Here is a 57671-nt window from a genome sequence, read left to right as displayed (position 1 = left end):
TGAAAAAGAGGTGCCATCCTCCCAACCATAGCTGTCGCCGGGGCGCAGCACCATCAGGCTCTCGCCTGGCGCATAGAAATCAACGGCATCATTGTACTGCGAAAACGAGGCAATCTCGCCGCTTATACCCAACGAACCGACCGAGATAACCCCGGGATAAGAGGCCGGATAATAATAAGGATCAACCCCGGCGATTTCTTCACCATGATTTCCGGCGGCGGCAATAATCAGCTTGCCTTTGCTGATTGCATAGGCAATGGCTGCGGCCTGGCTGGCATTATACTCGTAGGAACCAATGCTTAAATTGATAATCCGCACTTCTTCGCGGTTGGCGGCATCCACAATGGCGGCATAGATCGCATCATTATTAAGGGTTGCATCGCCAATCCGATAGGGGGCAATTTTGACGTTGGCCGTTCCTGCTGCTCCGGCAATCCCGATCCCATTATTGGCCACGGCGGCAATGGTACTACTGACCATCGTGCCATGTCCCTGGGTATCAATCATATTAGAAGTATTATTTAAAAAATCATAGCCGGTCGTGATTCGGTCCTCTAAATCAGTCAGATTGACATCCAAACCGGTATCCAGAACTGCTACCACTATTTCATTGTCGCTATTAATCGCGTCCCAGGTTTTATCAATCCCGACTTTGCCATACTGCCAGGTAGACCCCAGATAAGGATCATTCGGATAATGATCGTAATTGGCGGCCGATACTAAACCAGTTGGTAAAAAGCTGATTATAAAAACGGCACTGACCAGTATATTTCTTAATTTCTTGATATTTTTCATTTTCGATCTCTCTTTCTAATAAAAAAAGCAACGTTATGCCACGTTGCTTTTAAAGTCACTAAAAAAAGAGACTGTTTTGCAACTGGCTGCCATATAAATCTACTTAGGCCCTTTAGCTTTGCGTCCTCACTTTTCAATGAGTTTGCCAAATATTAAGTTTTTTTCAAAATAAAAATGTGCAACGCATTACTACATTGCACACTTATCATCTAAATGTATTTATGCAACTGGCTGGCTTTCCATCAGGTTAGGCCCCTATAGCTTTGCGTCATTACCTTTCGATAATTTTGCCGAAATTTTATTTAATTATTTCCAACTATTATTATTAGCATATTATTATATTGCGATTATTTATCTGAATTATAATCGATCTATTCTAGATAGTCAAGCAAGCAAACAGGCATTAAGCAAAAATTAATAATTGAGGAGCTGGCGGCACCGCCCGGTTAACGTTAGTTGGGCGTTTGACTAGAAAAGATAACAGCCTTAAGGTACTGTAAAAAAATAGTACTGGAAAAAAATTTTAAAACGGTTAAAATGGTAAGGTGCGAATTAATTTGGGACTCGCTCAAAAAATAAAATTGAAATAGAAACGGTGGGAGGAATTGGTGTGGATAAACGCAGTGAGTTTTCAAGTAAAATAGGATTTGTGTTGGCCGCGGCCGGGTCGGCAGTGGGGCTGGGGAATATCTGGCGGTTTCCCTATTTGGCGGCTAAATATGGTGGTGGGCTCTTTCTGGTGATCTACCTGTTTTTTGTATTAACTCTGGGGTTTGGAATCATGACGGCAGAATTGGCAATCGGTCGAAAAACCCAGCTTAGCCCGGTGGGGGCTTATCGGGCCCTGGATAAACGCTTTAGTTTTGTGGGGATTATTGCCTCATTGGTAGCTTTTCTGATTCTGCCTTATTACAGTGTCATCGGGGGCTGGGTGATTAAATATTTTATGGTTTTTGTAACCGGCGGCGGTATGGCCACAGCCGGTGGGGACTATTTTTCCGGCTATATTGCCCAACCCGTTGAGCCGATTGTCTGGCAGTCCATTTTTGTGCTGGCCACCACTTTTGTGGTCATCCGCGGGGTCAAGGACGGCATTGAGAAAGCCAGTAAAATATTAATGCCGATTTTGATTGTAATGTCGGTTTTTCTGTCAATCTATTCGATCATGCAGCCCGGGGCGATGGCCGGAGTTTGGTACTTCCTTTACCCGGATTTGGCCAATTTCAGCTTTCAGGCCGTTCTGGCCGCCATGGGGCAGATGTTTTACTCCCTATCCCTGGCTATGGGGATCATGGTAACCTATGGTTCTTATCTCAGCAAAAAAGAGGATCTGGAAGCTTCGGTTAAGCAAATTGAAGTGTTTGATGCCGGCATTGCCATATTGGCGGGATTTATGATCATCCCCGCGGTTTTTGCCTTTTCCGGTGGCGATCCCGCCGCCCTTAACAAGGGTCCCGGGCTGATGTTTGTCACCCTGCCCAAGGTGTTTGAAACGATGGGCTTTGGAAATGTAATGGGGGGCGCCTTCTTTTTGTTGGTGTTGTTTGCCGCTCTGACATCGTCTATTTCGCTGATGGAAGCGGTGGTAGCAACCGCTTGTGATCAGTTTAAGTGGGAACGAAAAAAAGGGGTGCTGATTGTCGCCGTGCTGACCGTTCTGATTGGAATCCCGTCGTCATTGGGACAAGGGGTATGGAGTGAGGTGCTGATATTTGGCTTCAGTTTTCTGGATTTCTTCGATTTTATCACGAACTCCATTTTGATGCCGGTCGGAGCCTTTTTCACGTGCATCCTAGTGGGTCATGTTCTGGAAACTAAGCTAATAACCGATGAGGTCAAACTGTCCTCACCCTTTAAACGGGAAAAACTCTTTATCATTATGATTAAATATATTGCCCCGCTTTGTATTGTTGCGATTCTGATCAGTTCGATTTTAGAGGCCCTGGGCGTCATTAAATATTAAATACTAGGTTGTTTTTTTGACAGTCTGAGCAATCCTTAATCAGGGTTGCTTTTTTCTTGCGCACAGTTTTGGTTTTTAGGTTCAATTGGGGTATAATATGTTTTAACAGGACTTGTACTCACACAAAAAATAGTTTCTAATCAATCAATGCTGCACAGAAATAGGGGTGATTTTTATTAAAACCATTCGCGCTCATTTTGAAGAACTAATTAATAACATTGCCGAAGCTGATAATCTGGAAAAAATCAAAGCAAATGAAACGCTTTTGATGTTGTCACTGCTGGGACCCATGCTAATGCTGGCAGCAGTAGTCAGTGGGATCATTGGCATTTACTGGCAGGAGAGTCTGGTGCGGGTTGTCAAAGTCACCAGCAGCCTGTTTTTCTGCGGCCTTTTTATGATGATTCTGATTCGCCTGAAACAGTCTAACCAGTTCAAAATTCATTTAATGAGTAGTGCGCTGTTGCTGGGTTTGCTGGCAACCTATCTGGCATATTATCAGCGGTTAACGATCATTTTCTGGATGATTATTCTGATCATGGTCATCATGTCCAATATGATGGTTCAACGGACTTTGTTTAACTATATGATTGGCGGCGGGGCGCTCTATTTTATGGCGAGTCTGTTTTATTATCCGACAGCAACCATCCAGATCGATCATGCTTTTAACCTGACCCTGATGGCGGTGCTTTTGTGTATTATTGTGGCCAGCATTGTCACCAACCGGATCTATCGACAGATCCTGAGCAAAAAATCGGCCATCTATGCTGATACCGTCAGCCAGAAGGAAGATCTCAATCAACTTTATGACGATGTGATCGCTCACCAGCAGCAGCTCAAAGCTCAGAATGAACTGCTGGTTCTCTACAATACCCAGATTGAAGCCAATCGCGAGCGCCTGGAATTTCTGGCTTATACCGATACCCTCACGGGAATACCCAATCGGAAGATGATCATGGAGCAGATTGACTTGTTGATTGATCTGAATAAGGGGAGCCCGCATCATTTTGCCCTGGTCTTCATCGATCTGGATAATTTCAAAAAAATCAACGATTCAATGGGACATGGTGCCGGTGATTTACTGCTGCAACAAGTCACCAGCCGGTTAAGAGAGGCGATGGACGACAAGGATCTGCTGGGTCGTCTGGGTGGGGATGAACTGGCGATTCTGATCCGCCGCCAGATTTCTGACGAAAAGATCCTCGGCGATACCCAAAAACTGCTGAACCAGCTGGGCAATCCCTTCTACCTGGAGGACAAAGCGGTGATTATTACCGCCAGTTTTGGTATTGCCATTTGGCCGGTGGATGCCAGAAGCAGCAACGATCTGTTAAAAGCCGCGGATACAGCGATGTACAAGGCCAAGGAAATGGGAAAAAATTCGATCCAATTTTATCGTAAAGAAATGAAAACCGAAGTGCTCTATAAGATGGAACTGGAAAACCAGATGATTGAAGCCTTTCAAAAAGAACAGTTTTTTGTCGAGTATCAACCCATTGTCGATCTGACGGATCGGAACAAAGTCAGTTTTGAAGCGCTGATGCGTTGGCAGGCACCGGAGCGGGGGCTGGTTTCACCGGCGGAGTTTATTCCCCTGGCCGAAGAGATCGGCCTGATTGGCGATCTTGGCGAATGGGTGCTACGACAGGCCTGTGAAAAAATCCGCGAAGTCCGGGAGCAGTTTGGCATTGACATCCGCATTGCGGTTAATGTTTCGGCCGTTCAGATGAAACGGCCGGGTTTTCTGGCCGGGGTTAAGGCCGTGATCCGCGAAGCCGGTACGCCCCCGGAACAACTGACCTTTGAGATTACCGAATCGGTGTTTATTGGCAATATCGAACAGGCGATTGAAATCATCACGGAGTTAAAAGCATTTGGGGTATTGATATCCCTGGACGATTTTGGAACCGGTTATTCTTCGCTGAGTTATCTGTTGCAATTACCCATTGATGTGCTCAAAATTGATCGTTCCTTTATTGCGGCGCTGGAAAAGGGTGAAAAAAACAATCGGATTGTCGGCAGTATTATTGAGATGGTCCATGGTCTTGGCATCCAGGTGGTGGCTGAAGGGGTGGAGGAAACCCTCCAGTTTGACTTTCTCAAAGATAAACAGTGTGACTGGATTCAGGGCTACCTGATGAGCCGGCCACTGGGAGATGTGGCCATGGCTGAATATTTATTGCGGCAACAAGAGCAAAAATAGCCGGCCATAAAAAATGATGAAGTGAGGTAAAGGCGATGGATCATGGCTTTTGTTATCAAACCCTGCTGGGGAAAATAGTGATTATAGAAAATGGTGCCGTCATTACCGGGGTTATTTTTGCGGAGTCATTGCCGGATGGGGTTAATTGTCGCGAAACAGCACTGATTAAAAGCGCCTATCAGCAACTCCAGGAGTACTTTGCCGGAAAACGACAGCGCTTTGATTTGCCGCTGTCTCCCCAGGGCACCGACTTTCAGCAAAAGGTCTGGCACGCCCTCCGGCAGATTCCCTACGGCACGGTCTGCAGCTACCAGGATATTGCCCGGGCGATCGGCAATGATAAAGCCTGTCGGGCCGTGGGGGGCGCCAATAACAAGAACCCCATTGCCATTATCATTCCCTGTCACCGGGTGATTGGGGCTAATGGCAGTCTGGTGGGCTATGGCGGCGGGCTGTCGCTCAAAAGAAAGCTATTGGCGCTGGAAAAACCGGATCAGCAGTGAGAGTTACGCAAGAAGCAATCTCTGAACAAGGGGTTGCTTCTTTTGTGGTTCAAATTGCCTACGTCATCAAAAAAATCAATTCTACTAAAAAAGTAGTGAACAAAAATAATAAAACGGTTAAAATGATAGCAGTGTGAATTAAGCAGTGTGAATGAATATAGTTGCGACTGTAAAAAGAGTGAGGAGGGAGCAGATGAAACGGATCATTACCACATATTTGAAACCATTTTACGGCCGGATGGCTTTTGGCGTATTCTTTAAATTTACCGGTTCGATCATGGATTTGATTATTCCTTCGATTCTGGCCTTCATTATTGATCAGGTGATTCCGTTAAATGAGCGGTTGCCAATTTTTTATTGGGGCGGTGTGATGGTGGTCTGTGCGATCATCGGGATGGTTTTTAATATTATTGCCAATCGGATGGCCGCCAGGGTGGCCAGCGATGCCACCGAGGTGATCCGCCATGATCTGTTTGCCGGGGTGATGTATTTTTCCAATCAGCAGATGGACACCCTGACCAAACCGTCGGTAATTTCGCGGTTAACCGCGGACACCTACATTATCCATCAGATGATCATCCGCATCCAAAGACTGGGGGTTCGGGCCCCGATTATGCTGGTAGGCGGGATCATTGTCACGATGACCCTGGACCCGGTGCTGGCAACGGTGCTGATTGGAATTATGCCAATTATGGCGGTGTTGATTACCCTGGTTTCGAGAAAAAGCATGCCGCTTTTTGCCGGGCTACAACAGGCCTTTGACGGCTTTGTCCGAGTGGTCCGCGAAGACATCAACGGTATTAGGGTGATCAAGGCCTTATCTAAAACGGACTATGAAAAAAGGCGTTTTGATGCCATTAACATCAAGGTGGTAAACCAGGAGAAAAAAGCCCGGATGACGGTGGCGGTGATTTCGCCGGCGATGAATATCTGTCTGAATCTGGGTTTGGTCGGCGTGGTGGTAGTGGGGGCCTATGGCGTCAATAACGGTAGCTCCGAAGTGGGCATTATCCTGGCCTTTATGACTTATTTCACGATCATTCTCCATGCCGTTGTGGCGATTTCCAAATTATTTGAGATGTGGCCAAAGGCCACAGCTTCGGCCGAGCGGATCGTTCAGGCCCTGGATAGTGTTGATGCATTGACCGTACTGGCAGCGGCGGAAGCTGGTGAAGTGGCGCAAACGGGTGCTTTTATCGAATTTCAAAATGTGACCTTTTCATATAATAAAGAAGAACCCAACCTGACCAACATTTCTTTTGCCCTGACCAAGGGGGAAACCCTGGGCATTATCGGCGAAACCGGGGCCGGCAAAACCACCCTGCTCAACCTGCTGATCCGGCTTTATGATACCGATGAGGGGACCATCACCATTGCGGGTCGGGATGTCCGGTCCATGAATCCCCGGGAATTGCATCAAAAATTCGGGGTGGTCTTTCAAAATGACATGATTTTTGAAGCTACCATTGAGGAGAATATTGATCTGGGCCGAAATCTGTCCCAAGCGGCCATTGCTGCGGCGATTGATTGTGCCGGTGCCAAAGGCTTTGTGGCTGAAAAAGCTGACCAGTCCGAAGAACAGCTGACCATCAAAGGCGCCAACCTCAGCGGCGGTCAGAAACAGCGGATCCTGATTGCCCGGGCGCTGGCAGCCCGCCCGGAAATACTGGTGCTGGATGACGCCTCCAGCGCCCTGGACTATCAAACCGATGCCGCCTTTCGTAAGGCGATTAAAGAGAACTTTGATGAAACCACCATTATTATCGTCGCCCAGCGGGTCAGTTCGATCCGCCATGCCGATCATATTCTGGTGCTGGAAGATGGTGCGGTCATCGGCTACGGCAAGCATAAGCATCTGATGAAGAGCTGCGAAGTTTATCGGGAAATCAGTCATTCCCAGATGGGGGTGTCCTGAAATGCGACGATCACAAAAATTTGACAAACCACAAAACCGCAAAGGCACCTTGATCCAGTTGGGCGGCTACCTGATGCGCTATAAATGGCGATTGTTTGCCGCCATTGCCTTAACCATCGGCAGCAACCTGCTGGCCCTGGTGGGGCCGCTTCTTTCCGGCTATGCCATTGATGCCATCGAACTGGGCACCGGCCAGGTCAATTTTGGGCAAGTATTTTATTACGCCGGCTGGATGGTCGTCTTTTATATCGGCGCAGCCGGACTGACCTATGTGCTGGAAGTGCTGATGATTCGGGTCAGCCGTCAGGTTACCTACGCCATGCGCAAGGATGTCTTCAACAAGCTGATGGATCTGCCGGTGGGTTATTTTGATCTGCACCAGACCGGCGATGTCATCAGCCGGATTACCTATGATATTGATACGGTTAACAGTTCAATTTCCAGCGATCTGATTCAGGTATCCTCAGCGGTGATCACCGTGCTGGGCTCGTTTTTGATGATGCTGGCGATCTCGCCAAAACTGGTGTTGATTTTTGCCTTTACGGTACCGGCGTCGATTTTGATGTCCCGTTACCTGGTTAAAAAGACCCGCCCGCTGTTTAGCCGGCGCTCCCGAAAACTGGGTGAACTCAATGGCTTTGTGGAAGAAATGGTATCGGGTCAGAAGACCCTGAAAATCTATGATCAGGAAGAGCATACGATTGAAAAATTCAATATTAAAAACAAACAAGCGGTGGATGCCTACTACAATGCTGAATACTATGGCAGTATGATATTTCCGACCATTAATTTTATCAACAATGTCTCGCTGGCCTGCATCAGTGTCTTTGGGGCCCTCTTATATCTGGCCGGGTCGATGACGATTGGGCAGATTTCCTCCTTTGTGCTGTACTCCCGGAAGTTCTCCGGGCCGATTAACGAAATGGCCAATATCATGAACGATCTGCAGTCGTCCCTGGCGGCCGCGGAGCGGGTCTTTGCCTTACTGAATGAACTGTCAGAGGCCAAGGACACTGAAAAGATGACCGCGCTGACCAGTGTCAAGGGCGATATCGTGATGAATAACGTCCGCTTCAGCTATGATACCAATCAGGTGATCATTAAAAATCTCAGTCTGCAGGCCGAAGCAGGCAAGCTGATTGCCATCGTCGGTCCCACCGGGGCCGGAAAAACTACGATCATCAATCTGCTGATGCGTTTTTACGATACCGAAGCCGGGAATATTTATGTGGATGGCAATGAAGTCCGGGAGCTGACTCGGGACAGCCTGCGAAAATCGTTCGCCATGGTACTTCAGGATACCTGGATTTTTCATGGCACGATCTATGAAAACCTGACCTATGGCAAAGAAAATGCCACGATGACTGAGGTGGTCCAGGCGGCCAAGGCGGCCCGTATTCATTCGTTTATTGAGCATCTGCCCCATGGCTACGAAACCATTTTGAGTGATGAAGGCACCAATATTTCCAAGGGACAGAAGCAGCTCTTGACGATCGCCCGGGCAATGCTGCTGGACGCCAAAATGCTGATTCTCGATGAGGCCACTTCCAACGTGGATACCCGCACCGAGAAAAAGATTCAGGAAGCCATGCGTCAGCTGATGAAAGATAAAACCTGTTTCGTCATCGCCCACCGGCTGTCCACGATCCAGAATGCCGATCTGATTCTGGTGGTGGAACGGGGCGATGTGGTGGAACAGGGAACCCACGAAGAACTGATGAAAAAGCGCGGCAGTTACTGGCAGATGTATCAGGCGCAGTTTGAGTAGGTGCATAAAAAAATGCCAAATGAGTTGAATGATCACAGATGTATGATACAATAAGTGTAGGAAGGGCGCATATTATGGAACGTAAGATAGAAAAGTACTTAATTAAAAGGTAGAGATGATCACCCTGTATCCCCTTGATTTTGAAGAGTTTCTATGGGCGACGGATAATCGTAAAATCAGGGACCTTATTTATGAATCATTTGAAACGTTTGCCCCTTTGTCCCTCCACGAAACGGCAATGGATTTGTATAAGACATATTTGGTGGTCGGTGGAATGCCCCGGTCGGTAACAGAATACATTGAGACAAGAGATTTTGATTTTGTGATGGTTGCTCAAAAGACGCTTAATGATTCGTATATCGCCGACATGGCTAAATATGCAACACCACACGAAACAACTAAAATTATGGCGGCGTGGTCAAGTGTTCCGGCTCAACTGGCAAAAGAGAACCATAAATTTCAATATAAAATTATTAAATCCGGGGCAAGAGCTTACGATTATGAAATTCCTTTGGACTGGTTAAAAGCCGCAGGCATTGTTAATAAGTGTATTCGCATTCAAGAAGGAATGATGCCGCTATCCGCTTATGCAGATAATGGTTCGTTTAAGCTATACATGGCTGATACCGGCCTGCTGTGTTCCAAATTTGACATCAGGGCCAATATTATTTTAGATAGCCCGGTAAGTTTTCATGGTTTTAAGGGCGCGTTAACAGAAAACTATGTGATGCAGGCTCTTGTCACCACTGGTTTTATGCCCTATTACTGGAGTTCGCCGGGTAAAGCGGAGTTGGATTTTGTGTTTCAGGATCGTCAGGGAAATGTCATTCCATTGGAAGTTAAATCGGCCGAAAACGTCAAAGCTAAAAGCTTGAAATTGTTTATGTCGTTGTATAAACCGCCTTACGGTATACGTGTTTCTGCTAAAAATTTTGGCTTTGAAAACAACATTAAAAGTATACCGCTTTATGGTGTGTTTTGTTTAACTCCTTGTTGAACTGCAGTATCTTCATTACTTAATGAACGCGCTTATTACCAAGTGGCATATTTGCTTGCAGATGAAAGCGTTGTTGATCGAGAGTTTGGCGCATATAAATCGGTTAAGGATAATTATCCCAAATATGTATTGTCTTTAGACAAGTTTGATTTTTCAAGGAATGGAATAAAGCATCTTAATATTATTGATTTTCTGTTGGAAGAGGCTTAAAGAAATGGAAGAAATATTAAAATTAAGAGAAGCGTCGTATTGGGAAACGGTTTGGGACAAGGCCAAGCTTTACGGTAAAAACCCCGGCAGTGAGGGACCAGCCCATAGTGTTGAGCTATGGGAAAAACGGGCTGAAAAGTTTAAAAACAATGTTAAAGGTGAGCGGGGGAAAATTCTCGTCAAGTTATAAACGCCGCTCATTTGAACGATAACCAGGACACCGGATCGGAAATTTTTATTTTCAATTCGGTGTCTTTTTAGTTGAGCGATTCACTGGGCAAAGGGATTAAAAATAATGATTGAAACAAATCAATAAAGGGTTTGGAGTGGTAACATTAGCTTCACCAATTCGGAGGCCTTGCTGAATTCGCTAAACGTGTTATAATAACACCAAAGATAAAAACACAGTTCTGGTTGGTAGTCCAGACGCGGTTGATGCCGTCAGTAACCTGCCTCCTAAGGTTGTCCGTTCTTTGTCACTATTTTCTAGGAGGAATTGAATATGGACAAAGTAACAGCCAAATTGACGGTTTTTTTTGACGACCCCTTTTGGGTTGGCGTTTTTGAAAGCGTGGATGGCGACATGCTGAAAGTGGCCAAGGTAACCTTCGGTTCGGAACCCAAGGATGGGGAAATCTACGAATTTCTGCTTAAGAATTACAATCAGCTCCGATTCAGCCAGCCGATTACCGATGAAAAAGCGCCGGAAAAGCGGATTAATCCCAAGCGGATGAGGCGGGATATCAATCGGCAAATGGCCGCGAAAAGCATTGGAACCAAGGCTCAGCAGGCATTAAAAGAAGAACAAGAAAACAAAAAGATAATCCGGAAAGCGTTTAACCGGGAGAAAACGGAAGCAGAAAAACAACAGCAATTTGATCTGCGGCAGGAGAAGAAAAAGCAGAAACATCGGGGGCATTAATCAGGTGCTGGCCTAGTTAAGTAACGTAAAGAAATCTGAAACTCTGTGATCAAGTTACGGAGTTTTAATCCCAAATGGTTATAATAAAGATATACAAATTAACGATTAAGGAGATTAAAGATATGAGCGCAGTAACAATTACCAAAGATAATTTTCAACAGGAAGTCATCAATTCAGATAAACCGGTATTACTCGATTTTTGGGCACCCTGGTGCGGTCCCTGTAAGATGGTATCGCCGATCATCGATGAAATTGCCGATGAGGTGTTCACTTTGAAAGTCGGGAAAATAAACGTCGACGAACAACAGGAACTGGCCGCTGAATTTAAGGTCATGAGCATCCCGACACTGGCAGTAGTCAAGGGCGGCGTCGTCGTGAAAAAAGCCGTGGGCGCAAAATCCAAAGCAGATATTTTAGATTTAGTAGCTGAATAACCACAAAAAGAGCAACTGAGAAATTGGTTGCTCTTTTAAATTTTTTGGGTGGTGCTTTGTGTTAAGCGTTTGAGCCGTTAAATTATTTCTTTCAATTGTACCTTATCAATCACTTCAATCTTACCTCGGGACAGGTTGACGTAGCCTTCGTTTTCAAAATATTTCAGCATTCGGGAAACCACTTCCCGGGCGGAACCGACATATTTGGCAATTTGTTCATGGGTCATGACAATGGTGTTGGAACCGGTGCGGGCAACCTCATCCAGCAGGAAGATGGTCAGCCGTTTATCGAAACTCATAAAGAGAATCTGCTGCATCGCCCACATCACGTCGGAAAAACGATCGATCATCGATTTATAAGAAAAATTTTCGGCATAGATGTTTTCGTTGCAGATCTGCTGGAAGACGGAGGACTTGAGCAGGAGCACCTCACAATCTTTTTCGGCATCAATATGCACATCAAAGGTAATATTTTCCAGGATACAGGAGGCGGATAAGATGCAGACATCATTGGGCCCCAGTCGGTAAAGGGTGATATCCCGGCCATCTTCGGATAAAATATAGGTGCGCAATTCGCCGCTTTTGATCAAGAGTACCCCGACGCAGTCGTTTTCGCCGCGGTGAACATTTTCACCGCGTTTATATTTTACCGGCATGGCATTTTCCAAAAGCATGTTTTTCTGGTGTTGATTTAAATGATCCCAAAAGGTCAGGACCGTTTGGATAAAGGTAAGATCGGTTTCTTTTAACATTTTTATACCTCGTCTACAGTTTAGGTAATAGTATAGCATAATTGTTTTGATTCTACTTTAAAAATTAGGGTATTAAGTGGTACTATAAAGCATCGATATAAGGAGAATTTTATGAATAAAGAGATAAGAAAAGATCTGGAACTAAGGCGGCTGGAAGCCAAAAACTTAACCCAGTTTAATGATATTTTGAGGTACGCTTTTCAGGTGACCGATGAGCAGCTGTTAAAAGTTGGTTGGAAACACGATGAGATTAAGCGGTCGAAATTTCCGATTCTGGAAAAAGCCGAGGTCATCGGCTGGTTTGAGGATGAGCGACTGGCGGCTCAGATCGCCGTTTATCCGCTGCAGGTCAACATCAGCGGCAGTATCTATGAGATGGGTTATATTACCGGAGTGGCCACCTATCCGGAATACATGGGTCTGGGTCTGATGTCCGGGCTGATGAAAAAAAGTCTGGAAACGATGTACGGACGCAACCAGTGTATTTCATTTTTATTTCCCTATTCACACCCGCTCTATCGTCATAAGGGCTGGGAGGTCGTCTCGGATAAGATGACCTTCCGTATCCGCGACAATCAACTGCCCCGGGACATCGATGTGCCGGGACGGGTAAAACGGGTCAAAGAGAACAGTCCGGATCTCATCGCCCTTCATGACACCTTTGCCAGACAAACCCATGGCTGTCTGGTTCGTAATGAACTGGTCTGGGAGGAATACTGGCGCTGGGATGTGGAAGATGTCACGGCCGCCATTTATTATGGCGAAGATGATCAGCCCCGGGGTTATCTGGTTTATCTGATCGAAAATGATGTCTTTCATGTCAAAGAGATGGTGTATCTGAACCAGGAAGCCCGCAAAGGGCTCTGGGGCTATATCGCGGCCCATGAATCGATGATCAATGAGGTCGTCGGCAATAATTACAATAACCACACGATCTCGTTTCTGTTCGGCGACAGCGATATGAAAGAAACCATTCGGCCTTATATCATGGCGCGGATTGTGGATTTTGAAGGGTTTTTCAAACAGTATCAATTTTCCAACACCGCAATCAATGAGTCGGTGACCTTTGACATTGTCGACACCGTGCTGGAGTGGAATAATCGCAGCTTCACGGTCAAGTTCAGCCCGAGTGAGGCCCCGGTTTTAGTTGATGAACCCTCGGAAAACCGGGTCAAACTGGAAATCGGGATTTTGACCTGTATGCTACTGGGTTATAAGCGGCCCACCTACCTCCAGCAAATTGAACGGCTGGAGGCCAGCAAAAAAACGGTGGCCATTCTGGAGAGTGTCATCGCCAATGAAAAAATTTATTTCTCAGATTATATTTAGGCAAACAAAAAACGGGCATAAAAAAAACAGCCGGTCCGGATGACTGCGCTGTTTTTTTTATATTAGGAATGAAAAGAAAAAGAGGAGATGTTTATCTCTTGTCTTTATCTTAGGCCGCGAACCTTTAGTCAAACTTTGAAAGAGGTTAAGTTTAAGTTAAATTAAGGTTTTGATGGGCCAATTCAATGAGTCAATTAAGAGCGGAACACCGTTGACAAAAATCTGGCGGTATGATAATCTTTATCACAATTAAAGAGTTGGGGAGCTTATGCATTTAGGCTGAGAGGAAGTAAAGCGCTGCTTCGACCCATGCACCTGATACGGATAATGCCGGCGTAGGGAATTTATGTCAAGCTACTGTGCATTCGTGTACAGTTTTTTTTGTTTAAATCAGGATCGCCAAGATCAGGAATAAGATCACGAAACAGTATTTTATTAATGGAAAGAGGTAAGCTTATGTTTAAAAAAATCCTGGAAAATGTCAGTAATCAGCCACCGCTGGTTCATTCCATCACCAACTATGTGACGGTGAACGACTGTGCCAACATCGTGCTGGCCTGCGGTGGGGCCCCGATTATGGCCGACGATATCAATGAGGTGGAAGAAATTATTGCTATCTGTAACGCCCTGGTCATCAATATCGGTACCCTTAACGAACGGACGGTGGCAGCGATGATTAAAGCCGGGAAAAAAGCCAACCGTCTCGGCCGGCCGGTCATTCTTGATCCGGTCGGGGCTGGCGCCTCGACGCTGCGGACCAACACCGTTTTTAAGTTGTTAAAAGAAGTACAGTTCAGCGTGATTCGCGGCAATGTCTCGGAAATCAAGACCATTGATCAGGGCAGCGGCACCACCAAAGGGGTCGATGCCGATATCAGTGATGCCATCACTGAAGGAACATTGGATCAGATGATTGCCTTTGCCAAAGCCCTCAGCGCCAAAACCGGGGCGGTTATTGCCATCACCGGCGCCATTGACATTGTCGCTGACAGTCAGAAAGCCCTGGTAATTCGCAACGGTCACCCGATGATGTCACGGATTACCGGCACCGGCTGTATGCTGACCACGGTCATTGGCAGTTATTGCGGGGCCAATCCCGATCAGTTGCTGCTGGCGACCGCTGCCGCAGTCAGTTGTCTGGGCTTGTGCGGGGAGCTGGCCTATGCTAAGGTTCAGGCTCACGGGGCCGGAACGGCCTCCTTTCGCACCTACCTCATCGACGCCATGAGCCGGATGGATAGCCAAACATTGGCAGGAGGAACCAAGATTGAAACTCGATAAAAATACCATGCTGTTATACGCGGTGACCGACCGCAGTTGGTTGGGCGACCGGTCCCTGACCGATCAGGTTGCAGACACCTTAAAAGGGGGCGCGACCTTTATCCAGTTGCGGGAAAAGGATCTCGATTTTGATGACTTTGTCAAGCAGGCCCGGGCCATTAAGACATTAACCGATGCCTACAAAATCCCCTTTGTCATTAATGACGCCGTCGAGGTGGCTCTGGCGGTTGATGCCGATGGGGTTCATGTTGGTCAGGACGATATGGATGCCGGGGAATTGCGAAAACGGATCGGTGATAAAATCATCGGTGTCTCGGCAGATACGGTGGAACTGGCCCTTAAAGCTGAAGCCGACGGCGCCGACTATATCGGGGTGGGGGCGATCTATTCCACCGCCACTAAAACCGATGCCGAGGTAGTGGCGTTTGAAACGATTGCGGCCATCTGTCAGGCGGTATCGATTCCGGTGGTGGCCATCGGCGGTCTCAACGAAACCAATATTCACAGCTTGGCCGGAACCGGAGTGGACGGGGTGGCACTGGTATCGGCGATCTTTGCGAAAGCGGATATCGTCAGTGCAACCCGGGAACTGCGGTCTTTATCCGAGGCGATGACAAAATCATGAACCAGGCAATTTTGAATATTAAGGGGATGATCTTTGATCTGGACGGGACTCTGATCGATTCGATGCCGGCCTGGGAAAATATCGGCAGTAATTTTTTAAAAAAACACGGAATTGTGCCCCCGGATGATTTAAATGAGACCATTAAAACCATGAGTTTTGCCGAATCGGCCCGCTATTTTATAGAGTTTTACGGGGTGGATATGACAGAGGATCAGGTCGGCGATGAAATTAACGGCATGATCCGGGAAAACTACGCCAAACATATTGTCCTAAAACCCTATGTTAAAGAGACATTGGATCACTATTTAAACCAGGGCATCAAAATGGGCATCTTAACCGCCACCCACAAGACCCTGACCGAATTGGTCTTGCGCCGTTTTGGCCTGTTGGATCATTTTGAGTTTATTCTTACCTCGGGGATGGCTGGTTTACCCAAAAGTCAGCCGGAGATTTATCATCAGGCGGTGGCACAGCTGGAACTGCCGGCGCAGCAGATTGCCATATTTGAGGATGCCTTGTATTGTATCCGGGCCGCCAGAGCGTCGGGCTGTCATATTGTCGGCGTCTTTGATGAAGCCTCTAAGAATGATTGGGAAGCGATCAAGAACAGTTCAGACTGTGCGATTATGAGTTTTAAGGAGTTGTTGCGATGAAAAAGGTCTTATCTATAGCCGGGTCGGATTCCAGCGGCGGTGCCGGTATTCAGGCTGATATTAAAACCATTATGGCTCATGGCAGCTATGCGATGACGGCGATCACCGTGTTGACGGCGCAAAACACCACCGGGGTTTTTGGAATTTCGGAAGTGGCACCTGAATTTGTGGAAAATCAGCTGGATTGTGTTTTTACCGATATTTTTCCCGATGCGGTTAAAATCGGCATGGTCTACAGTGCTGCCATTATCGGTAGCATTGCCCAAAAACTAAAACAGCACCAGGCCAGAAACATTGTTCTGGATCCGGTGATGGTGGCCACCAGCGGCGGCCGGCTGTTGAGCGATGATAGCATCGAAAGTTTGAAAACAGAGCTGATGCCCCTGGCCGATCTGATCACCCCCAATATTCCCGAGGCTGAATGTCTGTGCGGATTTGGGATTCATTCCCAGTCGGATATGGTCAGAGCCGCCAAAAAAATCGCGGCAACCTATGCGGGCAGTATTCTGATTAAGGGCGGGCATCTGTATGAAAGCGCTGATGATTTTCTGCTGGTTCAAGACCACAAGGGCAGCGAAGAAGTCTGGTTTCCCGGTGTGAAAATTGATAATCCCAACACCCATGGCACTGGCTGTACCCTTTCCGCGGCGATTGCCTGCAATCTGGCCGCCGGCGCTGAGATGAAAGCGGCGGTAAAAAATGCCAAGGATTACGTGTCCGGGGCGCTGTCGGCCAATCTGGATCTGGGACAGGGTAGCGGGCCGCTGGATCATGGCTTTCAATTGACCCGGAGATAAGCAAAACCGAAAGTAAGAAAAGGCGAGGCGCAAGCCAAGTCGTCAGTCAGCTCAGAAAAGCCAATTGATTCCCAACCAGGTGTTTTAACCGTTGGGTAATCAATTGGCTTTTTAAGATTGGGGCCATTCTTTATGCAGCACTTTTTCAACAAAGAGCCGGGCCAGATTCTCATCAAATTGAAGGCCGGAGCATTTTTGGATTTCATTTATGGCTTCGTCATCGGTGAAGGCCCGACAATAGGGGCGCTCGGTGGTCATCGTGCAATAGGCGTCGGCAATGGCAATAATTCGTCCCTGCAAGGATATTTCATCGGCTTTCAGGCCTTTAGGATAGCCGCGGCCATCCCAGCGCTCATGATGTTCGAGCACAAATTTGGCAATTTCCGCCAGTTCATTAACCGAGCGGAGAATATGGTAGCCGATTTCGGGATGACGTTTGATTTCCGCCCATTCGGCATCGCTTAATTGTTCAGACTTGGTTAAAATCGCTTCATCGATGGCAATTTCGCCAATGTCATGCCGTAAACCGGCCAGACCGAGCTGGTTGATGGCTTCCGTTTCAAAACCCAGTACCCGGGCGATGGCCTGGCAGTATTCACTGACAGTTTGGGAATGAAGCACCTCCAGATGGTTGCGTTCGTAAATGGACTTGACGATCAGGTCGATGGTAGCTCTTTTAATACTGGGACTGATGGTTAGCTTGTGTTGGTACATGGCATCTTCGGCCCGTTTAAAAACATCGTTGAGGTCATCCATCGGGTTTTCTTTAAGGGCAAAACCCATTGAAACAGATAAAATAGTATGGTCAATGCGAACGTTGGAGATGGCGGCATTAAGCCGCTTAACAATGCTTTCCAAACTTTGCTGATCAGTGTGCGAAAATAAAATCACAAACTCATCGCCGCCAACCCGGGAGGCAATTTCATCATGGCGGCATTCGTTTTTTAGGATTTCAGCAAATTCTTTTAAGATCTTGTCCCCCACTTGATGGCCATAGGCATCATTAATCAGCTTAAGTCCGTTAACATCTGCCATAAGCAGGGCAATCGGCAGGTTGCGCGGGGTATCGAGACGGAGTAACTCTTCTTCATAAAAACGACGGTTGTAAAGTCCGGTTAATTGATCATGATAGCTTAGATAAAGAACTGCTTCTTCGTCCCGCTTTCGGTCCGTAATATCATGAATGATACTGATGACATGAGGGGTCGTGTTTAAGGTGATAAATTTTGCCGAAACTGAACAAATCCGGATATCATTATTTTTATTTCGGAACTTCAATTCAAAATCATCAACCGACTGATTGGCGGCGATCTCATTCAAAAGCTTTTCCCGATCCGCGGGGTTTACATAAAGATTTAATTCCAACAAGCTCTTATTAAGAACTTCTTCCCGGGAAAATCCGGAAAAATTTAAAAAGCCGAGGTTGAAATTCACAATTGTGCCGTCCGGCAGGGTCGTGATCAGGCTGGCATCGGGACTGAGATTAAAGATTTGCTCAAACTGTTCTTTGGCCGAGCGGATATCGGAACTCATCCGTTCATTAATCATCACGATAAAGGTAAAAGTGACAATAATACTGGCGATAAAGGCGCCGGTAAAAGAAATAATTTGAAAAAGAGATGGCGACAGGGCACTGTCAATCGGCGGCGAAAATAATCCGTGGATAGCTTTCACAACGGCAAAAATGCCGGTTGCAACGAATAGTAACAAGAGCAGTTGGGTTTGTCGTGGGAGAGGTGCACTGTTTTTTTGCGTGAGGGTCCTGGCAATTAGCAGGGCAATCAATCCAATGGCGAGATTAATCGAAAAAATCCGGATAGAGATTGAGTTGAAAACGAACTGAAAATAGATCAGCGCTAAGAGGCAAAATCCGAAAACAAGCGGCGGAAACCATCTGTTTTCCGGCAGCTCTAAAAAGCGGACCAGGCCGATATATTGAAAAATCAACGCCAACAACAATAGCGCATTACCGATAACAACAGTGATCAGATCATAGGCATTGCTGCCCTGGAGCATGACAAAAAGAAACCCCAGGGCATAAAAGGAGCAGCTGACTCCAAAGTGATCAACGCCGGGATATTTGGAAGCCAGGAGGAGTATAAAAACAGCCTGAAAAATACTGGAAATAACTAAAATCAGGGCAATGGTTGCAAGATCGATGTTCATGGCGGCCTCTCATTGGGTGACACTTATTAACCTGAAAAAATTGGTGCCCGCATTTTGATAAAAGATAAGCTATGATTATTATATCCCGATTTGAGAAAAAGAAACACGAATTATAAAAAAGACCAATATGAAAATGATTTCCAAATTACTTTGACAGGGCAGTGTTTTTGAGGTAATATGAAAATGATTTTCAAATTCATTTTGCGGGGTGAACCATGGGAAAACCGTCTTACTACAAAACAAAGCAACAGGATACGATCCTGAAATATTTAATTGCCAAAAAAAACCAGCATATTACCGTCAATATGATTGCCGAATTTCTGGAAAAGCAGGGCACACCGGTGGGCGTGACCACTATTTATCGTCATCTCGATAAGCTGGTGGAGCAGGGTGAGCTGCAGAAATACATCATTGATGGGGTAACCAGTGCCTGTTTTCAGTACATCGGGGAAGAAGCCCATTGTCATGAGCATTTTCATCTGAAATGCGAGAACTGCGGAACTCTGATTCATCTGGAATGTGGCTACATGAAGGATCTGTACACCCATGTATTGAAGCACCACGCTTTTGACATTAATACATTCAAAACTGTTTTTTATGGGTTATGTAAAAGCTGTTCAGACAAAGAAAACAAGCAGGAGGCATTGTGATGAAAAAGATAGTTGTTGTGTCAGTAGTGTTACTGATTTTGGCGCTGGGAGTAACCGGCTGTTCCCCAAATACGGCGGCTAAAAATGCTGATAATCAGGGAAAAATCAGCATTGTCACGACCATTTTTCCGGTCTATGATTTTGCCAGAGCCATAGCCGGGGATCAGGCCGAGCTGACGATGCTGGTAAAACCAGCCGCTGAGGTTCATTCCTACGATCCCTCCCCGGCAGATATTATCAAAATCCAGGAGGCGGATGTGTTTATCTACATTGGCGGCGAAAATGATACCTGGGTCAGCACCATTCTCGATTCCATGGATACCAGCAATAAGAAAATTATTCGACTGATGGATGCGGTAAAACCAGTGGCAGAGGAAACCGTAGAAGGGATGGAGGCTGAAGTGGAGGAAGTGGCTGCTGAAACGACTCAAAATGAAGCCAAACCAGCCGAGGAAGAAATTGAGTACGACGAACACATCTGGACATCGCCTAAAAATGCCATCTTGATGGTCAATGAAATTGCCACGGCATTGGTCGAAATAGATGCTCAAAATACCGCCACCTATACCAACAATGCCGCCGCTTATACGGCTCAGATCCAGGCTGTGGATGATGAAATCGCCGGGATTGTGGCAGCGTCTCCCAATAAACTGTTGGTCTTTGGCGATCGCTTTCCGTTCCGCTATTTTGTTGATGAATTCGGTCTGGAATATAAAGCCGCATTTCCGGGCTGCAGTACGGATACCGAGGCCAGTGCGGGAACTTTGGCCTATCTGATGAACACGATCCAGGAAAAAAACATCAAATACGTCTATTATCTTGAGCTCAGTAATCAGAACATTGCCAGAGCCATCAGCGAACAAACCGGTGCCCAGCTGCTGTTGCTTCATTCGGCCCATAATGTGACAAAGGACGATTTTGATGCCGGCGCAACCTACGTTTCAATTATGCAGCAAAATGCCGAAAACCTGCGAAAGGGGCTGGCCAACCAATGAAACTAATTTCCTGTGAAGGGGTCACAATTGGATATGATGGACAACGGGCCGTGAACAACGTCAGTTTTGATCTGGAACAGGGCGACTATCTGTGCGTTGTGGGCGAAAACGGCTCGGGAAAAAGCACCCTGGTGAAGGGCCTGTTGGGACTGATTAAACCTCAGGAAGGTAAGATTACCTTTGCCGGTATTAATCAAAATGAAATTGGCTATCTACCGCAACAGACGGTGATTCAGCGGGATTTTCCAGCCAGCGTTACTGAAGTGGTGATCTCCGGCTGTCTCAATCGCCGGGGACTGCTGCCGTTTTACTCGCGGTTGGAAAAAGAGCGGGCGATGGATAAGATGAAGCAGCTGAATATCACCGATATCAAAAAGAAATCCTATCGGGACTTATCAGGCGGTCAGCAGCAGCGGGTGCTGTTGGCCCGGGCCCTTTGTGCCACCGAAAAATTGCTGCTGCTGGATGAGCCGGTGGCCGGTCTGGATCCAATGATAACGGCCGATTTGTATCAACTGGTGGCGGAACTCAATCAAACCCAGGGGATTACCGTACTGATGGTTTCGCATGATATCGACAGTGCCATCAAATACGGCAACAAGATTCTTCACATGAAAACCGAAACGGCCTTCTTCGGTTCAACCGCAGATTATCTGAAAACGGAGATGTGTCAGCGGATGATGGGGGACCCAAAACATGATTGAGTTGCTAACTGAACTATTGTCTTACGCCTTTGTGGTGAGAGCGCTTGTCGTGGGGGTTCTGGTTTCTTTGTGTGCCGCCCTTCTGGGGGTGAGCCTGGTACTGAAACGCTATTCGATGATCGGCGATGGCTTGTCCCATGTGGGGTTTGGGGCCCTGGCCCTGGCCATGGCGTTAAACCTGTCACCGCTGGAAGTGGCTATTCCGGTGGTGGCTGTGGCCGCCTTTGTGTTGTTGCGCATCAGTGAAAATAGCCGGATCAAGGGGGATGCCGCCATTGCTCTGATTTCCAGCAGTGCCCTGGCCATTGGGGTGATTATCATTTCCTACACATCGGGGATGAATGCCGACACCAGCAATTATATGTTTGGCAGCATTCTGGCTATGAGCGAAAGTGACGTGTTTCTCAGTGTGGCGGTTTCGGTTGTGGTGATTTTGCTGTATGTGTTATTCTACAATAAAATTTTTGCCGTCACCTTCGACGAAAGTTTCACCCGGGCGACGGGTACCAATGCTGGCCGTTACAATACCCTGATTGCCCTGTTAACGGCGATGACCATTGTGGTGGGGATGCGGATGATGGGTGCGTTGCTGATTTCCAGCCTGATTATTTTCCCCGCCCTGACCTCGATGCGGCTGTTCAAAACCTTTAAGCAGGTGGTGATCAGTTCGGCCATTTTGTCGGTGTTCTGCTTTGTGGCCGGAATTGTACTGTCCTTTATTTTCTCCTTTCCTACCGGCGCCAGCGTAGTGGTTATTAATCTGCTGATGTTTGCTACTTTTTCGGCGATCGGGCTGGTCAAAAAAAACTAAAACGGCTCGCTGCTCAGGGAACCGATCACATTTTCATTTTTAATAGTCATTGTCATCTACCAGACGTATCACCATCGCCATATGCACTAAGATGGACGATGATTGCGATTTACAAAAAAAAGAACTTAGTCTGCACTGATAACAACAGCGTGACTAAGTTCTTTTTTGTAATTATCCACGAAGATAAAAAATCGCGATTAGACAACCTGAAAATAAGGTTTGATTTCAAAAGGGATCAATTGTAAAACCCGTTTGCTTTCATCAATGATTTCATCAATGCGGCTTTCTTCAATATGCATCAGAACAAAATGAAGACTGGTCAGATAATCCAGACATTCTTCCTGGGAACAGTCAAACTCGCCATTAGCATAGGCTAATTTTACCGATAATGAAGAGGCCATGGCAGAGCGGGCAATCATCGATATTTCATCAGGACATCGTTTCAGTTTTAATTTGTATCGTCGGTCATGGATTTTATAAAGATGAACAACACTTTGAGAAAAGGTATCTTCATGCTTTTCATCAGCATGTTCTTTAATAAAACGCATGACATTGGGATCACATAGATGCAGCATGTCATATAAACGGATTTCCACTGCGGTACTCACCTGCAAGTCGGCCGGTTTGCCTTTGAAATATTCTAAATAGAGTCTAAAAGCAACCCTGTTCTTATGTTCGACCAGGAATTTCTCGGTCACTTCCCGGGCTAAATTAGATTTTGATTTAAAATAATAGGTGATTAAAGGTTTGGTAATCTCACAATCAGCGGCAATTTGATCTAAGTAGGTATTTTTATAACCTTGTTCGTAAAAAAGTTTTGTGGCAACCTGGATAATATTTTCTTTCTGATTTTTCATATCTGTCTCTCTTTGTTTTCGATGCTGTTATTGTATCGTTTAATCTTCTCGATATCAAGGCAAAACATCTGTGCTGAATAAAAATATTTTACCGGTAAAATTTATGTTGACAATTCGTAAAAATAGGACTATACTGCAATTACTTTACCGGTAAAATAAATAACGGTTCAGGGAACCTGGTGCGGGTAAGAATGCTGGCGATTAATCAGGCCAGCCGGAAAATGATGACAGCGTTGTCAGTTAATGACTGTAAACGATAATCATATCGGGTGATTGAGAATCAGAGAAAAGTGGCATTTAAACGAAGAATCGTTTCAAATATAAACAAGATCGAAAAGGAGAAAGAAAATGATAATTATTGGCGAAAAAATTAACGGTGCTATTCCCTCAACCGCGAAAGCGATAGCGGCAAAGGATGTCGAATTTATCCGGAACCTGGCGATTAAGCAGGCCGAAGCCGGAGCAAATTTCATTGATGTATGTGCTTCAGTTGACGATGATATCGAACTGGAAACGATGAAATGGTTGATTGACATCGTTCAGGATGCTACTGACGTGCCGATTGCAGTGGACAGCCCCAATGTTTATACCTGCATTGAATCGATGAAATACTGCAACAAACCAGGACTGTTTAACTCCGTGTCATTAGAAGGGGACAAGGTCGATGTGGCCTTTAAGGTACTGGCCGATACCAAGTGGGAATGTGTGGCTTTGCTAAACAGTGACAAGGGCATCCCTAAAACCGCCAAGGATCGTCTGGAAGTGTTCACTGACTTAATGGCAAAATGCCAGGAATATAAGATTGACCCCTCCCGCATGCACATCGATCCCTTGATTGAAATGCTGTGCACCTCGGAAGATGGGATTACCATGGTCACCGAAGTCATTCGGGAAATCAAAAAGCAATATCCAACCATTCATGTCACCGGTGCCGTCAGCAACATTTCTTTCAATTTACCAGCCCGCCGGATTGCCAACCAGGCCTTTGCCGTTCTGGCCATGAGCGCCGGCATGGACAGCTTTATTCTCGATCCCCTGAACAAGGATATGATGGGAATGCTGTTTGCCACCGAAGCGATGATGGGTGAAGATGAATACTGCATGGAATATATCGGTGCTTTCCGGGAAGGTATTTTCGTAAAATAAGTTACAACCAAACCCGGCACTCACACAGGTTCCGGGTGATTAAAATAAAAATTAGTATAAAAATCAAAGGAGAAATTGAAAATGTCAAAAATTGAAGATGTAAAAGTATTGGTCGAAACCGGTAAATCAAAGAAGGTTGCCGCAGCCGTTCAGGAAGCTCTGGATGCCGGTGATAAAGCGCAGGATATTCTGGATGCAATGGTTGCCTCCATGGGCGTGGTCGGGGATAAATTCTCATCTGGAGAAATCTTTGTTCCAGAAATGTTAATTGCCGCCAAAGCGATGTCCAAAGGGGTAGAAGTGTTAAAACCAGTGATGGCCGGCGATGGCGCCAATTCACTGGGAACCTGTATCATGGGAACTGTAGCCGGCGATCTGCACGATATCGGTAAAAACCTGGTTGTGATGATGCTTGAAAGCGCTGGCTTTGATATGGTTGACCTGGGCGTTGACGTACCGGCAGACAAGTTTGTAGAAGCGGTAAAAGAAAATAATAATGTTGTATTAGTTGCTTGTTCTGGTCTGTTAACCACTACCATGCCAGCGTTAAAAGAAGCCGTTCAAACGATTAAAGCAGCTTATCCGGATATGAAGGTCATTGTTGGTGGGGCTCCGGTTACACCAGAGTACGCTACAGAAATCGGCGCCGATGGTTATGCACCGGATGCCGGTAGTGCTGCTGCTAAAGCCAAAGAACTGATTGGCGCTTAAGCCGCTACAAGAACAGTAACAATTATCCCAAATAAAGCATAAGAAGGAGAAGTTATGTTAACAATCAGAGAAAATTTGCTGGAAACAATGAAGGGTGGCAATCCGGATCGTTTTGTCAAACAATATGAATTTATTGATCTGATCATGGAAGTACCAACTGGTACAGAATTTAAATATGGTCAAACATGGAAAGATCATTGGGGTATTACCTGGCAATGGCCAGAAGGCCAGTTAGGCATGTTCCCCATTCACCACGATGGGATGGCTGTTATTCAGGATATCACCAAGTGGAGAGATGTTGTAAAAAAACCGGCCATTGCGACTTCTGATGAAGCCTGGGCGCCAGCGATTGCTCATGCCAATGCAGTTGACCGTAAAGAAAAGTATGCGACGGCCTTTTTTGCACCGGGCCTCTTCGAAATGACCCATCATCTGATGGGTATGGAAAACGCCCTGATGGCGCTTTATGAAGAACCAGAAGCGATGCAGGAACTGATTGACTACCTGACCGAATATGAGCTGGAGTTTGCGGCCGTGATGATGGAAAAACTGAAGCCAGAAGCTATTTTACATCATGATGACTGGGGCAGCCAGATTTCTTCCTTTATTTCGCCAGAAATGTTTGAAGAATTCTTTGTACCATCATACAAAAAAATCTATCAGTTCTATAAAGACAATGGCGTGGAACTGATTATCCACCATAGTGACTCCTATGCGGCTAATTTAGTGCCTTACATGATCGAAGTAGGCATTGATATCTGGCAGGGGGTTATGAACACCAATAATATTCCTGAACTGATCAAAGAGTACGGCGACAAGATCACCTTCATGGGCGGCCTTCACAGCGGTACCGTTGATTATCCCGGTTGGGAAAAAGAAGTGGTTAAAAAACAAGTTGAAGAAACCTGTAAAGCCAATGGCCACAAATATTTCATTCCTTGTCAGACATCTGGTCTGCCAATTGAAAACTTCGAAGGCGTTATTGCTTATATCGATGAATGCATTGATGAAATGAGTAAGGAACTGTTTTAAATTTCACGCACTAATTGAAATAAAACCTGTACCGCTATGGTGAATTTTGCTGAGCGATACAGGTTTGTTTTTTTGCCATAATGAAGCCGGTCTGGCTGATCAGGTCGATCAATTGCTAAAAAGATTGGCTGGGAGCAGGAGGGAGTGATCCGCTATCACGAGGAGCAGTTTTATCATTTTTATGTGGTACTCGATGGATACCGAAAGTAAGCAGGTTGATCATTGATCGGAAATAACGAAATAACGCGAGAAATCAGAAACGTCTTGTAACTAATTAGGCGTTTCTTTTATTTTTACTCTAAATCAAAAACCATGGCATGATCTTTAACACCGTCACATTGAATTGATTGCATGTCATATGCTTTTTAAAATAATACGATCTTATAAATATTTCGAAAGATGCTTTGGAATAGCATTTTCAAAATAGGCAACGGTTGTTTGCGGATCTGGTATGTCATTTTTTAAAAAAGCATCTTCTATATGTGCCAAACATCCCATCAGAAAAAAAGTAAGTGATTCATCTATATCAGGAGTAATTTCATCATGATAGACCTCTTCAATTAAACGTAGGTAGAGCTCTTTTAAAGGGGGGACAACTGAAATTCGAACATTGTTTTGGTATCTGGTTTTATAATCATTTTTCTCCTTAAAGTTCACAATGCGTTTCATATGTGAATCTAATTTACAAATGAGAATATCTGTGAATTTTAAAAAAGTATAACACATTTTAAAATGGAGAACAAGAAATGTATTGATGATTCAGAAAAATGAGCGGCACCGTTTGCAGGTCATTTTATGATAAATTAAGGGGGGGTAAAAATGAGTGGTAAATATAAATCATTAATCGAAAATACCAAAAAAGAGGGGGGATTTTTGATGTGCTCCTGGCAATCCAAAAGGAAAGTAATTATGTGACAAAGGCCGGGATAGTGGAAACGGCAGAAGCCTTTGGCATGTCACCGGCTCATGTGTATGATGCGGCATCATTTTACAGCATGCTGAGATTTGAACCACCGAGTTTGACCGAGATTTTAATCTGCCGCGGGGCACCATGTCATGTGGCCGGTGCAGTCGACGTGATTGCCGCAATTGAAAAGGAGCTTGGTATCAAAATCGGAGAAAAAACCGAAGATGGAAAATACTCCTTTGATTATACCGAATGCTTGGGTCAGTGCCAGGCAGCGCCGACTGTTTTGGTAAATGGAAAACTATATACGGACATTACACCGCAAGACATACCTGTTTTACTTGAAAAAGGGGGGACCGAAGAAGCATGGAAGAGTTAAGAATTACATTACGTAATGCTGGAAAAATAAATCCCGAACTGATCGAAGATTATATCCAAGTTGGCGGATATACGGCGCTAAAAAAAGCAAGCGAAATGGAGTGGCGCGGCTAATGCCAAAGGGCCGGTAAAATATGTGGTTTGCAATGCGGATGAAGGCGAACCGGGGACATTTAAAGACCGGATGATTATCGAGTCGGATCCCCATACGATTCTGGAAGGGATCTTAATTGGTGCATATGCCATAGGTGCAAAAGAGGGTTACATTTATTGTCGCGGCGAATATGAAAACAGTATCCGGATTCTGCGAAAGGCAATCGCACAGGCTGAAGAAAAAGGGCTCTGCGGGGACGTAAAAATCCGCGTTCATTCCGGGGCCGGTTCTTATGTGTGCGGCGAAGAAACAGCGCTGTTAAATTCGCTGGAAGGCAAGCGGGCGGAACCGAGATTAAAACCACCATTTCCGACCGTCGCTGGCTTTAATACCAAGCCGACAATTGTAAATAATGTTGAAACCTTTGCGACCGTGCCCGTTATTATCGATAAAGGAACCGATTGGTTCTGCTCAATAGGTTCAGAGAAATATCCGGGGACAAAAGTATTTTCGTTAAGTGGGGATATCACAAATAAAGGGTATTTTGAAGCGGCCACTAATGTAAAACTTTTTGATATCGTCGACGGTTTTGGTGGTGGCGTTGCAAATGGTAAAAAGCTAAAGGCCGTCCAACTGGGCGGAAGTTCCGGTGGCTTTTTAAAACCGGAACAATTAGATACCCCGGTGGATCTGGATTCGATGCGCGCAATCGGCGCTACGCTCGGTTCCGGAGCGGTGCTCGTCATTGACGACAGTCACAATATGGTCGACATCCTGGTCGGTATTGCGAAGTTTTTTAATCATGAGTCATGCGGAAAATGTACGCCATGCCGTGAAGGCACGCTTAGGGTTGCCGAACTGATCGAAAAAATCGCCGCTGGAAACGGAAGCAGCAAAGATTTAGACGAAATTAAATTATTGTCTGACTATATGAATAGGTCGGCCTTCTGCCCGTTGGGCCAGTCCGCGACCGCAGCAGTAACCAGTGCAATGGCACTTTTCCCTGATGATTTCAGTGCGAAGATGGCTAAGGAGGTGTAAGGGATGGAAAATATCGATATTAACATAAACGGAAAAGTTCTTTCTGTGAAGGCAGAAAGTACCATTCTTGAAGCTGCAACTGCAAATGGCATCGCTATTCCGACATTATGTGCCTTAAAAGGAATCGACTCCAGGGCAAGTTGCCGAATGTGCGTGGTTGAAGTAAGTGGTGCAAGAGTCTTTCAGCCGGCGTGTGCAACTAAAGTCAGCAAAGGAATGGCAGTTAATACGGATACGGATGAAATCCGTCAGTCCCGAAAAACAACCTTGGAGCTTTTGCTTTCGCGTCATGCAGTCGATTGTCATCATTGTTTGAGAATTGGGAACAGCAAATGTGATGATCTGGATCCTAATTTTTGCGAGATGTGCTTTTTCTGCGATTGTGTCAGAGATGGATTTTGTGAACTCCAGGCATTGGCACGGGAGTATCAGGTCGATGTGCTGCCATATCCCCAGGAGAATATCGAGCAGAAAATAGATGTAAGCACCGGCTCGATTATCCGCAATCCCAACAAATGTATAAAATGCCGCAGATGTGTGGATGTCTGCAATGAGGTTCAGACCGTCCATAACTTAAGTATCATCAACCGAGGATCCAGCACAAAAATTGTCCCGGAAATGGATAAAAGCATGAAAGATAGTCCCTGCGTACAATGTGGTCGTTGTGTGGATGTCTGTCCGACGGGGTCTATTTTTATCAAAGAACATAAGGATGAGGCTGTTTATTATGCGCACAAGTATGGTACCGATACCGCAGCATTTATTTCATCAAATGTACTGAAAAAACTGGCGGAGCTGTTTAGGATGGACACCCCTGTTATGGATGCCGGGCTTGTTGTTGCCGGGCTTCGCAAAATTGGCATGGACTATGTCTATACGGATGAGGTTGTCAATCAGCTTTCGGCTCAGGATGGCAAACGGGCATTGTTAAAAGCACTTGATACAGAAAAAGAAACAGTGATTATTACCGACAGTTATGCCGCAGAAAAATTCGTCAAACAGAATTTTGCAAAACTGGCTCAAAAGCTCGTTACTTATGACTCGCCGCAACGGATCTTTGCCAAAAATATCAAACAGACCTTTGCCCGAAATCAGAATCCTGACTTTCGCCTGATAGCAATTACCGAGGGTGGCGAAAATGCTGCTGAGGCGTACGAAAATAAAAGTGTGGATTTCGTCATTCCAGCCAGAGAATTATACCGTATCTTCCTGAGAACTGGCGTGGATCCAAAACAGAGAAAGCCTCTAGAATCTGATCGATTTGAGGTATCACGGGATGTGTTACCACCAATGGCATTCTTTGCACCAGTAGAATGGTCAATGGAAAAAGAAATAAAGCAAACAGAAATCGTATTAAATGGAAAAAATATGAAAGCCGCAATCAGTACAAACCTAGGTCAGGCAGGGGTATTGCTGGAGCAAGTGCAAAATGGGAATTCTCCCTATAAAGTAATTCGAATTAATGCATGAGTATTATTTGAAAAATTGTTAAAAAGGAGTTTTTTATGGTGGAATGGAAAAAGACGCAGTGTAGTCTTTGTGTTTTAAGCTGTGGCCTGGAGATGGAAGTTGCGGACGGTAAGATTGTTAGTATCCGGCCTGATCCAACTAGCCCCAGATCACATGGTTATTGCTGTCGTAAAGGTCGATCGGTGAAACGATTTCAAGACCATTCGGACAGACTGGATTATCCCCTCAAAAAAGTTGGTGATCATTTTGAACGAATTACCTGGGAACAGGCATATAAAGAAATAAGTGAAAGGGCAAATCAAATCATTGAACAGTATGGTCCCCGGAGCTGCGCCATGGTCGGCGGCGCAACACCGGGTTCCCAGGCTGAGCTCGTATTTGCGCGAGCGATGATGTCAGCCATTGGTTCGCAATATCAATACAACGCCATCGGTATTGAATTTTGCGGGAGCTGGTGGAGCCATGGAAAAATATTTGGAGATCAAATGCATTTTCTGGAACCGGATGATGATAATTGTGAAGTACTGATGTTTTGGGGGAGCAATTCTTATGTGTCAGGACAAATTTTAAATGCCCGAGAAAAGATTCGCAGTGCTTCACAAAATCCCGACAGGCAGGTGATTGTGGTCGATCCGCGCTTGTCAGAAACGGCAAGAATTTCAGACATGCATATTATGTTAAGATCCGGGACTGATGCGTTGCTGTTGCGGGCGATGATTGCATTGATAATAAAAAAAGGCTGGCAGGATCAGAACTATTTAGATAAATATGTGAAAGATTTTCAGCTGGTAAAACCCTGGTTTAAAGATGTTGATATCAAAGAAGCAATTCGGGTCTGTGGATTACCATATGAACAGGTCGAAGCGTTCTGCAAAATATTAACCACAAAAAAATGGGGTGTTCATCAGGATCTTGGTCTGTTTATGGGGCGCCACAATACGCTGAACAGTTATTTGCTTTTGACCCTGGCCGTTGTTACCGGGGTAGCTCTTATGCCGGGAGGATGTATCGTCAATGATTGTGTCGTAACCAGAGGAAAGAGCATTGATGAAAATGACCCCAAGGTATGGCGCACCGTTGAAACAAATCGATTTCCAATTATGGAGACCTATCCGTCAGCAGTGCTGGCACAGGAAATACTTAGTGAGAAACCTGAGCATCTGCGCTTGATCTTTTGTTCCGCATCCAATCCGCTTAGGTCTTATCCAGATACCAACGCAATGGAGAAAGCAATGCGCAAGTTGGATTTACTGGTAACCGTGGATGTGTGTATGACAGAGACCGCTCGTATTTCGGATTATGTTCTTCCAGTTAAAAGCACCTATGAGACCTATGACTTTAATGCATTTCAGATGAATTACCCAGAGATGACGGCGCAGATTAAACATCCAGTCATTACAAAACAGATTGGCGAGCGTAAAGAGGGTGGCCAAATATGGATTGAGATGCCAAAAGCGCTCGGAAAAATGCCGCAACTGCCAGATCGCCTATATAAAGTAGCCGAAAAAGCGGTTCAGAAAAATGACCGGATTGCTTTTTTTAGAAGTTTGATTCTATATACCATTAAAAATAAAGTTCAGGTGGATTTGCTTCCCGCAGTTGTTGGAGAGGTTCTGGGGAAATATATGGGTTCGCCGACAAAAGCCGTATTCTGGGCAGCGATGATGACATCTCCGATAGCCGGCAGTGGAATGGTCGAACGTGCTGGTATTAAACCAAATGGAAAACATCCGATTATGGAAAAACTTCCCAAAATGAAAGATATTTGCGTGATGGATGCAGCTTATCAACTGTTGCTTGATCGCCCGGAAGGCGCTGTCATTGGCAAGGTCGATCCGGATACGATGATTAATCGACATATTGTTCATAAAGACAAAAAGATTCATCTATACTGTGATGAAATAAATGAATACATCAAGCGGATTACGCCAGAGAAGGAAGCGGAAATTCTAAATGGTAATCAGGAATTCCCAATGGTTCTCAGTTCCGGTAATCACACCGATTATGGGGTTAATATCGGGATGCGAAACCCGGCAACATATAAATATCATAATCCATATAAGCTTGCCGTCCATCCAGATGATGCCAAACAAATTGGCGTATCAGAAGGTCAGGAAGTAACGGTAACAACAAAAGCTGGTTCCATTAAGATTCCCGTTGAATATACATGGCAGACCAGTCCGGGATATGTATTGGTTCCGCATCATTTTGGAATTGAATTTAATGGGCAGAAAATTGGTCAATCGGCAAATACCCTCTCCCATAGTGAGGATTTGGATGAACTGACGGGTAATCCAATGCTGCGCCATATTCGCTGCCGCATTGAACCCAGTAAAACACATAATAAACCTGCCCTTTGAGCAAAAGTACCAAAGCTATCGGGTACTGCCTCGGCTGTTGTCGCTGGGGCAATGGAAATATTTAACCTTCCAATATGAAAAAAGTACCGTTCCCTTTATTGTCAGAAATAGTTTTCGTATTTTAAGCAGAGAAGCTATGAGAATAGCCCGATTGTGTCGTTTAAACAATCGGGCTATTTAATTTACGGGACATTAATGGTATAATTTCAACCCGTCTTTTTTCACTGGACCGGAAGTTGTTTCTGTTTGATCTGACCAATACTTATCTGGAAGGCAGCGCAGGGAAAAGGATTATCTCGCCGACTTTGAAGAACTCAAGGGTATCCTTGAAGCGGCCACAACGGTCTCAGTCAACGCACCAGCTTAAAGACTTGGTTCATGGTAACCGGTAGCGGTTGCGGTTGCCATATTTTTGGCTTTTTAAGAGCCCCAGAGCGCTGAATTTCAGAACAAAACTGCGGATGGTCGCATAGGCGGCATTGCGAAAATCTTTTTCAAGTTGTTTGGTTGAGAATTCATGCTGTCCATAGGCAGTCAGCACAAAGCGAAACAGATCGTTTTCCTTTTCCGTGAAGCGGCCTTCCGACAATAATTTTTCATAGGTTTCCAGATATCGCCTTTGCATTGGTTCATCAGAGGACAGGTGGGCATAAACATTTTCAATAAAATAGGTAAAGAACGGTGTGATATCGAGGACTCCACTGATTTTGGCATTCGCCTCGACCAGAGAAAAAGCCCGATAATACTTATTTTTACTGGTTTCAATATGGTTTGAAAAGGGAGTAAACATTGTGGCACCATACCCGCAGGTAACGAGATACCACAACTGCATCAGTCTGGCCATTCGGCCGTTTCCATCGAAATAGGGATGTAAATAAGCCAGATAAAAATGGATGACGATGGCTTTGAGCAGATCATTCATGGGATCGTTGTTAATAAATTTGACCAGTTCTTTCATGTATTTCGGCAGCTGGTCGGCAGAAAGGCCCTGATGTTCGATCTTATCGCCAACCAGATAGACAGCGTCATGACGATAGTAAGAGCCGGGTAGCAGTTTATCTTCATCTTCCAGATAATCACCGATCGCCAACTGATAAAGCTGGTGAATTGATGCTTCAGTAATCCGATTGGTCGGAACGCTGATAAAATCCATGCCTTTCTTCATTCCAAAGAGCTGGCTGTCTATTTTATTCTGGGGAGCATAGCCGTTTAAAATATGACGGATGCTTTCCCGGGAAGTTTGAATATTTTCTATCATTAGGGATGACTGAATTTCATCGACCATCGCCTGATAACTGTAAGGCTCACTTTCTGGCCGTTTCGCCAGCAGGGTTTTAGACGTATTAAGGCTGATCTGGGTGTGGCTTTCAAGATAGACCAGCGGATTTTGGTTGAAATCCGGAAGGGGGATTTTTTTGTAAAAAAATGTCTTTACGATCGAAATAAATTCGGAAACCTGTTCCGGGGAATATTTGTGCTGCATTTTTTTTAAATCGGACATGCTGTGATCCGTAAGCATCGTTGTAAAAATAGTTGCTTCCATCGGTTGGCTACCTTTCATTGATACAAATTAGTATCAATTAGTATCAGTATACGAGATAAGTACAATTTCGTCAAGGTGTTAAGATTAAAAATTGTTCCGGTTATAACTGAAAAAATTTTGAACAGTCCTGATCCCAAAAGCGTGTGTATTTTTAAAATAAGGATAGAATCAACCGAAAGATCAAATTGTCAAAAAACCGGTATCGCTGCCAAGTGACACCAGTTTTTGCTTTTTATGGTCAAGCGAAAAAATATCCCAGACCCATCGACTCTTGAGGTAATAAAATTAATTCTTGATTGATCGTTCTAGAAATGTTAGCATACTATTCAAGAGGAGGTAATGCTATGGGCAGAAGTAAAGAATTTGAAGAAAATACCGTTTTAAAGAAGGCCATGGAATTATTTTGGCAACAAGGCTATGAAAAGACTTCGATGAGCGATCTTGTCAAATGCATGGGAATTCACCGAAAAAGCCTGTATGATACCTTTGGCGATAAGCATGCATTATATCTAAAAGCGATTGATTTATATGGAGAATATACTACAAACAAACTAAGATCGGAAACGCTTAAAGCAATAACCGCACATCAGGCGATCCAAGGTATCTTTGATTATATGATTGAAGCAAATGAGGATAAACATTGGGGCTGTCTGTTTGTCAATGCGGCGACTGAAATGGGGCTAGGGGATAAAGAAGTGGTGGAAAAGTCGGAAGCGGCTTTTCGCATGACCGAAGATTTTATCGTTAGTATCGTTCGGGAAGGACAAGAATCGGGTGAGTTTTCCAACAAGTATGATGCAGAAATCTTAGGTGAAATTTTGCACAATACCCTGATTGGATTACGTGTCCTGGCGAGAACTTCGGCGACGAAAGAAAAAATGCACCGCATCGCTGATTTTTATCTGAATTTATTATACGATTAATTTTTTTACCCAAAGTAGAACGATCATTCTAGAAAAAATAAAACAAATTAAATCTGTGATGCATTTCAATAACAAAGTGAGGTAGAAAGAATGAAACTTAATATTCCCATTGAGGAAACGATTAAAAAGAGAGTGAGTACAAGAACGTATGATTCAAAAAATCTTTCGAAAAATGACAAAGAAAAATTAATGAATGAGATCAGTCAGTTGACAAATCCATTTGGAGAAAATGTTCGAATTCATCTGATTGAAAAAGATACCTTATCAAATGGCGAAAAACTCGGGACATATGGTGTGATTAAAGGAGCCAATACATTTCTGGGTGTAACGGTTGATAAAAGTGAGTTTGGACTTATTGCCGCCGGCTATCAGTTTGAGAATCTGGTACTGATTGCCACCGATATGGGACTTGCAACGGTATGGCTGGCAGCAACCTTTAGCAGAGCGCAGTTCGAAAAAGCCATGGACATACAGAAAGATGAACTGTTTCCGGCAATATCCCCAATTGGATATGCAACCGCGAAAAAAAGCATTACGGAAAGTCTTATGCGAAAAACGATGAAGTCGGATAAGCGCAAATCATGGGATGAAATTTTCTTTGAGAGTTCATTTGAGAATCCACTTTCAAGGAAAGCTGCAAATGAGTATGCCAGTCCTTTAGAAATGATTCGCGTGGCGCCTTCGGCGACCAATGCCCAACCATGGCGTGTGGTAAAAAAACAAGGCGCATATCATTTTTTTGAAACACATAAAAGCAATGCCAGCGAAGATGAAAAAATGATTAAAAAGGTGGATCTTGGAATTGCTTTAAGCCATTTCCATCAGACAGCCTTAGAACATGGCTTAGCAGGATACTTTGAAAAATGGGAGGATATAGGAATAGCTATTCCCGATCATACAAATTATATAATATCATGGAACATTGAAGAAAAGTAAAACGATAAATGCCATAATATCTGTTAAAAATATAAATAGGAAATAGCAAAACCTGTATCGCTATCAAGCGACACAGGTTTTTGCTTTTTGTTGAATTAAACGTAAAAAATACTGATGCACAGTCAGATCCGCGGTCAGCTCCGGGTGAAAGGAAGTGACGATCATATTGCCCTGTCGGGCGGCCACAATATGATTGTCAACCCGAGCGAGAATGTCCACATCGGCGCCAACCCTTTCGATATAGGGGGCCCTGATAAAAACCATCGGGATTTGGCCGCAGGCATCAAATTCAGCCTCGGTCTGAAAGCTGCCAAGCTGGCGGCCATAGGCGTTTCTGCGGGCTACCATATTCATTGTGCCAAAATGAATGGTGTCATCTTCGGCAATCTTGCCCGCCAGCAAAATCAGTCCGGCGCAGGTGCCCAGCACCGGAAGGCCTGCTTCAATGAGGCCTTTCAGAGGTTCAAAGAGCTCCAGCTCCCGCAATAGCTTACCCATAACGGTACTTTCGCCCCCGGGAAGAACCAGACCATCTAGGGGATGGTCGGTCAGATCTGCGGGTTTTCTAATTTCGATGCAGTGAACATCCAATTGCTCCAACGCGTTGATATGTTCTGCAAAAGCGCCCTGAACGGCCAGCACCCCAATTATTTTCTTCATCAATAGCCCCTTTAAATGCCGCGTTGGGCCATTAATAAGTCGATTTCCTGCTCATTGATGCCCACCATGGCTTCACCCAGGTCTTCTGAGAGTTTAGCCAGCAGTTTGGCATCTTTATAATTGGTCACCGCTTTGACAATGGCTTGGGCCCGTTTGGCTGGATTGCCGGATTTGAAGATGCCCGAGCCGACAAAGACTCCTTCAGCCCCCAACTGCATCATCAGCGCCGCATCAGCCGGGGTGGCGATGCCACCAGCAGCAAAGTTCACCACCGGCAGTTTGCCGGTTTCATTGACCAGCTGCACCAGCTCATAAGGGACCTGCAGATCCTTGGCCACCTGGAAGAGCTCATCTTCTCTGGTGTTTTGAATCGTGCGGATCTGCTGATTGATCAGACGCATATGGCGAACCGCCTGAACCACGTCGCCGGTACCCGGTTCACCCTTGGTGCGAATCATCGAAGCGCCTTCGCTGATCCGTCGCAGGGCTTCGCCCAGATCTTTGGCGCCGCAGACGAAGGGCACCGAAAAACCGGTTTTGTCGATGTGGTAGGTATCATCGGCCGGCGACAGCACCTCGCTTTCGTCTATATAATCAATTTCGATGGCTTCCAGAATCTGGGCTTCGGCAAAGTGACCGATCCGTACCTTGGCCATCACCGGAATGGAAACCGCGGCCTGAATACTCTTGATCATTTTGGGATCACTCATCCGCGAAACCCCACCGGCCGACCGGATGTCCGCGGGAATCCGTTCCAGGGCCATCACCGCACAGGCGCCGGCTTCCTGGGCAATGCGGGCCTGTGCGGCCGTGGTGACATCCATGATCACCCCACCTTTTAACATCTGGGCCAGGTTTTTGTTTAATTCATAGCGATTATTCATTTGCTTATCTCCTCGGTTTGATTTTTAGTTCTGCAACGTGGTTTGCTTTATTGTAATACAGTTCTGATATCATTAGAAGTATCAATAAATATTAAAGTGATAGGATCAGAGTGAAAATACGGAAAATTGATTGGCAAGACAGTATCGTGGGTATACTGAAATAGAGAGAAGTTTTGCTTATGGCAAATTGCGGAAAAATAAATAAAAAGAGGGTGATTGATGATGCAGCAGACAGATGTTGAAGCGCTGGGAATGGTGTTAGAAAAGCCCATCGAAAACTTATCCGTTGCTGATGTTTACATCGAGCTGAAAACAAGTGCCGAGGGTCTGACGTCTGAAGAAGCGGCAGCACGATTGGCACATTTTGGTGAAAACAGCATTCAGAAGAAGAAGGGCAAACCGCTGATCTGGAAATTTCTGGCCAATTTTACCCATCTGATGGCGATCCTTTTATGGATTGGCGGCGTGGTGGCCCTGATTGCCCAGCTGCCCCAGCTGGCCATTGCTATTTGGTTGGTTAATGTCATTAATGGATTATTCAGTTTCTGGCAGGAGTTCCAGGCCGAAAAAGCGGTTGAAGCTCTGGGACAGCTGTTGCCGACCTATGCCCGGGTCGTCCGGGATGGCAAAGAGATCAAAATTCTGGCTGAAGAGCTGGTTCCTGGAGATCTGATTATTCTGGCCGAGGGCGACCGGATTTCGGCCGACAGCCGCCTGGTTGAGGACAATGATTTCAGAGCCGATCAGTCTATCCTGACCGGGGAATCCCATCCGGCGCATAAAACAAAAGATGTTGGTCATCGTACTGACCTGGGACGTTCGGAACAGCCCAACCTTATTTTTGCCGGAACCAATGCGGCTTCGGGGGCCTGCAAGGCCGTGGTGTTTGCCACCGGGATGAATACCGAATTCGGAAAAATTGCCGACCTGACCCAGAATATGGTGGAAGTACCCAGTCCGTTGCAGCTGGAAATGGGACGGATTACCCGGCTGGTTTCAGCGATGGCGATCAGCATGGGGGTACTCTTTTTTGCCTTGGCGGTACTGCTTGCCCATGTCAATATTACCGAAAGTTTTATTTTTGCCATGGGGATGATTGTGGCCTTTATCCCCGAGGGGTTATTACCAACAGTGACCTTATCCCTGGCCATGGGGGTCAAGCGGATGGCCAAACGGAATGCTTTAATCAAACGCTTATCAGCGGTCGAAACCCTGGGCTGCACCACGGTTATCTGTACTGATAAAACCGGAACCCTGACTCAAAATGAAATGACCGTCAGCGACTGCTGGATGGTCAATCAGCAGATTAAGGTAACCGGGGTTGGTTATGCCCCAGAGGGGGAGATGCGTTCAGGCGAGACCGTTATTTCACTGACCGAAAACAGTGATATGCGCACATTATTGTTGGCCGCCAGCCTCTGCAATAATTCACGGTTATTGCCACCCTCCCCGGAAATAAATCATTGGAATATTCTCGGTGATCCCACTGAGGCCGCCCTGGTGGTAGCCGCGCGGAAGGGGAAAATTGATCTGGACGAGGAGCTTTCTCACAGCCCCCGCCTGCGGGAGCTGCCATTTGAGTCGCATCGTAAGCGGATGAGTACCATTCATCAGGTGTCCAACCAAATATCAGATCTGGAAAAGCTGGCCTATATCAAGGGGGCGCCCAAAGAGGTTTTGGATTTATGCACCCACTATCTCAAAGATGGTGAAGACGTGGCAATGGATGAGGATACCCGCAAGAAGGTGATGGCGGCCAATGATGGCTATGCCCGCAAAGGACTCCGGGTATTGGCGGTAGCGATGCGGATTCTCACCAGAGACATGGGTTTGCCCGAGCGCCTCAGCGACTATACGCCTGATCACATTGAAAACAACCTGACCTTTATAGGTCTCACGGTGATGGCAGATCCACCCCGGGTGGAAGTGGCAGCAGCGGTTAAAAAATGTAATCAGGCCGGGATAAAAATTATTATGATCACCGGGGACTATGGCTTAACGGCCGAAAGTATTGCCCGGCGGATCGGCATTATCCATGGCCCGCAGCCCCGGATTGTCACCGGCGTTGAGCTGGACGCAATCAATGATGAGAGTCTTAAAAAAGCGCTGTCCGAGGAAATCATTTTTGCCAGGGTGGCACCGGAACAAAAACTGCGGGTGGTTACCGCCCTTCAGGAAATGGGCAATGTGGTGGCAGTCACTGGTGATGGCGTCAATGATTCGCCGGCCCTGAAAAAAGCCGACATCGGCATTGCCATGGGAATTTCCGGAACGGATGTGGCCAAGGAAGCCGCTGATATGATTCTTACCGACGACAATTTCGCCTCGATTGTCAATGCGGTGGAAGAAGGCCGGGGGGTATACAACAATATCCGTAAGTTTGCCACCTATATTTTAAACAGCAATGTCCCGGAGGCGGTACCCTTTATTGTGTTCTTGTTTGCCAAAGGCCAGATCCCGCTGCCGTTGACGGTGATGCAGATTCTAGCGGTGGATCTGGGTACCGATATGATCCCGGCGATTGCCTTGGGGGTTGAACTGCCGGAAGAAGGGGTGATGCAGCGTCCGCCGAGGTCGCAGCAAGAACATTTGCTCAATCGGCCCCTGCTCATTCGCGCGTTTTTGTTCTACGGGATCATGGAAGCGGCCATTGCGATGTCAGCCTTTTTCTTCCTTTACTGGCAGAATGGCTGGCCGGGGATACCGATGGCAGACTCGGGCGTGATTTATCGGATGGCCACGACCATGACATTGGGGGCGATTGTCGTTACCCAAATCGGGATTGTTTTTAATTGTCGAACCGAACGAGCCTCGGTGTTTAAGGTGGGGCTGTTCAGTAACCATATGATCTTAATCGGGATTGTCTGTGAGCTTACAGTCTTCAGTATTCTGATCTACACGCCGTTTTTGCATGGGATCTTTAATACCGCCCCAATCGGGCTGGTTGAATGGGCCTATCTGTTTATGTGGGTACCGGTGGTGATTTTCATTGATGAACTGCGAAAGGCCTTCCTGCGAAACTGGGATAAACGACGTTTGCATGAAAAAAATACGAATAAAACAGAAATTTGAAAGGGGATAGCTAAATGAAAACCATCATCGTAGGCTGTGGGCGAATTGGATCGGGTTTAGCCCTTAAGCTGAATCAAAGTGACCACGACATTACCGTTATTGATCAGGAACCACTGACCTTTAAGCATTTGGGAACCGGATTTAAGGGAAAAACCATCGCCGGAGTGGGGTTTGACCGGGATGTGCTGCTGGCCGCCGGAATTGAGCGGGCGGATTCTCTGGCCGCGGTTACCTCCAACGACGAGGCCAATGCCCTCACGGCCCGGATTGCCAGTCAGATTTTTGGGGTGCCCCGGGTGGTGTCAGCTCTACATGAACCCCGTAAAGCCGAGATTTATCGGCGGCTGGGACTCCAGGTCTTTGATCCGATGTCCTGGGGCGTGAACCGGGTAGCCGATCTGCTGAGCTTTTCACCGGTCAATGTGGCTATGAGCATCGGGAACGGCGACGTGAATATTATGGAAATTGAAATACCGGCATTATTGGTGGGCCGACGGGTCGGGGAACTGACGATTCCCGGCGAAGTCAGCGTCGTTTCGATCAGCCGCGGGAACCGCTCGCTGATACCGGTGATTAATACGGTGTTTGAAAACCGCGATTTGGTCCACCTGGCGGTGGCCACGGCCTCAGGGGAGCGTCTTAAATCGCTGTTAGGATTAATATAGAAAAGGGGATGTCAGACTATGAAAGTAATAATCGTAGGCGGCGGTAAGGTGGGATGCTATCTGACTTCGCTGCTGCAAAATGGCGGCCATCAGGTCAAGCTCATTGAAATCCGAACCCATCAATTGGAACGGCTGGCATGTGATCTGCCCGAAGAGGCTTTGGTGTTGGGCAACGGCACTGATCCCAGTGTTCTGGAAGCGGCCGGGATCCGTTCGGCCGATGTGCTGGCGGTGGTGACTGGAGCAGATGAAACAAATCTGGTGGCAGCCACCATTGCCCGCCTGGAATATCAGGTGCCCCGGATTCTGGCCCGGATTAAAAATCCCAAGAATGCCTGGTTGTTTACCCCGGAAATGGGGGTGGATGTGGCATTAAATCAGGCTGCGCTGATGGCGACGCTGGTGGCCGAAGAAATGTCAGTGGGGGATATGATGACCCTACTTAAGCTGAACCAGGGCCAGTTTTCGCTGGTGGAAGAAAAGGTTCATCCGGAATCGTTGGCAGTGGGTAAGATGGTGAGAGAGTTGGGTTTGCCTACCGAATGTGTTTTAGTGGCAATAATCAGAAATGGTGAACTGCTTGTTCCCCATGGTGATACCAGGTTATTGCCGGCCGATGAGGTGCTGGCGATCATTCACGCTGCAGACTTACAAGATCTGGCCCAAATATTGGGGCCACCCCACTGAAGCGGCAATCGATTAGAGGCAAGTCGTTCCAAAGTGTCTGGAGATTTTTGAAAAGCCCTTAAATGGTCTAAGGATTATGTTAGAAACCGGTTAAATTTGTAAAAATTTCTTGATTTTGACAATCTTTTATAGTACAATTCGAGACGAATGATAGAAATAGATTTATGTCTATTTGGCGTGTTCATAAACAGGATTTATGAAGACAGCAAAGAATTCTTTTGACCATTTCTTTATCGGATTTAACCTGGTGATAAAGAAATTGAATGCCATACGGACAGCTAGGTCAAATGCCGATTGGCAACTTTCGTTGCCTTATTGATTGAGCATCAGCTCAAATTTTATAAGTTGGTTACTTAAAACCGTGTGCGTTTTTGCACATCACACTTGTGAAACAATCAATAAGAGTAGTAAAAGTAAGTTCTTGCTATATAGACTCTAATTTCTACGTTTGAAATCATGCATAGACGGTGCGATCATACGCTCGTGTAAATAACAAATCAGTAGAAATAAACTCAAGTGGATGAACAGCAGATGCTGAAGGATCACTTGAGTTTTTTGTTTTATTAAATTAAGATAGCTAAATTACAATGCGAAAAAATGGAAATGGGGTGGATTAATGGATAATAAATTAAAGTTGAATGGTTTTAACAATCTGACCAAGTCTTTAAGCTTTAATATTTATGATGTGTGTTATGCCAAAAGCGAACGGGAGCAACGGGACTATATCGCCTATATTGATGAGCAGTATAACTCGGATCGCTTGACTAATATTTTATATCATGTTACGGAAATGATCGGCGCCCGGGTACTCAATGTATCCAAACAGGATTATGATCCCCAGGGGGCCAGCGTCACCTTTTTGATTGCCGAAGAAACTTTTTTGCGGGAATACCGGGAAGAAAATGTTGAAAAGACGAATTTACAGGGCGATACGGTAGTGGCCCACCTGGACAAAAGCCATGTCACGGTCCATACCTATCCGGAATATCATCCCGACACGTCCATTGCCACTTTTCGGGTCGATATTGATGTGGCCACCTGTGGCGAAATTACCCCGCTGAGTACCCTGGACTTCCTGATCGGCAGCTTTGATTCGGATATTATTACCATGGATTATCGGGTCCGGGGGTTTACCCGGGACGTCAGTGGCAAAAAACTGTTTATGGATCATAAAATTACCTCGATTCAGGATTACATCGATGACAAAACCCTGAAGGAATATGATGCCATTGATATTAATGTGTATCAGTCCAATCTCTTTCACACCAAGATGTTATTGAAAGAAATTACGCTCCAGAATTATCTGTTTAATACGGATGCCTATGAGCTGCCGCCGCGAACCCGGCTGCAGATTACCGAAAACCTGCGCCGCGAAATGATCGAAATTTTCAGCGGCAGTAACGTGTATTAATCACGTGCATTAATTTGGGAAGGAAAAAAACGTGCCAAAATTAAATCAACAACGAATGCCGATTATGGAGGCACTCAACGAATTTAAGCGGAATCGGCTGGTGCCCTTTGATGTGCCCGGCCATAAACGGGGCAAGGGGAATCCGGAATTAACGGAATTTTTAGGGGAACGCTGTATGACCCTGGATGTCAATTCGATGAAGCCGCTGGATAATCTCTGCCATCCGGTTTCGGTGATCAAAGAAGCCGAGGAGCTGGCTGCGGATGCCTTTGGCGCCAAACAGGCATTTTTTATGGTCAATGGCACGACGTCAGCGGTTCAGACGATGGTGCTGTCAGCCTGTAAAAAAGGGGAGAAGATTATTCTGCCCCGGAATGTCCACCGCAGTGTCATCAATGCGATGATCCTGGGCGGGGCGATTCCAGTTTATGTGAATCCCGAAACGAATCATGAAATCGGTATTTCCCTGGGGATGACCCTCTCCGCAGTAGCCAAAGCGATTCGGGAAAATCCGGATGCCAAAGCGATCCTGGTCAACAACCCGACCTATTATGGGGTTTGTTCCAACCTGAAAGCGATCGTCGAAATGGCGCACGCAGCTGGGATGCTGGTACTGGCCGATGAGGCCCATGGCACCCATTTCTATTTTGGCGAAAACATGCCGATCAGCGGGATGGCAGCCGGTGCCGACATGGCTTCGGTCAGTATGCATAAATCCGGCGGATCGCTGACGCAAAGCTCTTTTTTATTGGTGGGGGCGGGGATGAACCCCGGTTATGTCCGTCAGATCATCAATCTGACTCAGACCACCAGCGGGTCCTATCTGCTGCTTTCCAGTCTCGATATTTCCCGCAAAAATCTGGCTGTCAATGGCAAGGAAATCTTTGCCAAGGTAACCGCCATGGCCCAATACGCCCGCGATGAAATCAATCAGATCGGCGACTATTACGCGTATTCCAAAGAACTGATCAATGGTGATACGATTTACGATTTCGATGCCACCAAGCTGTCGATTAATACCCTGAACGTCGGACTGGCGGGGATTGAAGTTTACAATATTCTCCGGGACGAATACGACATTCAGGTGGAGTTCGGCGACGTGGGCAATATTCTGGCTTACATTTCAGTGGGCGACAGCCAACGCAATCTGGAACGGCTGGTCTCGGCGCTGGCCGAAATCCGCCGGATCTATAAAAAAGACAAGGCCGGGATGCTGCAATATGAATATATCAATCCCGCGGTGGCAGTGACCCCGCAGGAAGCCTTTTATGCCGAGAAGGAAGCCCTACTGCTGGAAAAAAGCGGCGGCCGGATCTGTAGCGAGTTTGTGATGGCTTATCCGCCGGGGATTCCGATTCTGGCCCCCGGGGAAATGATTACTGAAGAAATTCTTGACTCCATTGAATACCTGAAAGACAAGGGCTGTTTTTTAACCGGCCCCGAAGACATGGAAATAGAATATCTCAATGTGCTGAAGGAGGATTGATTAAATGGAATTATGGTTTTCCGAAAAACATACCCCCAGTGTCAAATTTTCCATTCAGGTGGATCGCCAGCTTTACTGCGGACAAAGTGAATTTCAGCGGATCGATATTTTTGATTCCAAAGAATTTGGCCGTTTTTTAACCCTGGATGGTTACATGATGCTGACCGAAAAAGACGAGTTTATCTACCATGAGATGATGGTGCATATTCCCATGGCCGTTCATCCGGCGGCCAAAAAAGTGTTGATTATCGGCGGCGGTGATGGCGGCGCGATTCGCGAGCTGGTACGCTACCCGCTGGTGGAACACATCGATCTGGTCGAAATTGACGAGCTGGTGGTGGAAGTCTGTAAAAAGCATCTGCCCCAGACGGCCTGCTGTTTTGGTGATGAGCGGGTAACCGTCCATTACCAGGATGGCCTGAAATTTATTCGCCGTTGTGAAAATGAATACGATCTGATCATTGTCGATTCCACCGATCCCTTTGGTCCCGGCGAAGGCCTGTTTACCAAAGAGTTCTATGGCAATTGTTATAAGGCCTTAAAAGAAGACGGAATTATGGTCAATCAGCATGAAAGTGCTTTTTATCTGGATGATGCCGTGGCGATGCAGCGGGCTCATAAGCGCATTGTCGAGTCCTTTCCGATCAGCCGGGTCTATCAGGCTCATATTCCCACCTATCCATCGGGACACTGGCTGTTTGGTTTTGCCTCGAAAAAATACCATCCGATTGAGGATTTAAAGGCGGTGAAGTGGAATGCACAGGGTTTTAAAACCCGCTACTATAATACCCAATTACATGTTGGCGCCTTTGCGCTGCCAAACTATGTGGAGGAACTGTTAAAAGATGTTGAATAAAAATATTGAGACCTTTTTAGGTTGTGACAACGAATATGGGGAATCCGGGATTGTCGTTTTTGGGGCGCCCTTTGACTCCACCACTTCCTTTCGTCCCGGCACCCGCTTTGCCAGCCGCACGATGCGAGGGGAATCCTACGGACTGGAAACCTACAGCCCCTACCAGGATAAGGATCTCGAAGATCTGGCCATTTTTGACGGCGGTGATCTGGAACTCTGTTTTGGCGATACCGAAAAGGCCCTGGCAGCGATTGAAAGCTATACCACCAGGGTATTAAGAGATAATAAGCGGCCGGTGATGATCGGCGGCGAGCATCTGGTGACCCTGGGTGCCGTCCGGGCGGTGGCCCGGAAATATCCGGAGCTTTATGTGGTGCATTTTGATGCCCATGCCGATTTGCGGGATGACTATCTGGGTATTACCTTGTCTCATGCCACAGTGCTGCACCGGGTTTGGGATATCATTGGCGATGGCCGGATCTATCAATTCGGGATTCGTTCCGGCGAACGCAGTGAGTTCCAGTGGGGCCAAGATCACGTCACCACCCAGAAGTTCAATTTTAAGGGCCTGGCCGAAGTGGTCGAAAAACTGCAGGGTAAACCGGTCTATTTCACCCTGGATCTGGATGTATTAGACCCATCCGTTTTCCCCGGTACCGGCACCCCGGAACCCGGCGGCGTCAGCTTTATGGAGCTGCTTGAAGCGATCCAACAAGTCAGCCAGCTGAATCTGGTCGGCTGCGATATCAACGAGCTTTCGCCAATCTATGACCAGAGCGGCGCTTCCACCGCCGTCGCCTGCAAGCTGCTACGGGAACTCTTATTGGCGATGGCCTAAACGAGTAAGAAATTTACAAATGACAATAAAACCAAAACGCCGTACCGACAACAGATTAACAATTGATCGGTACGGTAGTTGAGAGATAACCTAAAGTATTAGAGAAAATATTAAGGAGGAACAAATTATGGGAAAAGCATTAATTATCGGTTGCGGCGGTGTTGCCAGTGTGGCCATTCATAAATGCTGTCAAAACAGCGACGTGTTTACCGAAATCTGCATTGCCAGCCGGACCAAAAGCAAGTGCGATGCCTTAAAAGAGAAACTGGATGGCGGGGCGACCAAAATCACCACCGTCCAGGTCAATGCCGACAATGTCGATGAGCTGATTGCGCTGATTGAAGAAGTCAAGCCGGATGTGGTCTTGAACCTGGCCCTGCCTTATCAGGATCTGACCATTATGGACGCCTGTCTGGCCACCAAAACCCATTACGTCGATACTGCCAATTACGAGCCGGAAGATACCGCCAAATTTGAATATAAATGGCAGTGGGAATACCGGGAACGGTTTGAAAAAGCCGGGATTACAGCGCTGCTGGGCAGTGGCTTTGACCCCGGTGTGACCGGTGTTTTTTCAGCCTATGCGATGAAGCATCAGTTTGACGAGATCAATTACATCGATATTCTCGATGCCAACGCCGGCGATCATGGCTATCCCTTTGCCACCAACTTCAATCCCGAAATCAATATTCGTGAAGTCACCGCCAACGGCAGCTATTGGGAAGATGGTCAGTGGATAGAAACCGAGCCGATGGAAATCAAGCGGGTTTACAATTTTCCGGAAATCGGCCCTAAAGATATGTATCTGCTCCATCACGAAGAACTGGAATCGCTGGGTCAAAATATCAAAGGCATCAAACGGATTCGTTTCTTTATGACCTTTGGACAAAGCTATCTGACCCACCTGAAATGCATGGAAAACGTCGGCATGACCTCGATTGAACCGATTGAATATGAGGGCAAGATGATTGTACCGCTGCAGTTTTTAGCCGCGGTATTACCAGATCCTTCAACCCTGGGGCCCCGCACCAAAGGAAAAACCAATATCGGTTGTATTTTCCAGGGCAAAAAAGATGGCCAGGATAAAACCTACTATCTCTACAACGTCTGTGATCACGAAGAATGTTACAAAGAAGTCGGTTCCCAGGCGATCTCCTATACCACCGGGGTACCGGCGATGATCGGTGCGATGCTGGTAATGACCGGCCAGTGGCAAAAACCCGGGGTTTACAATATCGAAGAGTTTGATCCCGATCCCTTTATGGAAGCCCTGAACAAATGGGGACTGCCCTGGCAGGAAAGTTTTGAGCCGGAGCTGGTTGATTAAGCATGGCGGAAATGGAATTAACGGACGCTTTCAAGGAATTGCCGACGCCCTGTTTTCTGGTTGATGAAAGCCTGCTGATTAAAAACTTAAAAATTCTGGACCGGGTCCAGCAAGCCACCGGGTGTCGGATTCTGCTGGCCCAAAAGGCTTTTTCGATGTTTTCGCTGTATCCCCTGATCGGTCGCTATCTGGCCGGCACCACAGCCAGCGGGCTCTTTGAAGCGCGGCTGGGTCATGAGGAAATGGGTGGCGAAACCCATGTGTTTGCCACCGCCTATCGCGATGATGAGTTTGACGAAATCGTCGGGCACTGCGACCATATCGTTTTTAACTCCTTCAATCAGTGGCAGAAATTTGGGGCAAAAGCGCTTGCCGCCGGCCGGGAATGCGGCATTCGGATCAATCCGGAATGCTCCACCCAGGATCACGCCATCTATGATCCCTGTTCTCCAGGGTCAAGGATGGGGGTTACCCGCAGCCAATTTGTTCCGGAGCTGCTGGAGGGTATCAGCGGGCTGCATTTTCATACCCTCTGCGAGCAAAATGCTGATGCTTTGGAGGAAACCCTGAAAGCGGTGGAAGACCAGTTTGGCGAATTTCTGCCGCAGTTGAAATGGCTCAACTTTGGGGGTGGCCACCATATCACCCGGGATGATTATGATATTGAAAAACTGATTGCCTGTATCAAGCGGATTCAGGAAACTTATGGGTTAAAGGTCTATCTTGAACCCGGCGAAGCCGTGGCTCTCAACACCGGATTTCTGGTGGCGACGGTGCTGGATTTCGTTGATAACGGCATTCACAATGCCATCCTCGATACATCCGCTGCCTGTCATATGCCGGATGTGCTGGAAATGCCCTACCGGCCCAACATTATCGGGGCAGCATTACCGGATGAAAAACCCTTTACCTATCGGCTGGGTGGGCCGACCTGTCTGGCCGGGGATATTATCGGCGACTATGCCTTTGAGCAACCACTAAAAATTGGCGACCGCCTGGTGTTCTGCGATATGGCCATTTATTCGATGGTTAAAACGAACACTTTTAACGGTATGAATCTCCCTGCCATTGCCATCTTTAGCCAGGAAAAAACAATTCGGATTGTTAAACAATTTGGATATGAAGATTTTAAAAACCGATTGTCATAAAAGACAGTCGGTTTTTTAGTGGAAATTTTTGCTGTTATCCGATGCTGCCTTTATGGTATAATGGCCCAAATTAATGTTAAAAGACAAAGGAGAAACCCGTGATACATAAATTTAACCCCATCAATAAAAATAAATTGGATAATGAGTGGCGCAGAGAAAACCTGCCGCCGGTTGAAACCCTGGAAAAACTGGGCTTGAAAGCGGGCGATATTTTTGCCGATATCGGCTGCGGCATCGGCTATTTTACTATCCCGGCCGCACAGATGATAGGGGACAACAGCGCCTATGCGCTGGATACCTCGCCGGAAATGCTGGCGGAGGTTGAACTGCGCAGCAAGGCAGCGGGCGTAAAAAATATTGAAACGCTAAAAACTGCAGAACTGGATCTGCTGATTCCTGACGAGTCCGTCAGTTTTGGTTTGATGGTTAATGTGATTCATGAAATTGTCGATAAAAATCAGTTTCTGGAAGAAATCAGCCGGATTATCAAACCCGGTGGCAAGCTGGCTGTGATTGACTGGGAAAAAGCCGAAACCGAAATGGGACCACCGATCGATCACCGGATTGCAAAAGAGGACGTCGTTTCGATGCTCGAAGAATTGGGTTTTTACTGGCAGCAAACCCTTTCTTTTACTGAAAACTTCTATGGCCTGGTGCTGGTAAAGAACAGTTAAGACTAGGTAATTGCGAAATTGGACACAAAGCTCACTGCTGTCATGCAATTATCAAACAGTTAAGACATCAGAAAGGGAAAACGATGGAAAAAGAGAAGATTACGATTATCGAAAATGATCAGTTTGCCAAACTGGTCGGGCTGGAACTGGTCAAGGTGGAACTGGGATATGCCGAAGTAAGAATGGCGATCCAGGAAAAGCACCTTAATGGGGTTGGGATTGTCCAGGGCGGTGCCATCTTTACCCTGGCTGATTTTGCCTTTGCGGCGGCAGCCAACGCCGGCGGAAAAGTAACCGTCGGCATCAATGCCAATATTAACTATTTCAAACCGGCTAAAGGAAAAACGCTGCTGGCCAAAGCCTCCGAAACTTCTTCCGGCCGAAGTCTTTGCAACTACACTGTTGATATTTTTGATGAAGACAATGCGGTGCTGGTTGCCAAATTCACGGCTACCGGCTTCAGCAAAAACTAATACCCGGATCGAAAATTAGCAGCTAAGCTAAATTCAGGAAAGGAAGAGAAGATGAAGATAACCGTAATCAATGGCACCATGCGTCATGGTAGCACCTGGCATTGTAAAGATTTACTAATTAAAAAGATTGCCCAATTGGAAGAAACCGAGGTCCGGGAGTTTTATCTGCCCAAAGACATGTCCAATTTTTGTAGCGGTTGTTTTTCCTGTTTTTTAAATGGGGAAGACACCTGCCCCCAGGCCGATCAGATTCAGCCCATTGTAGCCGCTCTGGAAGAGGCTGATCTGGTGATCCTGACCTCTTCGGTTTACGGGTTGGATGTTACCGGTCAGTTAAAAGCCTTACTGGATCATCTCTGCTTTATGTGGCTCAGCCACCGACCCAATCCGAAAATGTTTAATAAGGTTGGGATCAGTTTTACCACCACTGCCGGAGCAGGTCTTTCCCACACCACCAAAACGATGCAGAACAGTCTGAAATTCTGGGGCGTAAAAAAACGATTTGCCAGCAAACAGCGAGTAGCCGCCATGAAATGGAGTGACATATCCGACAAAAAGCGTGGTCAAATCGAAAAAGATATGGAGCAATTGGCAAAAAAAGCCACCGCATCGGTGGCTAATATTGAACACAGTGCAGCGCCGTTGTTTAGAAAAATGATGTTTAATATGATGAAGCAGGCCATGATAAAAAATGACTGGAATCCCACCGATCGCAATCACTGGGAAGCTCATGGCTGGTTAAGCGGGACGAAGCCCTTTTAAAATCAGACCACTTCAAGGGTGGTGGTCAGGTTGAGAATCTGGGCCAACCGCTCCCGGGGTAGCGCCCTTAGATAAGCGTCCAGATTTTGCTGCATCCGGATTTCGGAAGCCGAATAATCAATGGCGTCAATAGCCGGATGGAGGGGATGACGTTTGGTCAGCACTGCCAGTTCAATGTCCTCCAGCAGATCAAAGATCATGGCTGCTTCGGCGGGCTCAAGTTCGCCGGCGATGAGCAGGTCTTCCATATCGGCCAGGGTTTTAATGTGTTCTTTAATGATGGCCAGCTTATCCTCGAAAAAGCGGCAGGACAAAAACTCCGTAATCATTTCCCGATAGGCTTTGTCATCGATTTTAATCCCCATATTGTAGTGAATAAGTGGCTTGATATTGGGATTATAGCGGGGTACAAAAACCTTATTAAGAGAGTGGGTGGCCAGTCCCTGATAAACCGTGGTGGTGATTTTCGGGAGACTGGCGAGCAGGTATTTTTTCAGGGTCGGATTGGTTAGTTCCAGATCAGTGATCAGCTCCTGGGCCGCTGTTTTTAATTGCATTTGGAGTTCCAATTGGTTATGGCTGCGTAATTTTTTGTCCAGGGCGTTGAGATCGGCCGGGCTGAATTCCAGCCGGTCCGGGGGCGCATTCAACAACTGACAACCCAGCGCATTTTGAAAAACTTGCGCACAGATATTATCGAGGAGATTTTTGTAAGATGGATCATAACCGCTCATCACTTCATGGATGATATCGGCATCAAAATATGAACAAAACAAGTTTTCATAATACAGGCTTTCCAGATACTTGATGACGAACTCAACCCCGGCCAGATCCGTGACCGGATGGATCAGTTGATAGTCGATGTCACTGGGGATTTCATGAGCATGAAAATTGATTTCATAATTTTCAAAAAAGGGCTTAAAACCTTGGTCAATGGTGATATTGTAGGCTTGATTGACGGTTTCTAGCTTGCTTTTACAAACCCGGTTATAAAAATAATGGGCAACATTTATTTTTCGCTTCAGTACCGCTAAACCATATTCATAGAGTTTTTCAAGTGGTTCATTTTGGATATGAAAGATGGCGGTGTCTAGATCGGGCAGTGATTTAAGGTAGATGCCGATGGTAAAGAGGTTGGAAGCCATAATGCCCTGGGCGATTTCAACCCGGACCGAGCTGCTTTGGCCCCGGGTAAAGCGCTCAGTACAGTCAGCCAGCAGTTTGAGACATTCCAGTTGAATACGCTCGGATTCTTTGGAGCTCAGTGCGCCCTTGACATAGGCTTCCTGAAGCAGCGACTGAAAATAAAATTCACCACTGAGCTTGTCGCCATCGATCACAGACTGTTTTTTGATCTTATTCTTCATCTTCATCCTCATCTTCCATCAATTTTTCACTATCATAAAGATCGTTATAATCGGGATCCAGTCCCAGCCGCACGTTTTTAGGCATTCGTTCCAGTTCCCGAAATTTAAGCTGATCCAGAGAACCCTGACAGACTCCGTCAAAATATTTTTTCATATAGTTGATGAGATCATCATCGCTCATTAAATCCAGGGTTTCATTTTTGAAATAATAAAAAATCTCAACCAGCTCGTTTATGATTTCAGCATAGCGATATTGGGAGATGTAGGGGCTGTTGGCAAAGGTCAGGATGACTTTTTCAATGATTCCACCACCAAATTCGACCCGGCCTACATTTTTTAGCGAATAGGATCGGGTTTCGACCAGTTCCAGCGCCTGCTCTTCGGACAACACCAGCGAATAATCGGCCGTAATTTTATTGCATAACAACACTTCCGAAACGGCCTGTTTTTCAATCATAAAATTATCAAACAGCATCAGTTCAAATGACATATGGGTACCTCCCTGGCAAACAAAAAAATAGATTACCTATTGACAAAACTGACAAGATGTGGTATCATTTATTTGTAAAATAGTAAAATGGGTTATTTGCGTGTATGTTATCAATAATATCACGAAAAATTGAATAAATCAATAATTTTTAATACAAAACAGGTGTCGTTTAAGAAACGGCACCTGTTTTTTGTGATATCAACTTGGTAGTCAGAAGGAACAAAGATCTTGATTTATATTAAATCTATTGACGATCAATGCCTAAAAATGGCATACTAGAAGAGATAAAAATTCGAAAATAAAATCGATAAAAATTGAAAAGTTGTTAAGAAAATACAGGAAGAGATCAGGCAGGTTGAACGTTGGCCGATGATTGAAGAAGGAAAAATATGAAAATAACAATAATGAATATTGCAATCATCCTGATTATTCTTTTTTTGTTTGGTCTGGGGCTGTACTTTATTCTCAAAAGAGGCAGAAAAAGAAAAAAAGAACGGGAAATTCGTCGCTTTAATGAGCTGGTTCAGACCTTCATTGAGTCCGAAGAGATTCCGGTTTCTTTGAAAGATGATCAGCTTAATTATATCTTTGTAAATTTGGCGATGGAAGATTTTTATGGAATCGGTTCAGAAGACATCATCGGGCTGGATGATTTCGAAATTCTGGATGAAAAGATAGCTTTAAAAGAAAGAAAAACTGATAAAAAAGTATTAGAAACAAAAACCTTTGTAACGGATGAAATGCTGTGGCGAGGTAAGATTTTCAAAACCACCAAATTTCCGGTTGACCTGCTTAATGGAAAGTTTGGCGTCGGGGCCTATATCCGCTCTGCGTCTGAGAAGAACCGCGAGAAATACCTGAAAACACTGATGTCAATCAGTGACGGCGTAATGATTGTCGATCCGATGGGTAAGATTGAAATGTTGAACAATACGGCCGAGGAAATGACCGGCTGGACAGCCAGAGAAGCCCTGGGAAAACACTATTCTCAGGTTTTTGTATTGGAACATGATAATGAAAATGGGGTCGTTCCGGATCCCATTGAGGAAGCCTTTCAAGATACCAACATGAAGGAATTTGACAGCCATGCGGTACTGGTTTCCCGGGATGGCCGAAAATACCACCTGGAAGACAGTATTGCGCCCATTAGTGACGACGAAGGTCATATGGACGGTGTGATTGTCATCTTTAGAGACGTTACCGAAATAAAAGAAAAAAGGGCAGTTATTGAGTACAATAGTTTCCATGATTCCTTGACGGGTCTATACAACCGGCGCTTTTTTGAAGAAGAGCTGGTGCGATTGGATACCGAAAGAAATCTTCCTCTGTCAGTCATCATTGGCGATGTGGATGGACTGAAACTGACAAACGATATTTTTGGTCATGAAGCCGGGGATGAGTTGATTAAAAAAGTATCGGAAATATTTAAGAAGGTGTGCCGGGCAGATGATATTATAGCCCGTTGGGGCGGGGATGAATTCGCCATTCTACTGCCACAAACCGAAAAGAAAGATGCTCAAAAACTATCGGATCGAATCAAAGATAATTTTAGCAAAGAAAAAATTAAATCAATCCAGGGAAATGTGTCACTGGGCGTGGCAACAAAGTATGAACTGGAAGAAAAAATCGAAGTGATCATTGCCAGTGCTGAAGATACTATGTATATGAAAAAAACCCTGAACCAGGGAAAAAAGAAGGAAGATACGTTTAATATTATTCTGGATAAGTTATATGGCGATTTACCGCAAGAAGCCGAACATGCCAGAAGGACCAGTGAGATTTGCAAAAAAATTGCCCGGAAAATGAATTTGCCGGAAGCTGAAATCAAGAAGGTCGCAAGAGCAGCTTACCTCCATGATATCGGAAAAGTGGCTCTGGATATTGAGGTGGCCAGCAAAAATGAATACTTGATTGATGATACTTACAAAGAAATGAAAATGCACCCGGTGGTTGGCTATCGGATTTTGAATGCCTTTGATCATACCATGGATCTGGCCAATATTGTGTTGGGACATCACGAACGTTGGGACGGAACCGGATATCCCCAGGGGCTCAAGGGTAAAGAAACGCCCAAGCTCTCCCGGATTATTGCTGTCGGCGAACGCTTTGATGATATGACCGCGGATTCGAATTATCGTAAGGCTATCAGTAGCGATGAGGCCCTGGAGGAAATGAAACGAAACGTGGATACTCATTACGATCCTGAGGTGGTAGCGGCTCTGGAAAAAGTGATTATCGAAGAAAATACCTATACAACCAAGACAACCCGATAAGTGTGAAAAGCATAAAGTGAAGGCCTCAGTAATTTTATATTACTGAGGCCTTAAGTGTTGTTCAATGACTTTGCAGAAAATTTTCACCATCCCGGGGTCAAATTGGGATCCGGCACAGGAAATAATCTCGTTGATGGCAGTTTCAGGAGAGAGTGCGCACCGGTAGGGACGGTCATTGGTCATGGCGTCATAGGAATCTACAATGGCTAAAACGCGACACTCAATCGGGATATCTTCGCCGGCGAGCCCTAACGGATAGCCGGTTCCGTCCCATTTTTCCTGATGTTTTAAAATCAGATGGGAAATTTCTTTAAGTTCTGAGGACTCATTGGCAATCCGCTCACCAATGGCACAATGGGTTTTCATCACATTCCACTCATCTGGGGTTAAAGAACCAGGTTTTTTGAGAATACTGTCGGGAATGCCAACCTTGCCGATATCATGGAATTTGGTTAGTAACTGAATCCGATCCATCATATTCTGGGGCAAGTGTAGCGCCTGGCCGATGAGGGTAGCCAGGGTGTCCATCCGATTGGTATGGCCTTCCGTGATATAATCTTTAGCTTCCAGGGCTTTCATCAGGGTTTTAACCAGCGTGTTCCGGACGCTGGATTCTTTAAGCAGTTTATTCTGATACATATTATTGTCAGCCTCCTGAAATAGAAAGCCCGTGCTGACTAAACCGGCAGTGTGGAAGGAATAGCCATAGGAAAGCGAGATTTTAAAGGTGGCATCGGGTATCTCATTCAAACATTCTAAATGTTTGTTCATCTTTTTTAAGACTATTTCAATGTTCTCGGGAGAGTGATTTTTGATAATGACCCCAAATTCATCACCACCAATTCGAGAAACAATTCCCATCGCTTGAAAACAGCGGCTGATGACCTGGCTGGCAGACACAATCACCTGATCGCCCATTAGATGTCCCAGCGTATCATTGACAAATTTAAGGCCATCAATGTCCAGCAGCAGAATGGTTAGGTTTTCAATGTTCCGGTTGTCTAATTGGTCCAACTCGGCCTCGAAATAACGACGGTTATAAATACGCGTCAAGGTATCTTTATCAACCAGTTCCCGGAGTTGCTTTTCCATAACGACCTGTTCGGTCATGTCCCGGATCATGATCAGGACTTCGTCAAAGGTTGAAATTTGAACCCGAACTTCAAAATAATGAAGGGATTCCTGAAACGGCATCGAAAAATAATAGTCGGACAAAACCCGGGTGCACATCACCAGTTCAATGACCTGTTTTAAATCCGACATCAGAATTTGATTTCGCATGATCTCCAGAAGGGCATCAGAGCCAGTGTTCAAAGAAGGATTCAAGGGCGTGATCTGACCCTTCCCATCACTGATCAGTAAAATATCTGGAATCGTGGCGATTAAAGCCCTGGTTCGGCTGTTGACCCGTTCCAGATCCTGCAATTTGGTTTGAAGTTCGGAGTAGTAATTTTTTTTAAAGGAGTTTTCGCCCAGTCCGATAATGGATTCCCGGGTAATCTCTTTTTTGTTTTTAGGGTTGTAATACTCGTCCATAAATTATTCTCACCTCTTCTTTTGTCAAAACCCTGGGATTGGTTACCATACAGGGATCATTCAGGGCGTTGTTCACCAAATAGTCCAGTGTGCTCTTATCAAGCGCAGCCACCTTAATACGGGACGGAATATTTAAATTTTCGCGCATCGAAACGATCCGGTCGATAACCATATCAAGCAGCAGATGATCACTGACGTTATCCACCAACAGGCCTAATTGTCGGGCAATGTCGCGATAGCGGTCGGGAACTGTGTCAAAATTTATCCGGATAATGTGCTCCAGCAGGATGCTGTTGCATTCGCCATGGGGTAAATCCAGAAGGCCCCCCATGGAGTGTGACATGGCGTGGACCGCACCGAGGCTGGCATTGGAAAAAGCCAAACCGGCCTGGAGGGAACCAAGCATCAGTTGAAACATGGTTTCGATATTGCGCTGAGGCGTTACTGATTTTTCAATCGCCTGATTAATCAGACGGATGGATTCCAGGGCATGAACGTCGGTCAGGGCTGAATGGGTATTGGATACATAAGCTTCAATGGCATGGGTGAGCGCGTCCATCGCGGTACAGGCGGTTAAATAGGGGGGCATCGACATGAGTGGAACCGGGTCGATGAGAGCCAGGTCCGGCACCACCTTTTTACTGATAATCGCCCGTTTAATATTGGTCGTGGTATCTTTGATAATGGCAAATTGGGAAACATCGGCAGACGATCCGGCGGTGGTGGGAATACAGATCAGCGGTGGTCCCGGCATCTTAACTTCGTCAACCCCTTCGTAGTCCAGAATATTGCCGCCATTTGAAGCCACGATGCTGATACATTTAGCACAGTCGATGGCACTGCCCCCGCCAATGGCGATGATCAAGTCACAACCCAGCGATAAAAAAAGATCAGCGCCGAGCATCGCTTCGATATCTTTGGGATTAGGGGTGATGTCATTAAAAAAGAAGAGCTTTTCAACATGGGGACGGATCAGATTGATGGTTTCATGGAACCATTCAAAGCCCTGAATATCTTTATCGGTTACAATCATCGGTTTTTTGGCATTAAAATGAGATATATACCGACCAATTAAGAGTCTGGCGTCGACGCCGATAATTATTTCCGGGATTACAAATTTTCTTAGTTCCAATAGGGTTTCAGTCATAACAATAACCTCTCATTTTCATAAAAAATCTGTTGTCTTAGTAT

The 57671-nt window shown here is 45.9% G+C and carries 53 protein-coding genes, 1 pseudogene and 3 riboswitches (1 of these 57 only partly in view); of the genes and pseudogenes, 42 read left to right on the top strand and 12 right to left on the bottom strand.

All coding sequences use genetic code 11. The annotated features are described in order from the left end of the window. Positions 1–795 carry the 5' portion of a S8 family serine peptidase gene (locus ABGU93_RS10855; RefSeq protein WP_347413474.1) on the bottom strand. The gene continues 237 nt to the left of window position 1, outside the view, so 795 of the gene's 1032 nt are visible here — the first part of the coding sequence; its start codon is at positions 793–795; its stop codon lies off the left edge, out of view. 74 nt (positions 796–869) lie between these two features. Continuing rightward, a riboswitch (cyclic di-GMP riboswitch) is annotated at positions 870–952 on the bottom strand. A gap of 62 nt (positions 953–1014) precedes the next feature. Continuing rightward, positions 1015–1097: riboswitch (cyclic di-GMP riboswitch) on the bottom strand. 308 nt (positions 1098–1405) lie between these two features. Between ABGU93_RS10855 and ABGU93_RS10850 the strand changes: the two genes are divergently transcribed. From ABGU93_RS10850 to trxA, 10 genes and pseudogenes are all read left to right on the top strand, one after another. Continuing rightward, entirely contained in the window at positions 1406–2758 is a 1353-nt protein-coding gene (locus ABGU93_RS10850) for a sodium-dependent transporter (protein WP_347413473.1), read from the top strand. 166 nt (positions 2759–2924) lie between these two features. Beyond that, a complete protein-coding gene (locus ABGU93_RS10845) occupies positions 2925–4961 on the top strand; it encodes an EAL domain-containing protein (RefSeq protein WP_347413472.1) in 2037 nt (678 codons plus the stop codon). Positions 4962–4996: 35 nt separating this feature from the next. After that, the gene (locus ABGU93_RS10840; protein ID WP_347413471.1) at positions 4997–5464 is read left to right on the top strand and encodes a methylated-DNA--[protein]-cysteine S-methyltransferase; all 468 of its coding nucleotides are present in this window, start codon (positions 4997–4999) and stop codon (positions 5462–5464) included. Between the two features lie 193 nt (positions 5465–5657). Further along, positions 5658–7379: an ABC transporter ATP-binding protein gene (locus tag ABGU93_RS10835; RefSeq protein WP_347413470.1), complete on the top strand. Its 1722-nt coding sequence runs from the start codon at positions 5658–5660 to the stop codon at positions 7377–7379. Position 7380: 1 nt separating this feature from the next. Further along, positions 7381–9147 carry an ABC transporter ATP-binding protein gene (locus ABGU93_RS10830; protein ID WP_347413469.1) on the top strand — a complete coding sequence of 589 codons (1767 nt, stop codon included), beginning with the start codon at positions 7381–7383 and terminating at the stop codon, positions 9145–9147. A 115-nt stretch (positions 9148–9262) separates the two neighbouring features. Then, positions 9263–10144: a DUF4143 domain-containing protein gene (locus tag ABGU93_RS10825; RefSeq protein ID WP_347413468.1), complete on the top strand. Its 882-nt coding sequence runs from the start codon at positions 9263–9265 to the stop codon at positions 10142–10144. Between the two features lie 24 nt (positions 10145–10168). Next, positions 10169–10354 (top strand): annotated as a pseudogene (locus tag ABGU93_RS10820) (ATPase); the annotation flags it as partial. A 4-nt stretch (positions 10355–10358) separates the two neighbouring features. Then, positions 10359–10544 (top strand): hypothetical protein, encoded by a 186-nt coding sequence (locus ABGU93_RS10815; RefSeq protein ID WP_347413467.1) that lies wholly within the window; start codon positions 10359–10361, stop codon positions 10542–10544. 312 nt (positions 10545–10856) lie between these two features. Further along, complete coding sequence (locus tag ABGU93_RS10810) at positions 10857–11276, top strand: YjdF family protein (RefSeq protein ID WP_347413466.1); 420 nt, start codon at positions 10857–10859, stop codon at positions 11274–11276. Positions 11277–11398: 122 nt separating this feature from the next. Further along, on the top strand, positions 11399–11710 hold the full coding sequence (trxA, locus tag ABGU93_RS10805) for a thioredoxin (protein ID WP_026394195.1): 312 nt from the start codon (positions 11399–11401) through the stop codon (positions 11708–11710). Between the two features lie 77 nt (positions 11711–11787). On the opposite strand, the gene ABGU93_RS10800 is transcribed toward trxA, so the two are convergent. Next, positions 11788–12462: a Crp/Fnr family transcriptional regulator gene (locus ABGU93_RS10800; RefSeq protein ID WP_347413465.1), complete on the bottom strand. Its 675-nt coding sequence runs from the start codon at positions 12460–12462 to the stop codon at positions 11788–11790. A 111-nt stretch (positions 12463–12573) separates the two neighbouring features. On the opposite strand from ABGU93_RS10800, the gene ABGU93_RS10795 reads away from it, so the two are divergent. The 5 genes from ABGU93_RS10795 (at position 12574) to thiD (ending at position 17147) form a co-directional block, all read left to right on the top strand. Then, positions 12574–13791: a GNAT family N-acetyltransferase gene (locus ABGU93_RS10795; RefSeq protein ID WP_347413464.1), complete on the top strand. Its 1218-nt coding sequence runs from the start codon at positions 12574–12576 to the stop codon at positions 13789–13791. 248 nt (positions 13792–14039) lie between these two features. Further along, positions 14040–14150, top strand: a riboswitch (TPP riboswitch). A gap of 97 nt (positions 14151–14247) precedes the next feature. After that, positions 14248–15072 carry a hydroxyethylthiazole kinase gene (gene thiM, locus ABGU93_RS10790; protein WP_347413463.1) on the top strand — a complete coding sequence of 275 codons (825 nt, stop codon included), beginning with the start codon at positions 14248–14250 and terminating at the stop codon, positions 15070–15072. After that, a complete protein-coding gene (thiE, locus tag ABGU93_RS10785) occupies positions 15059–15697 on the top strand; it encodes a thiamine phosphate synthase (RefSeq protein WP_347413462.1) in 639 nt (212 codons plus the stop codon). The genes thiM and thiE overlap by 14 nt, the downstream gene beginning before the upstream one ends. Next, positions 15694–16350 carry an HAD family phosphatase gene (locus ABGU93_RS10780; protein WP_347413461.1) on the top strand — a complete coding sequence of 219 codons (657 nt, stop codon included), beginning with the start codon at positions 15694–15696 and terminating at the stop codon, positions 16348–16350. The genes thiE and ABGU93_RS10780 overlap by 4 nt, the downstream gene beginning before the upstream one ends. After that, a complete protein-coding gene (thiD, locus tag ABGU93_RS10775; RefSeq protein ID WP_347413460.1) occupies positions 16347–17147 on the top strand; it encodes a bifunctional hydroxymethylpyrimidine kinase/phosphomethylpyrimidine kinase in 801 nt (266 codons plus the stop codon). The genes ABGU93_RS10780 and thiD overlap by 4 nt, the downstream gene beginning before the upstream one ends. Positions 17148–17258: 111 nt before the next feature. Here the strand turns inward: thiD and ABGU93_RS10770 are convergent, their stop codons facing one another. Then, the gene (locus tag ABGU93_RS10770; protein ID WP_347413459.1) at positions 17259–19313 is read right to left on the bottom strand and encodes an HD domain-containing phosphohydrolase; all 2055 of its coding nucleotides are present in this window, start codon (positions 19311–19313) and stop codon (positions 17259–17261) included. Between the two features lie 215 nt (positions 19314–19528). Between ABGU93_RS10770 and ABGU93_RS10765 the strand changes: the two genes are divergently transcribed. The 4 genes from ABGU93_RS10765 to ABGU93_RS10750 are packed head-to-tail and all read left to right on the top strand — an operon-like array spanning position 19529 to position 22473. Then, the gene (locus ABGU93_RS10765; RefSeq protein ID WP_347413458.1) at positions 19529–19963 is read left to right on the top strand and encodes a transcriptional repressor; all 435 of its coding nucleotides are present in this window, start codon (positions 19529–19531) and stop codon (positions 19961–19963) included. Next, positions 19963–20958 (top strand): metal ABC transporter substrate-binding protein, encoded by a 996-nt coding sequence (locus ABGU93_RS10760; protein WP_347413457.1) that lies wholly within the window; start codon positions 19963–19965, stop codon positions 20956–20958. Before ABGU93_RS10765 ends, ABGU93_RS10760 begins: the two co-directional genes overlap by 1 nt. After that, entirely contained in the window at positions 20955–21662 is a 708-nt protein-coding gene (locus ABGU93_RS10755) for an ABC transporter ATP-binding protein (protein ID WP_347413456.1), read from the top strand. The genes ABGU93_RS10760 and ABGU93_RS10755 overlap by 4 nt, the downstream gene beginning before the upstream one ends. Beyond that, positions 21655–22473, top strand: a complete 819-nt coding sequence (locus ABGU93_RS10750) for a metal ABC transporter permease (RefSeq protein ID WP_347413455.1) — start codon at positions 21655–21657, stop codon at positions 22471–22473. The genes ABGU93_RS10755 and ABGU93_RS10750 overlap by 8 nt, the downstream gene beginning before the upstream one ends. A gap of 197 nt (positions 22474–22670) precedes the next feature. Here ABGU93_RS10750 and ABGU93_RS10745 read toward each other — a convergent pair whose 3' ends face one another. After that, the gene (locus ABGU93_RS10745; RefSeq protein WP_347413454.1) at positions 22671–23330 is read right to left on the bottom strand and encodes a helix-turn-helix domain-containing protein; all 660 of its coding nucleotides are present in this window, start codon (positions 23328–23330) and stop codon (positions 22671–22673) included. Positions 23331–23678: 348 nt separating this feature from the next. Between ABGU93_RS10745 and ABGU93_RS10740 the strand changes: the two genes are divergently transcribed. The 3 genes from ABGU93_RS10740 to ABGU93_RS10730 all read left to right on the top strand — a co-directional run bounded on the left by ABGU93_RS10740 (position 23679) and on the right by ABGU93_RS10730 (position 26219). Continuing rightward, positions 23679–24476, top strand: coding sequence for a methyltetrahydrofolate cobalamin methyltransferase (locus ABGU93_RS10740; protein ID WP_026394172.1), 798 nt, complete (start codon positions 23679–23681; stop codon positions 24474–24476). An 81-nt stretch (positions 24477–24557) separates the two neighbouring features. Next, entirely contained in the window at positions 24558–25187 is a 630-nt protein-coding gene (locus ABGU93_RS10735; RefSeq protein ID WP_026394171.1) for a corrinoid protein, read from the top strand. 54 nt (positions 25188–25241) lie between these two features. Further along, positions 25242–26219 (top strand): uroporphyrinogen decarboxylase family protein, encoded by a 978-nt coding sequence (locus ABGU93_RS10730; protein WP_347413453.1) that lies wholly within the window; start codon positions 25242–25244, stop codon positions 26217–26219. A 381-nt stretch (positions 26220–26600) separates the two neighbouring features. Here ABGU93_RS10730 and ABGU93_RS10725 read toward each other — a convergent pair whose 3' ends face one another. Then, entirely contained in the window at positions 26601–26888 is a 288-nt protein-coding gene (locus ABGU93_RS10725) for a hypothetical protein (protein ID WP_347413452.1), read from the bottom strand. A 167-nt stretch (positions 26889–27055) separates the two neighbouring features. Here ABGU93_RS10725 and ABGU93_RS10720 point away from each other — a divergent pair, with 167 nt between their 5' ends. From ABGU93_RS10720 to ABGU93_RS10700, 5 genes are all read left to right on the top strand, one after another. Next, positions 27056–27505: an NAD(P)H-dependent oxidoreductase subunit E gene (locus ABGU93_RS10720; RefSeq protein WP_347413491.1), complete on the top strand. Its 450-nt coding sequence runs from the start codon at positions 27056–27058 to the stop codon at positions 27503–27505. Further along, positions 27493–27618: a hypothetical protein gene (locus ABGU93_RS10715; RefSeq protein ID WP_347413451.1), complete on the top strand. Its 126-nt coding sequence runs from the start codon at positions 27493–27495 to the stop codon at positions 27616–27618. The genes ABGU93_RS10720 and ABGU93_RS10715 overlap by 13 nt, the downstream gene beginning before the upstream one ends. 22 nt (positions 27619–27640) lie before the next feature. After that, positions 27641–28639 carry an NADH-ubiquinone oxidoreductase-F iron-sulfur binding region domain-containing protein gene (locus ABGU93_RS10710; RefSeq protein ID WP_347413450.1) on the top strand — a complete coding sequence of 333 codons (999 nt, stop codon included), beginning with the start codon at positions 27641–27643 and terminating at the stop codon, positions 28637–28639. A 3-nt stretch (positions 28640–28642) separates the two neighbouring features. Further along, entirely contained in the window at positions 28643–30109 is a 1467-nt protein-coding gene (locus ABGU93_RS10705; RefSeq protein WP_347413449.1) for a [Fe-Fe] hydrogenase large subunit C-terminal domain-containing protein, read from the top strand. 182 nt (positions 30110–30291) lie between these two features. Beyond that, entirely contained in the window at positions 30292–32469 is a 2178-nt protein-coding gene (locus ABGU93_RS10700; RefSeq protein WP_347413448.1) for a molybdopterin-dependent oxidoreductase, read from the top strand. Positions 32470–32845: 376 nt separating this feature from the next. Here ABGU93_RS10700 and ABGU93_RS10695 read toward each other — a convergent pair whose 3' ends face one another. Continuing rightward, positions 32846–34030, bottom strand: coding sequence for a Fic family protein (locus ABGU93_RS10695; RefSeq protein ID WP_347413447.1), 1185 nt, complete (start codon positions 34028–34030; stop codon positions 32846–32848). Positions 34031–34356: 326 nt separating this feature from the next. Between ABGU93_RS10695 and ABGU93_RS10690 the strand changes: the two genes are divergently transcribed. Next, positions 34357–34935 (top strand): TetR/AcrR family transcriptional regulator, encoded by a 579-nt coding sequence (locus tag ABGU93_RS10690; protein WP_347413446.1) that lies wholly within the window; start codon positions 34357–34359, stop codon positions 34933–34935. Between the two features lie 90 nt (positions 34936–35025). Then, positions 35026–35871 (top strand): nitroreductase family protein, encoded by an 846-nt coding sequence (locus tag ABGU93_RS10685; protein WP_347413445.1) that lies wholly within the window; start codon positions 35026–35028, stop codon positions 35869–35871. A 63-nt stretch (positions 35872–35934) separates the two neighbouring features. Here ABGU93_RS10685 and pdxT read toward each other — a convergent pair whose 3' ends face one another. Together pdxT and pdxS are read right to left on the bottom strand one after the other, a co-directional pair. After that, positions 35935–36531, bottom strand: coding sequence for a pyridoxal 5'-phosphate synthase glutaminase subunit PdxT (gene pdxT, locus ABGU93_RS10680; protein WP_347413444.1), 597 nt, complete (start codon positions 36529–36531; stop codon positions 35935–35937). Between the two features lie 11 nt (positions 36532–36542). Then, positions 36543–37415: a pyridoxal 5'-phosphate synthase lyase subunit PdxS gene (gene pdxS / locus ABGU93_RS10675; RefSeq protein WP_347413443.1), complete on the bottom strand. Its 873-nt coding sequence runs from the start codon at positions 37413–37415 to the stop codon at positions 36543–36545. Positions 37416–37634: 219 nt separating this feature from the next. On the opposite strand from pdxS, the gene ABGU93_RS10670 reads away from it, so the two are divergent. The 12 genes from ABGU93_RS10670 to ABGU93_RS10615 all read left to right on the top strand — a co-directional run bounded on the left by ABGU93_RS10670 (position 37635) and on the right by ABGU93_RS10615 (position 50814). Beyond that, a complete protein-coding gene (locus tag ABGU93_RS10670; RefSeq protein WP_347413442.1) occupies positions 37635–40487 on the top strand; it encodes a cation-transporting P-type ATPase in 2853 nt (950 codons plus the stop codon). A gap of 14 nt (positions 40488–40501) precedes the next feature. Continuing rightward, positions 40502–41152 (top strand): TrkA family potassium uptake protein, encoded by a 651-nt coding sequence (locus ABGU93_RS10665; protein WP_347413441.1) that lies wholly within the window; start codon positions 40502–40504, stop codon positions 41150–41152. An 18-nt stretch (positions 41153–41170) separates the two neighbouring features. Continuing rightward, positions 41171–41839 (top strand): TrkA family potassium uptake protein, encoded by a 669-nt coding sequence (locus tag ABGU93_RS10660; protein WP_347413440.1) that lies wholly within the window; start codon positions 41171–41173, stop codon positions 41837–41839. A 616-nt stretch (positions 41840–42455) separates the two neighbouring features. Next, entirely contained in the window at positions 42456–43250 is a 795-nt protein-coding gene (gene speD, locus ABGU93_RS10655; protein WP_347413439.1) for an adenosylmethionine decarboxylase, read from the top strand. Between the two features lie 55 nt (positions 43251–43305). Further along, entirely contained in the window at positions 43306–44736 is a 1431-nt protein-coding gene (locus tag ABGU93_RS10650; RefSeq protein WP_347413490.1) for an aminotransferase class I/II-fold pyridoxal phosphate-dependent enzyme, read from the top strand. 4 nt (positions 44737–44740) lie between these two features. Next, positions 44741–45592, top strand: a complete 852-nt coding sequence (gene speE / locus ABGU93_RS10645) for a polyamine aminopropyltransferase (protein ID WP_347413438.1) — start codon at positions 44741–44743, stop codon at positions 45590–45592. Continuing rightward, positions 45582–46430, top strand: coding sequence for an agmatinase (gene speB, locus ABGU93_RS10640; protein WP_347413437.1), 849 nt, complete (start codon positions 45582–45584; stop codon positions 46428–46430). Before speE ends, speB begins: the two co-directional genes overlap by 11 nt. Positions 46431–46557: 127 nt before the next feature. Then, positions 46558–47757 carry a saccharopine dehydrogenase family protein gene (locus ABGU93_RS10635; RefSeq protein WP_347413436.1) on the top strand — a complete coding sequence of 400 codons (1200 nt, stop codon included), beginning with the start codon at positions 46558–46560 and terminating at the stop codon, positions 47755–47757. A gap of 11 nt (positions 47758–47768) precedes the next feature. After that, positions 47769–48905: a carboxynorspermidine decarboxylase gene (gene nspC / locus ABGU93_RS10630; protein WP_347413489.1), complete on the top strand. Its 1137-nt coding sequence runs from the start codon at positions 47769–47771 to the stop codon at positions 48903–48905. A gap of 98 nt (positions 48906–49003) precedes the next feature. Further along, positions 49004–49579, top strand: a complete 576-nt coding sequence (locus ABGU93_RS10625; protein ID WP_347413435.1) for a methyltransferase domain-containing protein — start codon at positions 49004–49006, stop codon at positions 49577–49579. 83 nt (positions 49580–49662) lie between these two features. Then, positions 49663–50052, top strand: coding sequence for a PaaI family thioesterase (locus ABGU93_RS10620; protein WP_347413434.1), 390 nt, complete (start codon positions 49663–49665; stop codon positions 50050–50052). 51 nt (positions 50053–50103) lie between these two features. Further along, a complete protein-coding gene (locus ABGU93_RS10615) occupies positions 50104–50814 on the top strand; it encodes a flavodoxin family protein (protein WP_347413433.1) in 711 nt (236 codons plus the stop codon). 2 nt (positions 50815–50816) lie between these two features. Here the strand turns inward: ABGU93_RS10615 and ABGU93_RS10610 are convergent, their stop codons facing one another. Next, positions 50817–52181: a DUF6179 domain-containing protein gene (locus ABGU93_RS10610; RefSeq protein ID WP_347413432.1), complete on the bottom strand. Its 1365-nt coding sequence runs from the start codon at positions 52179–52181 to the stop codon at positions 50817–50819. Continuing rightward, the gene (locus tag ABGU93_RS10605; RefSeq protein ID WP_347413431.1) at positions 52171–52671 is read right to left on the bottom strand and encodes a DUF6323 family protein; all 501 of its coding nucleotides are present in this window, start codon (positions 52669–52671) and stop codon (positions 52171–52173) included. The genes ABGU93_RS10610 and ABGU93_RS10605 overlap by 11 nt, the downstream gene beginning before the upstream one ends. Positions 52672–53060: 389 nt before the next feature. Here ABGU93_RS10605 and ABGU93_RS10600 point away from each other — a divergent pair, with 389 nt between their 5' ends. Continuing rightward, positions 53061–54944, top strand: coding sequence for an HD domain-containing phosphohydrolase (locus ABGU93_RS10600; protein ID WP_347413430.1), 1884 nt, complete (start codon positions 53061–53063; stop codon positions 54942–54944). Positions 54945–54983: 39 nt separating this feature from the next. On the opposite strand, the gene ABGU93_RS10595 is transcribed toward ABGU93_RS10600, so the two are convergent. Together ABGU93_RS10595 and ABGU93_RS10590 are read right to left on the bottom strand one after the other, a co-directional pair. After that, positions 54984–56480 carry an HD domain-containing phosphohydrolase gene (locus ABGU93_RS10595; RefSeq protein ID WP_347413429.1) on the bottom strand — a complete coding sequence of 499 codons (1497 nt, stop codon included), beginning with the start codon at positions 56478–56480 and terminating at the stop codon, positions 54984–54986. After that, positions 56458–57627, bottom strand: a complete 1170-nt coding sequence (locus ABGU93_RS10590; RefSeq protein WP_347413428.1) for an iron-containing alcohol dehydrogenase — start codon at positions 57625–57627, stop codon at positions 56458–56460. The genes ABGU93_RS10595 and ABGU93_RS10590 overlap by 23 nt, the downstream gene beginning before the upstream one ends. Between the last annotated feature and the right edge of the window lie 44 nt (positions 57628–57671).

Origin of the sequence: Acetobacterium sp. (assembly GCF_039830195.1) — a bacterium.
Classification (GTDB): domain Bacteria; phylum Bacillota; class Clostridia; order Eubacteriales; family Eubacteriaceae; genus Acetobacterium.
Note: the sequence above shows the minus strand (reverse complement) of the source record. Positions and strands in the feature narration are given on the sequence as shown.

Bases quoted from the DNA above. Each gene is read 5' to 3' on its own strand.
- ABGU93_RS10690 (WP_347413446.1), top strand. From the start codon at position 34,357: ATGGGCAGAAGTAAAGAATTTGAAGAAAATACCGTTTTAAAGAAGGCC.
- ABGU93_RS10610 (WP_347413432.1), bottom strand. From the start codon at position 52,181: ATGAAGAATAAGATCAAAAAACAGTCTGTGATCGATGGCGACAAGCTC.
- ABGU93_RS10665 (WP_347413441.1), top strand. From the start codon at position 40,502: ATGAAAACCATCATCGTAGGCTGTGGGCGAATTGGATCGGGTTTAGCC.
- ABGU93_RS10745 (WP_347413454.1), bottom strand. From the start codon at position 23,330: ATGAAAAATCAGAAAGAAAATATTATCCAGGTTGCCACAAAACTTTTT.
- trxA (WP_026394195.1), top strand. From the start codon at position 11,399: ATGAGCGCAGTAACAATTACCAAAGATAATTTTCAACAGGAAGTCATC.
- speB (WP_347413437.1), top strand. From the start codon at position 45,582: ATGTTGAATAAAAATATTGAGACCTTTTTAGGTTGTGACAACGAATAT.
- ABGU93_RS10835 (WP_347413470.1), top strand. From the start codon at position 5,658: ATGAAACGGATCATTACCACATATTTGAAACCATTTTACGGCCGGATG.
- ABGU93_RS10740 (WP_026394172.1), top strand. From the start codon at position 23,679: ATGATAATTATTGGCGAAAAAATTAACGGTGCTATTCCCTCAACCGCG.
- ABGU93_RS10760 (WP_347413457.1), top strand. From the start codon at position 19,963: ATGAAAAAGATAGTTGTTGTGTCAGTAGTGTTACTGATTTTGGCGCTG.
- ABGU93_RS10765 (WP_347413458.1), top strand. From the start codon at position 19,529: ATGGGAAAACCGTCTTACTACAAAACAAAGCAACAGGATACGATCCTG.
- thiM (WP_347413463.1), top strand. From the start codon at position 14,248: ATGTTTAAAAAAATCCTGGAAAATGTCAGTAATCAGCCACCGCTGGTT.
- ABGU93_RS10590 (WP_347413428.1), bottom strand. From the start codon at position 57,627: ATGACTGAAACCCTATTGGAACTAAGAAAATTTGTAATCCCGGAAATA.
- ABGU93_RS10750 (WP_347413455.1), top strand. From the start codon at position 21,655: ATGATTGAGTTGCTAACTGAACTATTGTCTTACGCCTTTGTGGTGAGA.
- ABGU93_RS10635 (WP_347413436.1), top strand. From the start codon at position 46,558: ATGGGAAAAGCATTAATTATCGGTTGCGGCGGTGTTGCCAGTGTGGCC.
- ABGU93_RS10825 (WP_347413468.1), top strand. From the start codon at position 9,263: ATGATCACCCTGTATCCCCTTGATTTTGAAGAGTTTCTATGGGCGACG.
- ABGU93_RS10650 (WP_347413490.1), top strand. From the start codon at position 43,306: ATGCCGATTATGGAGGCACTCAACGAATTTAAGCGGAATCGGCTGGTG.
- ABGU93_RS10600 (WP_347413430.1), top strand. From the start codon at position 53,061: ATGAAAATAACAATAATGAATATTGCAATCATCCTGATTATTCTTTTT.
- speD (WP_347413439.1), top strand. From the start codon at position 42,456: ATGGATAATAAATTAAAGTTGAATGGTTTTAACAATCTGACCAAGTCT.
- ABGU93_RS10810 (WP_347413466.1), top strand. From the start codon at position 10,857: ATGGACAAAGTAACAGCCAAATTGACGGTTTTTTTTGACGACCCCTTT.
- ABGU93_RS10755 (WP_347413456.1), top strand. From the start codon at position 20,955: ATGAAACTAATTTCCTGTGAAGGGGTCACAATTGGATATGATGGACAA.
- nspC (WP_347413489.1), top strand. From the start codon at position 47,769: ATGGAATTAACGGACGCTTTCAAGGAATTGCCGACGCCCTGTTTTCTG.
- ABGU93_RS10615 (WP_347413433.1), top strand. From the start codon at position 50,104: ATGAAGATAACCGTAATCAATGGCACCATGCGTCATGGTAGCACCTGG.
- ABGU93_RS10735 (WP_026394171.1), top strand. From the start codon at position 24,558: ATGTCAAAAATTGAAGATGTAAAAGTATTGGTCGAAACCGGTAAATCA.
- ABGU93_RS10840 (WP_347413471.1), top strand. From the start codon at position 4,997: ATGGATCATGGCTTTTGTTATCAAACCCTGCTGGGGAAAATAGTGATT.
- ABGU93_RS10815 (WP_347413467.1), top strand. From the start codon at position 10,359: ATGGAAGAAATATTAAAATTAAGAGAAGCGTCGTATTGGGAAACGGTT.
- pdxT (WP_347413444.1), bottom strand. From the start codon at position 36,531: ATGAAGAAAATAATTGGGGTGCTGGCCGTTCAGGGCGCTTTTGCAGAA.
- ABGU93_RS10715 (WP_347413451.1), top strand. From the start codon at position 27,493: ATGGAAGAGTTAAGAATTACATTACGTAATGCTGGAAAAATAAATCCC.
- speE (WP_347413438.1), top strand. From the start codon at position 44,741: ATGGAATTATGGTTTTCCGAAAAACATACCCCCAGTGTCAAATTTTCC.
- ABGU93_RS10725 (WP_347413452.1), bottom strand. From the start codon at position 26,888: ATGAAACGCATTGTGAACTTTAAGGAGAAAAATGATTATAAAACCAGA.
- ABGU93_RS10620 (WP_347413434.1), top strand. From the start codon at position 49,663: ATGGAAAAAGAGAAGATTACGATTATCGAAAATGATCAGTTTGCCAAA.
- ABGU93_RS10770 (WP_347413459.1), bottom strand. From the start codon at position 19,313: ATGAACATCGATCTTGCAACCATTGCCCTGATTTTAGTTATTTCCAGT.
- ABGU93_RS10730 (WP_347413453.1), top strand. From the start codon at position 25,242: ATGTTAACAATCAGAGAAAATTTGCTGGAAACAATGAAGGGTGGCAAT.
- ABGU93_RS10800 (WP_347413465.1), bottom strand. From the start codon at position 12,462: ATGTTAAAAGAAACCGATCTTACCTTTATCCAAACGGTCCTGACCTTT.
- pdxS (WP_347413443.1), bottom strand. From the start codon at position 37,415: ATGAATAATCGCTATGAATTAAACAAAAACCTGGCCCAGATGTTAAAA.
- ABGU93_RS10795 (WP_347413464.1), top strand. From the start codon at position 12,574: ATGAATAAAGAGATAAGAAAAGATCTGGAACTAAGGCGGCTGGAAGCC.
- ABGU93_RS10595 (WP_347413429.1), bottom strand. From the start codon at position 56,480: ATGGACGAGTATTACAACCCTAAAAACAAAAAAGAGATTACCCGGGAA.
- ABGU93_RS10780 (WP_347413461.1), top strand. From the start codon at position 15,694: ATGAACCAGGCAATTTTGAATATTAAGGGGATGATCTTTGATCTGGAC.
- ABGU93_RS10660 (WP_347413440.1), top strand. From the start codon at position 41,171: ATGAAAGTAATAATCGTAGGCGGCGGTAAGGTGGGATGCTATCTGACT.
- ABGU93_RS10670 (WP_347413442.1), top strand. From the start codon at position 37,635: ATGATGCAGCAGACAGATGTTGAAGCGCTGGGAATGGTGTTAGAAAAG.
- thiD (WP_347413460.1), top strand. From the start codon at position 16,347: ATGAAAAAGGTCTTATCTATAGCCGGGTCGGATTCCAGCGGCGGTGCC.
- ABGU93_RS10830 (WP_347413469.1), top strand. From the start codon at position 7,381: ATGCGACGATCACAAAAATTTGACAAACCACAAAACCGCAAAGGCACC.
- ABGU93_RS10605 (WP_347413431.1), bottom strand. From the start codon at position 52,671: ATGTCATTTGAACTGATGCTGTTTGATAATTTTATGATTGAAAAACAG.
- ABGU93_RS10705 (WP_347413449.1), top strand. From the start codon at position 28,643: ATGGAAAATATCGATATTAACATAAACGGAAAAGTTCTTTCTGTGAAG.
- ABGU93_RS10685 (WP_347413445.1), top strand. From the start codon at position 35,026: ATGAAACTTAATATTCCCATTGAGGAAACGATTAAAAAGAGAGTGAGT.
- ABGU93_RS10695 (WP_347413447.1), bottom strand. From the start codon at position 34,030: ATGAAAGGTAGCCAACCGATGGAAGCAACTATTTTTACAACGATGCTT.